We start from the raw sequence: 57019 nt of genomic DNA, 5'->3' as shown, positions 1-57019 counted from the left end.
TCGACTGGAGCGGCCTCGATTTCACCCAGGCCCAGTTCGAAACGGTGATCTCGGTCGACGACGCGGCGTGGGGCGCCGAGCTCGCTTTACACGCGGAACTATTCGACACCTTGCAGCAAAACCTTCCGTCGGCGCTTCGCGATGCCAAAACAACCCTTGAGGGACGACTGACCGCTTAATCACGTGAGTGGTCACTTCGTTAAAAGACCGCCTTCGGGCGGTTTTTTACTTTTCCGCACCTTGCTGAGGTTTTTGAGGGGCGCATCCGGCCCGCTAGCAATATTGCTCTCTGTTCTAGGAATAAACCCTATGTTAGGTGCGATGCAGCATATTGTTTCTTAAAAAGGAACAATCGATGATTGTGCACAGCACTTAGGGGCTCGATGATACGAAATCTAATGAAAAATAAGCCTTCTTGAGCAACTTCTGCACGATTTCGCGAGTCGTAAGAGAATTCCCAGTTCGCTTTACTGGCCGAATCGGTTTGTCAGGAAGCAGCAACACGGCAGGAGTTGTCTTATGGATCATTTGCAGTCGATGCGAGTTTTCGTCCGCGTGGCGGATCTCGGCAGTTTTGCCCGCGCGGCCAGCGCAATGGATATTTCAAACGCAGTAGCGACCCGCCATGTGGCCGATCTCGAAGGCCGTCTCGGTACCCGCCTGCTCAACCGCACCACCCGCAGTCTTTCGCTGACTGAGTCGGGTCAGGTCTATCTGGAACGCGCCCGCCAGATTCTCGACGAACTGGAAGATGTCGAGCAGATGGTGGTGGCGCGCAATCACGAGCCCGTCGGCACCTTGCGCATCGTCGCGCCGGTGGTGTTCGGGCTACACAACCTCGCGCCGGTGCTGCAGACCTACGCCGAGCGCTATCCGAAAGTCATCCCCGATGTCACGCTGGTTGACCGTCAGGTCGATCTGGTCGAAGAAGGTTTCGATGTTGGCGTCGTCATCGCACGCCAGATGCGCAGCGCAAGCATCGTGACGCGGCGCCTCACCACGGGCTGTATGACGGTCTGCGCCACGCCCGCGTATCTGGAGAAGCACGGTACGCCGACGCGTCCTGAGCAACTGCTGGAGCATCCGTGCCTGTCTCTGCCGTCCGAATACTGGGGCGACGAACGGGTCTTCACCGGCCCGGACGGCGAAGTGCGGGTTCGGCCCACCAATGTGATCGTCGCGAACAACACGGAGATGCTGCGTCAGTTTTCGTTGCTCGGAATGGGCATTGCGATCCTGCCGAGCTATCTCATTGGTCGCGACATGACGCGCGGCCGTCTGGTGCGTCTGCTTGGCGACTACCGTTTGCCGCAGGTCGAGATCAACATTGCCTACCCGAGCCGCCGCCACCTGCCGGCCAAGGTGCGCACGTTCATCGACCATCTGGTCGAGCATTTCAGCCAGACGCCGAATAGCCTGCTGGGTGAGCAATGGATCAAGGACGGCCAGGTGCGACCCGCATCCGCGCCGGGGCGCGCTTCGTCGGAAATCGCACCGCCCGAAGCGTTCGACGGCGCTGAACCGCTGTCGCGGTTGCTGGATAGCGAACTGTCGCCGAAACTGCCTGCCAAGGCGCCGTCATCACGGACGCGGCCGGCTGCGCTATCGCCGCTTTGATGAGGTAGCGGTGATAACGTGACGCGGTGGTTGCGCGGCACGCTAGACGCGCTGTTCATGCAAAAAGGCGCTGCCAATGCAAATGGCAGCGCCTTTTGTTTTGGTGCGGCAAACGTGCGGCGCTGTCAGCTTTTACCTGATAACGCTGCCGGCAATAAAAAAGGCATAGTCCGCTGACGCGGCTATGCCTTTTTTCTTTCACCGTGGCGGTCACTGTAGCGACCGCCACCGCACACTTACGAGCCAGTCTTGCGCACCGCCGTCTTCTTCGCGGGTGCTTTCTTGGCCGCTGCCGTTTTTGCGGCGGGCGCCTTCTTCGCGGCGACTTTTTTGGCCGCTACTTTCTTTGCCGGCACGGCCTTCGTCACTACGCTGACCTCGTCGTCATCCGTTTCCGGCGCGGTTTTGGCTGCAGCCTTGGCCGCCGCTGTCTTGGCGGCGGTTTTCGCCGACGGCTCTTTCTTCTCGAACTCGAAGCCGATCTTGCCGTCGCTCTGCTTGACGAGGAATGCCTTGAAGTTGCGGCCGGTGCGTGACGACTTGAAGTTCGTCAGCAGATCGGTGCGTCCTTCTTCGAGCAGCTTGCCCATCTGCTCGCGCGTGATTTCCTGCTGGAGAATCACCTTGCCCGAACGGAAGTCGCAGGTCTTCGGATTGGCGACCGAGTTCTCGCAGACGTAGCTCATGCCGTGTTCGTACACGTGAGCCTTGCACTTCGGGCATGCGCCCACCGGCTGCTGTTCGGAGAAATCGGGCACTTCGCCGTCTTCGCCACCCGAATCCTGACCGAAGTCGAATTCGAGCTTGTAGTTCTTGATCTCGTCGTCGAGCGACAACTTCAGGATCGCCGAGAACGGCCGGCCCATCTTGCTACGGAAGCCCGACAGCGGTCCGATGGTCTTGTTTTGCAGCAGTTCTTCGACTTCCGGAATTTCGAACTGGCGGCCGCCCGGGATCTTCGAGATCGAGAATTCGCACTTCGAACACGCGAATCGCCGGTAGTTTTCCTTCACCTGACCACCGCAATTCGGACAAGGCGTTTCGAGGGTGGAGTAGTCGCCCGGGATGGTGTCCGAGTCGTATTCCTTCGCGCGCTTGACGATGGTTTGCGTCATGCGGGCAATTTCCTGCATGAACGCATCGCGGGGCAAGTTGCCGCGCTCCATCTGCGAGAGCTTGTATTCCCATTCGCCGGTTAGCTCGGGCGCGGTCAGCTCCTTGACGCCGAGGCCGCGCAGCAGGGTCATCAGCTGGAAGGCCTTGGCGGTCGGAATCAGATCGCGGCCTTCGCGGATCAAATACTTTTCGCCGAGCAGACCTTCGATAATCGCGGCGCGCGTCGCCGGCGTGCCAAGACCCTTGGCGGCCATTGCTTCGCGCAGCTCGTCGTCTTCGACGAGTTTGCCCGCGCCTTCCATGGCCGACAGCAGGGTCGCTTCGTTGTAACGCGCCGGCGGCTTGGTGACGAGTTGCTGGGCGGCGATCTTGTCGGTCTTGACCTTCTCGTCCTTCTGCACCGGCACGAGGTTGGCGTCTTCACCGCTGATTTCGCGGCCGTAGATCTGCAGCCAGCCCGGTTCGACCAGCACCTTGCCTTCGGTCTTGAAGTGATGGCCGACCACTTCTGTGATCCGCGTGGTCACCCGGTATTCGGCAGCGGGGAAGAACACCGCCAGGAAGCGCTTCACGACCAGGTCGTAGAGCTTCTGTTCCGGCTCGGACAGATTCTTCGGCGCCTGCAGCGTGGGGATGATTGCGAAGTGATCGCTGATCTTCGAGTTGTCGAAGATGCGCTTGTTCGGCTTCACCCAGCCCTTGTCGAGCACCTGCTTGGCGAACGGCAGGTAGTTGTTGCTCTCCTTGAGCATGCCAAGCGTCTGCTTGACGGTGTCCATATAGTCTTCGGGCAGCGCGCGGGCGTCGGTACGCGGGTACGTCAGCACCTTGTGCCGTTCGTACAGCGCCTGGGCGAGACCGAGCGTGTTCTTGGCCGAAAAACCGAAGCGGCCGTTGGCCTCACGCTGCAAGCTGGTCAAGTCGAACAGGGCCGGCGACAACTGCGTGGTCGGCTTGGATTCTTCCGTCACCGTGCCGATCTGGCCGCGGCAGGCCGCGACGATCGTTTCGGCGGCGGGCAGCGCCCACAGACGCGAGTCGCGTTTTTCCGGGTCGAACTCGTCGCGCTTGAACTTCGGGTCGAACCAGCGGCCCTCGTAGAATCCGGCGGCGCAGACGAACTCTGCTTTCACTTCCCAGTAGTCGCGCGGCACGAAGCGGCGGATTTTTTCCTCGCGCTCAACCACGATCGACAGCGTGGGTGTCTGCACCCGCCCAACCGTGGTCAGGAAGAAGCCGCCGCCCTTGCTGTTGAAGGCGGTCATGGCGCGCGTGCCGTTAATGCCAACCAGCCAGTCCGCTTCTGAGCGGCAACGTGCTGCATCGGCGAGCGGCTGCATTTCCTCGTCGCTGCGCAGACGGGCGAAGCCGTCGCGAATGGCGGCGGGCGTCATCGATTGCAGCCACAGACGCTGCACCGGCTGTTTGGCCTTCGCGTGCTGCGCGATCAGGCGGAAAATGAGTTCCCCTTCGCGCCCCGCGTCGCATGCGTTGATCAGGCGTTCGACGTCCTTGCGCTTGAGCAGCTTGCTCAGCACTTTCAGGCGCGACTCGCTCTTTGCGATCGGGTTCAGGTCGAAATGCGGGGGGATGACGGGCAGATTGGCGAAACTCCATTTGCCGCGCTTGACTTCGTATTCTTCGGGCGCGGCGATTTCCAGCAAGTGGCCGACTGCCGAGGAAAGGACGTAATCGTCACTTTCGTAGTATTCGTCATGCTTGGTAAAACCGCCCAAAGCCCGCGCGATGTCGTTCGCGACGGAAGGCTTTTCGGCGATGATCAGTGCTTTGGACATGACTGGATATGAGTTGGTAGATCCGGGTTTAGACCCTGGGTTTGCGACCCATTAACGACCGCTTTATAGCACACGGCGCCGTCGGGGCGTGTCAAGTGCCATCAAAGCGGGCCATCATAAATGCGTGTCTATATATTGAGCAAGCCTTGGCGGACCTGCTGCAGACCGCCTGAATGCCCATGCCGCAGGCCCGCAGGCCCGCAGGCCCGCTGGCCCGCTGGCCAAAAACTGGCCGTTCAGATGGCCGCGAGCGCCGGCCGCAGTTTCGGGGCGCTGGTCACGCCCGGTAGTGCGGTCAGATCGGCCAGCATCCGGTCGACAATGGCCGTCTGCGGCAACACCGTGCCAAAAAAGCGGGTCGTGATACCGTCTTCGATCAGGATCGTAGGAAAATTTTCTACATCCAGGTCGTCAAAGCGATCCGCGTGGGTTTCAATGTCGATCCACGCGAAACAGATTTCCGGATGCTTGTCCGCCAGCCGGTCGAAGGCATCCTGATACTCGCGGCACGTCCCGCACCACTCCGCACACAGACAAGCCACGAACAGCGTGTCGCGGTCGTTGACGCGCTCGGCGATCCGGTCCTGGTCGGTGTCGAGGTTCAGCGCGGGCATGTGGTGGGTTCCTTGCGTACTTTGTCGGGTGCTTTGGCGCGAATGTAGCATGGCGCGTGGTCCACGGCGATTGACCGTGCTCAGCCGTGGCTCAGGCTCAGCTATGACTGACTCGGGCAAAGCGGCCGCCCGGCAAGACCGTCAGACGGCCCGCCAGTTCGAGTTGCAGCAGCGTGCTTTGTAACGTTGAGTCCTCCATGTCGGTGCGGGCGGCAAGAATTTCAAGCGTCGCAGGGGCATGGCCGAGTGCGGCGAGCAGCTTTTCGGCGTCCGCGCCAAGACCGCCTGCGCCAGCAGCAGAATGGACCGAAGCGACCGTGGATGCGATCCCGGGCGCGGTGCCGGAGGTGGCTCCGGGCGCACGTTGATGCGGTATGTCGCGCCATGGCCGAGGGCCGACCGCAGGGACGGGCAGAGGCACAAACCCCAGCTCGTCGAGAATTTCCTCGGGCGTCTCCACCAGCTTGGCACCCTGCTTGAGCATTCTGTGGCATCCGCGCGACAGCGGCGCGTGGATCGAACCGGGCAGCGCGTAGACGTCCCGGCCCATTTCGTTGGCGAGGCGCGCGGTGATGAGCGAACCGGAGCGCATCGCCGCCTCGACCACGAGCACGCCGCCCACCAGTCCGGCGATCAGGCGATTGCGCTGCGGAAAGTTGGCGGCACGCGCGGGGGTGCCGAGCGGCCATTCCGAGATGATCGTGCCGGCCGCCGCGATCTGCCGTGCGAGCGGCTGATGGGCGGCTGGATAGACGAGATCCGCGCCGGTGCCGATCACCGCGATCGTGCCGCCCCGGCCCGTCAGTGCGCCACGGTGCGCCGCACCGTCGATCCCGAGCGCGAGTCCCGACACGACCGCGAGCCCCGCCTCCGAGAGCGCACGGCTGAAGCGCTCAGCGTCCTCTACACCCTGCGGCGTGGCGCTGCGGCTACCCACCACGGCGACGGCTTTGGCATGCAGCAGATCGAGCCTGCCTTTTATATATAGCAGCGTGGGCGGGTCGGGCATGGTCAACAGGGCGGGCGGATAGGCCGGATCGTCGAGCGTCACGACTGCATTGCCGTCCAGTTCGCGCCACTCGAGCACGGTTTCCAGATAACGGCTGAAATCGGCGGCGGGCGGGGCATGCACGGCACGCGCGGAGGCCTCGTCGGTCGCGGCGGCGAGCAGCGCGAACGGTTGACCGAGGATGGCCTCCGGCAGGCCGAATGCGTTGAGCATCGCGCGCAACGCGCCGGGCCTGAGTCCCGGGGCCATCGAGAGCCGCAGCCATGCGGCAAGTTCGTTATCGGTTGTAGGCAGGGTGTGCATTGCGTATCAATCCTCGAGCACGGCCAGCGGGCAGGCGGGCGCCATGCTAAAATTTTCATCATCCGAAATAACTGCAGCGCCGCACCCACCCGCGCGGGCTCGTCGTTTGCGCAAACCTGGCGGGTTGAATCGAACCGGTTCGACACCATCATCCTCTGCGTATCGCGACGACCCCACAAGCTGGCCAGATGGCCAGCGTCGCGACTTTCCACCGGTGAGCGGCGCCTGAAAACCAAATCAAGATCATGGCTTTACTGAACATCCTTAACTACCCGGACAAGCGGTTGCACAAGATCGCCAAGCCGGTCGAAGTGGTCGACGACCGCATCCGCAAACTGGTCGCAGACATGGCCGAAACGATGTACGCGGCACCCGGAGTCGGCCTTGCGGCGACCCAGGTGGACGTGCATGAGCGCGTCGTGGTGATCGACGTTTCGGACGCGCACGACGAACTGCACGCGTTCATCAACCCCGAGATCATCTGGTCGAGCGACGAGAAGATCGTCAACGAAGAGGGTTGCCTGTCGGTGCCGGGGATCTACGACAACGTCGAACGTGCCGAGAAAGTGCGCGTGCGCGCGCTCAACGAAAAAGGTGAAACCTTCGAGCTGGATTGCGAAGACCTGCTCGCGGTGTGCATCCAGCACGAGATGGATCACCTGATGGGCCGCGTGTTCGTCGAGTACCTGTCTTCGCTCAAGCAGACGCGCATCAAGAGCAAGATGAAGAAGCTCGCTCACGCCATGTAATGCGCGTCCATTTCGCCTACAGCCCCCGTACATGAGTCATTCGTTGCGCGTCATCTTTGCCGGCACGCCGGAATTCGCCTCGGCGGCGCTGGCCGCTATCCACGAGGCTGGTTTTCCCGTGCCGCTCGTGCTGACGCAGCCCGACCGCCCGGCCGGGCGCGGCATGAAACTGCAGGCCAGTCCGGTGAAGCGCTATGCCGCAGAGCACGGCCTTGCGGTTGCGCAGCCACCGTCGCTGCGTCGTTCGGGCAGGTATCCAGCCGAAGCGACCGCCGCCATCGAACTGCTGCGCGCCACCCCGCACGACGTCATGGTGGTAGCCGCCTACGGCCTGCTATTGCCGCAGGAAGTGCTCGATATCGCGCCGCACGGCTGCATCAACATTCACGCTTCGTTGCTGCCGCGCTGGCGCGGCGCCGCACCCATTCACCGCGCCATCGAAGCGGGCGATACGGAAACCGGCATCACGCTCATGCAAATGGACGTGGGCCTTGATACGGGCGCGATGATCTCCGAAGCGCGCACGCCAATTCACGACGACGACACCACCGCGACGCTGCACGACCGTCTGGCAGACGCGGGCGCGCGGCTGATCGTCGAGGCGCTGGTCGAACTTGAACGCACCGGCAAGCTCGCCGCGACACCCCAGCCGGCAGAAGGCTTCACGTATGCCGAAAAAATCGGCAAGCAGGAAGCCGCGCTCGACTGGCGGCGTTCCGCCACCGTGCTGGCGCGCCAGGTTCGCGCGTTCGACCCGTTCCCAGGCGGCGTCGCCACGCTCGACGGCACCGCGTTGAAAATCTGGTCCGCCATGCCGGTCGAAGCCGCAGGCAAGCCAGAACCGGGCACGATCCTCGAGGTTTTGCCGGAGGGCGTAGTCGTGGCCTGCGGCGAAGGCGCATTACGTCTCACGCAATTGCAGAAGCCGGGCGGCAAGCGCTTGCCGGTACGGGAATTTCTGGCCGGCTCCGCGCTTGCCGCGGGACAACGCTTTACGCTGCCGGAAGCACAGTAACAGCTGTACTGGCGCCTTCCTATAGACCGTTCGGCCGACTCCCGCTGCATGCACGCGGAGCGTTAGAATCGTCCATGCAATAAGTCAGTATCCGGAGAGGATTTGATGTTCGGTATCACCCATTTTGGATTTTTCGTCGTCGCGGTTTTCCTGCTCAACGTCACGCCTGGGCCGGACACGGCCTATATCGTCGGGCGTAGCGTCGCGCAGGGGCGTGGCGCAGGTTTGATGTCGGCGTTGGGCATTTCCGCCGGGTGCTGCGTGCATTCGCTTGCCTGTGCGTTCGGGCTGACCGCGCTGCTGGCCGCGTCGGCGGCGGCATTCACCGTCATCAAGTTCGTGGGCGCGTTGTACCTGATGTATCTCGGCGTGCGTCTGATTTTCTCGAGGCCTGCCGCGACAGAGGCGAAAGGGGCCGCGCGCGCCGGTGAGGCGCCGAAGTCACTACGCCAATTGTTCACGCAGGGCTTCTTGACCAATGTCCTGAACCCGAAGGTCGTGTTGTTCTTCGTGTCCTTTTTCCCGCAATTCGTCACCACCGGCAGCGATCACAAGGCGCTGGCGTTCCTTACCCTTGGGGCTGTGTTCGTTGTCATGAGCATGGTGTGGAATAGTTTTGTCGCGTGGGTTGCGGGCAGCCTCACGCAACGTTTTTCCGGCAAACCCACGGTAAAGCGGTGGCTCGATCGTGGCGTCGGTGGTGCATTCGTTGGGCTCGGCATCAAGCTCGCCACGGCATCGCGCTGATTGAATTTTCCTTGTCCGCCCATATCTAACAATAAGCTTACAGTTGAATTCGCCGCCAGCAGGCGGAAGTGGATATGAACCCGCGTTCGGGGCAAGGAGTGGTGAACATGTTTAACTGGGTCAAAACCGCGATGTTGATGGCCGCCATCACGGCCCTATTCATCGTGATCGGCGGGATGATCGGCGGGTCGCGCGGCATGATGATCGCGCTGGTGATCGCGCTCGGGATGAATTTCTTCTCCTACTGGTTTTCGGACAAGATGGTCCTGCGCATGTACAACGCGCAGGAAGTGGACGAAAGCAGTGCGCCGCAGTTCTACCGGATGGTGCGCGAGCTCGCTACACGCGCCAATTTGCCGATGCCGCGCGTCTATCTGATCAACGAAGATGCGCCGAACGCATTCGCCACCGGCCGCGATCCGGAGCACGCGGCTGTCGCCGCGACCACCGGTATCTTGCGGGTGCTGTCCGAGCGTGAGATGCGCGGCGTCATGGCGCACGAGCTTGCGCATGTGAAGCACCGCGACATTCTGATTTCCACCGTTTCCGCCACCATGGCGGGCGCGATCTCAGCGCTGGCGAACTTCGCGATGTTCTTCGGCGGCCGCGACGAAAACGGCCGTCCGGCCAATCCCATCGCAAGCATCGCGGTTGCACTGCTCGCGCCAATCGCGGGTGCGCTAATCCAGATGGCCATTTCGCGCGCACGCGAGTTCGAAGCGGATCGCGGCGGCGCGCAGATTTCCGGCGACCCGCAGGCGCTCGCGTCGGCGCTCGACAAGATCCATCGCTATGCCAGCGGTATTCCGTTTCCCACGGCCGAGGCGCATCCGTCAACCGCGCAGATGATGATCATGAATCCGCTCGCGGGCGGCGGTATCGCGAGTCTCTTTTCCACGCACCCGGCCACGGAAGAGCGTGTCGCGCGCTTGATGGAAATGGCGCGTACGGGGCGTTTCGAGTAATCGTTATTGCGGACGTGCATCGCGGCATTGCTGCGTTGTTCAGAAAAGCGGAGCTCCAGTGGGCTCGCCTTTTTCGTTGGCGTGATGCAATGCTGCTGGTCCGAATCACGGCTCGTCCGGCCGACCCGCCCAGTGCTTGCATTCCCGTGTTGTCGTCCAACCGGTTCTCTATCTGAATCACGCATCCGTCCGCCAAGCCCTGCTTCTCCTGACCCGCCATTCACCCGCCAATCCCACCTTTGCGCCCGCCGCAACACCGCCGCGACACCGCCGCGACACCGCCGCAACACCGCCGCAACACCGCCGCAACACCGCCGCAACACCGCCGCAACACCGCCGCAACACCTCCCCACGGCCCACCCATTCGGCCAAGCTACAATGTCCCCTGTTTGTGCCGCGCGCACCGTGCGGCCTGCTTTTGCCTTTTTCATGACTTCAAAGCCTTCCACGCGTTCCGTTTCGCCTTCGTCGCGTCCGCGCGAGCCACGTCTGTCGACGTCGCATCTCGCGCCCGAATCGCTGGGTTTCACGCTCGACTGCGCGGCTCAGGCGGTAGGTGCGGTGCGGCTTGGGTCGGCTCTGCCCGCGGCGCTGCAATCGGTATTCGTGTCCGCCCCTGAAGGCAGTGCCGCCGTGGCGCGCGGGGCCGTGCAGGACGTCGCGTACCGGACCATGCGCCGTCTGGCCACGGCCGACTGGCTGATCGCGAAGCTAGTGAAAAAGGCGCCGCCGGCGCACGTCGGCAACCTGCTCGCCTGCGCCCTGACCTTGCTCTCGGACGCTGAACAGGACGCGGCGTACGCGCCATTCACCGTCGTCGACCAAGCCGTCAACGCGATCGCCGCACGGCGTGAATTTGCGTTCGCCAAAGGGCTCGTCAACGCGGTGCTGCGCAATTTCCTGCGCGAGCGCGAGGCGCTGCTGAACGAATCGCAGGCTGACGAAGTCGCGCGCTGGAACTACCCGGCCTGGTGGATCGACGCGGTCCGCAAGGCCTGGCCCGACAACTGGCAGGATGTGCTCGCCACCGGCAACACGCAGGGACCGCTGACGCTGCGCGTGAACGCGCGGCGCACCACGGTCGATGCCTATCTGCAGGTGCTGCACGATCACCAGATCGACGCGACCCGCGCCGGCGACGACGCCGTGCGCCTCGCCACGCCGATGCCGGTCGACCGCATCCCCGGCTTCGACGACGGCGTGGTCTCGGTGCAGGACGCCGGCGCCCAGCTCGCCGCGCAGTGGCTCGGCGCGCGTGACGGCATGCGCGTGCTGGACGCTTGCGCAGCACCGGGCGGCAAGACCGGTCATCTGCTGGAGCGGGCCAATCTCGAACTCGTCGCGCTGGAAAGCGACGCGACGCGCGCGCGCCGCATCGGTGAAAATCTGCAACGTCTCGGCCTGGCTGCGGAGGTTCGCATCGGCGACGCTGGCGCGCCCGCGAAGTGGCACGACGACATCGATCAGCCCTTCGACCGCATTCTCGCCGACGTGCCGTGCTCGGCGTCGGGCATCGTGCGGCGTCATCCGGATATCCGCTGGTTGCGGCGTGCCTCCGATATCCCGGCGCTGGTCGCCGAACAGCGGCGGATTCTGGCTGCACTTTGGCCACTCGTGAAGCCAGGCGGCGAGTTGCTCTACGTTACGTGCTCGATCTTTCCCGATGAGGGCGAATTGCAGGCGCAGTGGTTTGGAGACAAGTACCAGGATGCGGTACGATTGGACGCGCCAGGGCAACTGTTGCCCACAGCGGCCCGCGCGCCTGCCGACGCCCCGGAGGGTTCCCGTGCCGGACCCGGCGGCATCGGCTGGAACCTAGACCACGACGGATTTTTCTACGCGCGCTTTCAGAAACGGTGACCATCAAACGCCTCTTTCCGCTTCGGCTCGTGGCCGTGCTCTGGATTGTGCTGGCCTTTTGGCTGAGCGCGCCGGACGCGGCATACGCCGATTCGATCGCGGTGCAGCGCGCATCGCTGCAGTCGGACGGTGGCGGCTGGAGTCTCGACGCGCGGTTTGATTTCGAGCTGAACAGCAACCTCGAAGATGCCGTCAATAAGGGAATTCCGCTCTACTTCACGACCGACTTCGAATTGAGCCGGCCACGCTGGTACTGGTTCGACGAGCAGCCGGTGAGCGTGTCGCAGAGCATCCGCTTATCGTTTCAGCCGCTCACGCGCGAATACCGCGTCTCGACGGGCGGCCTGCAACTCGGTTTCAGCACCTTGAAAGACGCGCTCGCGGTGATCCAGCATGTCACGTCGTGGCACGTCATCGATCGCAATCAGGTGCAGAACGGCGAGACCTATACCGCGTCGGTGCGCATGCAACTCGACATCGCACTGATGCCCAAGCCCTTCCAGATCGACGCGGTGAACAACCGCGACTGGAATCTCTCTTCCGACTGGAAGCGTTTTACTTTCACGGTGACCGAACGTGCTAAATAAAGTACGCGGCACCACCAGCGTCAGCAGCATCGTCGTGCGCGTGCTGGTGTCGACGGTGGCGGTCACGGCCGTCCTGCTGCTGGTGTTGCTCGCTGCGGCGAGCGCTAACACCGAGTTCTTCGACCGTTACTATCAATGGCTGTACGCGGCCAATGTTGCAGTCGCGCTGATCTTCCTGATGGTCGTGACGGCGCTCGTCCTGATCATCATCTACCGGCTGCGCAAGGGCAAATTCGGCACGCGGCTATTGGCGAAACTGGCGTTTTTCATGGCGCTGGTCGGTGTGGTGCCGGGCGGGATCATCTACATCGTGTCGTATCAGTTCGTCTCGCGCAGTATCGAGTCGTGGTTCGACGTGAACGTCGAGACCGCGCTTACCTCGGGGCTGAATCTCGGGCGCGGCATGCTCGACGCATCGCTGTCGGATCTGCAGACCAAAGGCCGGCTCATGGCCGAGCAGCTTGCCAGCGCCGACGCGGCGGGAACGACCCTGACGCTGCTGCGTCTGCGCGATCAGTTCGGCGTGCAGGACGCGACCATCGTCGAACCGGTGCGCAGCATGTCAGGCGCGGCACCTGACATGCACGTCGTGGCGCAGGCCTCGGGCAACTACGTGACGCTCGTCCCCAACGACTTGCCGACGCCTTTGATGATCGATCAGGCGCGTGGCCACGGCTTTGCCGCGATCGAAGGCGAGGTGGACGGCGACCCGAACGCGAATGGCGGCAAGGGCGTGTTGCGGCTGCGGATCGTGCAGCGCATTCCGGATGCGAACGCGTCGTTGCTGCAGCCCACCGAGCGTTTTCTGCAGTTGACGCAACCGGTATCGCCGACGCTCGCCCGCAATGCCGACGCGGTGCAGCGCGCCTACCGCGAGTATCAGGAAAAGGCGCTCGGCCGTACGGGTCTGCGCAAGATGTACATCGGCACGCTGACGCTCGCGCTTTTCCTCGCCACCTTCATTGCGATGATGCTGGCGCTCGCGCTCGGCAACCAGTTGGCGCGGCCGCTGTTCCTGCTGGCGCAAGGGACGAAGGAAGTGACCGAGGGCGACTACACGCCGAAGCGTGAAATCAAGTCGCGCGATGAGCTGGGCTTCCTCACGCAGTCGTTCAATGCGATGACGCGGCAGCTTTCCGAGGCGCGTGCGGCGGTCGAAAACAACCGGATCGCGCTCGAACATTCGAAGGCCTATCTGGAGAGCATTCTTGCCAACCTGACCGCGGGCGTGTTCGTCTTCGACCGGCAGTTCCGCCTCACAACGGCCAACCGCGGCGCTGAGCGGATTTTCCGTCAACCGTTCCAGGCGGCGCTCGGTGCCGCGCTCGACCGGATCACCGTGCTGAGCGATTTCGGCGCGATGGTGCGCAAGGCGTTTGCAGACCGCGAGGCGGCCAGCGGCGACGGTCATGACGATCGCGGCCACTGGCAGCAACAGCTTTCGGTGCAGGTGGCGGGTGAGACCGAACCGCTGACGCTGCTGGTGCGCGGCGCGCGGCTCTTGTCCGCCACGGACCGCGATGCCGAAGACATGCAGACCTCCGGCTACGTGGTGGTGTTCGACGATATCTCCGACGTGATCTCGGCGCAGCGCTCGATCGCCTGGGGCGAAGTGGCGCGGCGTCTCGCGCATGAGATCAAGAATCCGCTTACGCCGATCCAGTTGTCGGCCGAGCGTCTGCAGATGAAGCTGGCCGACAAACTCGCACCGTCCGACGCCGATGTGCTCAAGCGCGGCGCGACGACCATCGTCAATCAGGTGGCGGCGATGAAGCAAATGGTGGACAGCTTCCGCGACTACGCGCGCACGCCGCCGGCTGTGCTGGCCAACCTGCAGTTGAATGAACTGGTGAGCGAAGTCCTGACGCTATATGGCATCGAAGAGGGCAAGAGTGCGATCCACGTGGAGCTCGCCGCGTTGCCGGTGATCCGCGGCGACGCCACGCAATTGCGCCAGGTGATCCACAACCTGCTGCAGAATGCACAGGATGCGGTGGCCGATGCCGGGCATCCACGTGTGCTGCTCGAGACGAGGACAGTAGAATATGGCGATCCCGACGCGGAAGGCAAAGTGCGCGTTGCGGTGCGTCTGACCGTATCGGACAACGGACCGGGCTTCCCGGCACGCATTCTCACGCGTGCATTCGAACCTTACGTGACGACCAAGGCCAAAGGGACAGGCCTCGGTCTTGCGATGGTCAAGAAGATCGTCGACGAACACGGCGCGCGAATCGACATTCGCAACCGTTTGAAAGCGGGCGATGTGATCGAAGGCGCGCAGATTTCGATCCTCTTTCTTCAACTGGCAGACGATGATGTAGCGGCACCTGGGGCAGGGCCGCGAACGGCGCATGGCAATGCGTCGCAGGGAACGACAAAAGCAACAGTGCAGACAAGGGCAGCGTAAATGGCAACCATCCTGGTGGTAGATGATGAAATGGGCATCCGGGAATTGCTCTCGGAGATCCTGAGCGACGAAGGGCATGTCGTGGAGGCGGCGGAGAACGCGCAGGAAGCGCGCGAGTTCCGGCTGCGCCAGGCGCCTGACCTGGTGCTGCTCGACATCTGGATGCCCGACACCGATGGCGTCACGCTGCTCAAGGAATGGGCCGCACAGGGTCAATTGACGATGCCGGTGATCATGATGTCCGGCCACGCGACCATCGACACCGCTGTCGAAGCGACCAAGATCGGCGCGCTCAACTTTCTCGAGAAGCCGATCGCGCTGCAGAAGCTGTTGAAGGCAGTCGAACAGGGTCTCGCGCGCGGCAATCCCTCGCCCGCAGCGTCGGGCACCGCACCGAAGCCGGCGCTGCCGGTGAGTTCGGCGGCGGTGGCGTCGGCGGCTTCGTTGCCCATGCTCTCGAACGACGGCATCGGCAGCGGCGCGCTGGCGGCGCAGACAGCCTCGATCTCGTTTGACATCCCGCTGCGCGACGCACGTGACGCTTTCGAGCGCGCCTACTTCGAATATCACCTCGCGCGCGAAAACGGCAGCATGACGCGCGTGGCGGAAAAGACGGGGCTCGAACGCACTCACCTTTATCGCAAGCTGAAACAGCTCGGCGTCGATCTCGGCAAGAACAAAGGGGAGTGAAGTACGGGCGGCCCCGGACACCTGAAAAAGTGTCCAATCCCGCTCAGCAAAAAATTTCGAGAGAGGGCTTGAGCAGTCGAAAACCCTTTGTTATACTCTCGCTTCTTCGTTGGCCCGGTAGCTCAGTTGGTAGAGCAGCGGATTGAAAATCCGCGTGTCGATGGTTCGATTCCGTCCCAGGCCACCAGGATTCAGCCCCAGGAACTCGCAAGATTCCTGGGGCTTTTCCTTTTCTGACGGGTATCCAGAGGTGTGCGCTTGCCTGTCGACGCACGTGCCATGTCGTGCGGCGCGGCACGCGGCGGCATTTGGCATCGCATGATAAAATCGCGCCAGTTCAAGGACTTGCCGCGTTCGCCAGACAAGTCCTTTTGCGTTTTTAGGGGTAGCTGCCGGGCCGGCTTGCCGGTGGCGCTGCACCGCGCAAGAACCCCTGCGTCCGACGATCAGCGGTATAAGCGCCAGCGACTCTGGAGACGGAAGGCGCGGCCTATACTGCTTGAGCCGGCTGTCACGCCGGCACGCGTCGCGCCGCGTTGCTGCATGGCGCACATCGCGCAGCGCGACGTGGCACTCATCATTCACGGAGTTTCACGGTGATCCGCAAAGACGCTAAAAGTAGCGCTCTGGTGCTGTTTTCCGGCGGTCAGGACTCGGCCACGTGCCTCGCCTGGGCGCTCGAACGATACGAAACGGTTGAGACACTCGGCTTCGACTATGGTCAGCGGCACCGGGTCGAACTGGAATGCCGTGAAGGCTTTCGCGACGCCGTCGTGCGGACCTTTCCGGCGTGGGCCGGGCGCCTCGGCGACGATCACATGATCGACCTGTCGGTGCTCGGTTCGATCAGCGAGACCGCGATGACACGCGAGATCCAGATCGAAGCCGCGGCGAGTGGTTTGCCGAACACCTTTGTACCGGGCCGCAACCTGATGTTCATGACGATCGCTGCGGCGATTGCCTATCGGCGCGGTCTGCAGGTGCTGGTGGGCGGCATGTGCGAGACCGACTTCTCGGGCTATCCCGACTGCCGCGACGACACGATGAAGGCGCTGCAGGTGGCGCTCAATCTCGGCATGGATAGCCGCTTCGCACTGGAGACGCCGTTGATGTGGCTCGACAAGGCCGACACATGGCGTCTCGCGCACGAACTGGGCGGCGAGGAGCTGGTCGAGCTGGTGCGGGTCGAGACGCACACGTGCTATGTCGGCGAGCGCGCCGAGTTGCATGCGTGGGGTTTCGGCTGTGGCGAATGCCCGGCGTGCCGCTTGCGCAAGCGCGGCTACGAAGCGTATCTGGCCGGCGAGAAGGTCACGGAAGCACCCGTTTGAATCGTTCCGCTGATCCCCTGGTCAACCCGCCACGGGGCGGCGGCAATCTTAATCAGGCACCTTGCGGTGCCAGGCAGAAAGCAGCATGACGTACGCGGTCAAGGAAATCTTCTACACATTGCAGGGCGAAGGCGCGAACGCCGGCCGTCCGGCGGTGTTTTGCCGGTTCGCCGGCTGCAATCTGTGGTCGGGCCGCGAGGAAGACCGTGCAGAGGCGGTGTGCCGTTTCTGCGATACGGACTTCGTCGGCACGGACGGCGAGAACGGCGGCAAGTACCGCAGCGCCGAAGAACTGGTGGCGATGATTGCCTCGCAGTGGCCGGAAGGTGAGGGCGACCGGTTTGTCGTCTGCACCGGCGGCGAGCCCATGCTGCAGATCGATCAGCCTTTCGTCGACGCACTGCATGCCGCGGGCTTTGAAATCGCCATCGAGACTAACGGTTCGCTGCCGGTGCTCGAGACGATCGACTGGATCTGCGTGAGCCCGAAGGCCGACGCACCGTTGGTCGTCACCAAAGGCAACGAGCTGAAAGTCGTGATTCCACAGGACAACCAGCGCCTGTCGGAGTACGCGGCACTCGACTTCGAATATTTCCTCGTCCAGCCCATGGACGGCCCGTCGCGCGACATCAATACGAAGCTCGCGATCGACTGGTGCAAACGCCATCCGCAATGGCGCCTGTCGATGCAGACCCACAAGTATCTGAACATTCCCTGATTTGCCGTGCTGACGATTACCCGAAAACTCGAATTCGACGCGGGCCACCGCATCCCCGATCACCGCAGCCAGTGCCGTAATCTGCACGGGCATCGCTACGTGCTCGAAATCACGCTGCAAGGCGATCTGGTCGATACGGAAGGCGCGCCGGATCGCGGCATGGTGATGGACTTTGCGGACGTGAAATCGCTCGCGGTAGAACATCTGATCGACCAGTGGGATCACGCGTTTCTCGTCTACGAAGGCGACACGCAGGTGCGCGGCTTTCTCGAGTCGATGCCCGGCCACAAGACGGTCGTGCTCGATCGCATCCCCACTGTGGAAAATCTCGCGGCCGTCGCCTTCGATCTGCTCGCGAATGTCTATGACGCCCACTACGGCGTGAATCTGCGTTTGCATAAGGTGCGCCTCTACGAGACGCCGAATTGCTGGGCCGACGTGGTCCGCGACTGAGCGCCAAGCGTCAGCGTTATTGTCACGGTATGATCGTTTCGATAACCACTCGGAGCGAGACATGCCGGTAGTCACCGCACTGCAAAGCGGGCTAGAGGCCCGCGGCGCCCGCCTCTTCTCCCGTGCTTCAGGCAACGTTGTGCGTTGCCGCGGAGTCCGGCGATGAGCACTTTCACGAATCCCCTCAAACAACGTCTCACGGAAGCTGAACCGCTCTTCGGACTGTGGCTCTCGCTCGGCAGCGACAGCGCTGCCGAGGCGCTTGCACACGCCGGTTTCGACTGGTTGCTGATCGACATGGAGCACGCGCCCATCGACAGCGCCGACGTCACGAGTCAGCTGCGCGCCATTGCTGCGGCGCACCTGCCAAGCGAACCGGTGGTGCGCGTGCCGGCCAGCGAAGGCTGGCTCGTCAAGCGCGTGCTCGACGCGGGCGCGCGTACGCTGATGTTCCCCAACATCGAATCGGCGGAAGAGGCGGCCCATGCCGTGCGTCTGACGCAATACCCGACGCCTGATGCGCTCGACGGCCTGCGTGGCGTCGCGGGTGCCGTGCGTGCCGGCTCGTACGGCATGCGGCGCGACTACGTGCAGACCGCGAACGCGCAGATCGCGACCATCGTGCAGATCGAGTCGGCACGCGCCGTGCACGAAGTGGAGAAAATCGCGGCGACGGCGGGCGTCGATTGTCTGTTTATCGGACCCGCGGACCTCGCGGCAAGTCTCGGTCATCTGGGCGACTCGAAGCATCCTGAGGTACAGTCGGCGATCAGCCATGTGGTCGCGGCGGCGAACAAGGCGGGCATCGCAACGGGCATTTTTGCCATGGATGCCGCTGGCGCGCGACAGTATCGCGACGCCGGTTTTCGGTTTATCGCGCTGGCTGCGGATGTCATGTGGCTGGTGCGCGCAACGCGTCAGGCGTTGCAGGAGGTGCGGTCATGAAGGGTATTTCGCAGTTCGTCGTACGCGTTGCGTTCGGTGTCGCCACATGTGCCGCGCTGGCGGCATCCGCCGCGGGCTACGCGCAGAATACCCCGTCCAAGGCGGACGACCCGGAAACGCAAACTGCCGTCGCCGACTACAACGCCGGCAACCTGAGTTCCGCGCTCACCGAGTTTCACAAGGCAGCCGAGCGCGGCAACCGCCTCGCTGAATTCAACTACGCGATGATGCTGCTCAACGGCGAAGGCACGACAGCCAACCCCGATGAGGGCAAGAAGTGGCTGCGCAAGGCTGCCGACGCGAACATGTCGCACGCGCAATATGTGTACGGCAAGATGTACGACGATGGCGAGTTCGTTGGGCGCGATCCGGTCGAAGCGCATCGCTGGTTTCTGAAGGCCGCGCAGCAGGGACATGTGCAAGCCGAACTGGCGCTGGCGAACCAGTTTCTGGATGGCCGGGGCACGGCGCGCGACAATCGTCAGGCGTTCATCTGGTACAAGAAGGCCGCAGAAGGCGGCGATATGACGGCGCAATACGTGGCGGGTTCGTTCTATGAGCGCGGCGGCGATGGCGTGGACAAGAATCTCAACGTGGCGCGCGCTTACTATGCGGCCGCCGCGGCGCAGGGCGATCCGGCGGCCAAGCTCAAATTTCAGCAACTGAGCGCGCAATTGCGTGACGAGCACGAGGCCAAGCCACAGTAATACGAACGTCGTGTCCTACATTCGTGAGGCGGTAAACAGGAAAGGGGCGCATTTGCGCCCCTTTCCACATCCTTAGCTTTGCATCAAGCGCTTCTGTCGCCCGACGCTCATGATGAGGCCCGTCGCGATCCCCAGCGTAATCAACGCCGTGCCCCCGTAACTCATGAACGGCAACGGCACGCCGACCACCGGCAGGATCCCGCTTACCATGCCGATATTGACGAATGCATAGGTGAAAAAAGCCATCGTCAGCGAGCCGGCCAATAACCGGCCGAACAGTGTCGCTCCGTTCGCCGCTATGAAGAGCCCGCGCGCGATCAGGGCCATATAAAGCACCAGCAGCACGACTCCGCCCGCGAGTCCGAACTCCTCCGAGAACACCGCAAAAATGAAGTCGGTGTGCTTCTCGGGGATGAATTCCAGGTGAGCCTGCGTGCCCTTCAACCAGCCCTTGCCGAGCGGACCGCCGGAGCCGATCGCAATCACCGCCTGAATGGTGTGGAAGCCCTTGCCGAGTGGATCGGAGGTGGGATCGAGCAAGGTGCAGATACGGTGCTTCTGATAGTCGTGCATCAGCGGCCATTGCACTTCAGGCTGGCAGATCTTGTCCTGAAACACCGCAATGGAGGTGACGGCAATCGCCGCGGCAACCAGCACCGGCACGATCAGCTTGAAACTCAGGCCCGCGAAATAGATGACGAACAGGCCCGCCGCGAACACCAGCACGGCGGTGCCGAGGTCGGGCTGCTTGGCGATCAGACCGACCGGCACGGCGAGGATGATCAGGCCGACCAGATAGTCGTACCAGCGCATCACACCTTCGCGTCGCTGGTAGTACCACGCGAGCATCAGGGGCGTGGCGATCTTCATGATCTCCGACGGCTGGATCACCACGCCGACGTTGATCCAGCGTTTGGCCCCTTTGCGGGTGAGGCCGAACAGCGCTACCGCCACCAGTAACGCGATACCGAAGGTATAAAGCGGGACCGCGAAGCGCATCAACGTGGTGGGTGGGACATTCGCGAGCCCCCACATCAGCACGAAAGTCAAAATGATGTTGCGCAGCTGATCTTCCACCTTGCCCGGCATGTCGAGCGTGGCGCTGTACAGCGTGACGATGCCGACGCACATCAGCAGGAATACCGCGAGTGCGAGCGGGCGGTCAAAGCCGATGAACATCTTCTTGATGCGGTCGAGCCAGGCGCGCTTGTCGAATTGCATGCCTCTCTCCTTACTCGTCGATGCCGCCGGAGACCGGCTGGCGGGGTGACGTGGGCTGAATGCTATCGTCGCGCGACGGCGCGGCGGCGGTGGGTGTCAGATCGCTTGCCGGACGCGGATGGTGTGGACCGGATTTGCGTGGCACGAGCGTTCTGGTGGGCGCCGAGGCCGGATCTGTCAGCATCGCGGTGGCGACGACCGGCGCCGGGGCTTCTTTCGCCGCCGCAGCGGCTTGATTCTTAGTTTGGATTGCCGTGGCCGTGTTCCCTTGCGCGGTTCCCTTGGGGGGCGGCGTTGTGACCATGGGGCCCGGCGGCTCGGCAGGCGCCGCCGCTGAGGCCGCCGGTGCCGAAGCCGGTGCCGAAGCCGCAGAGGGTGCCGACGCTCCAGCCACATTCGATGCGGCGCCAGGCATCGGCAAGGCCGTGAAGCCCGCGGCGACCGAAGCCGGCTGCGCGATTTCCACCGCAGTCGGCGCCGAGGCGGCCACCGGCGCGGAAGCCTCCTCGGTTGCCGATGCCGCCGCCGCGATCGCCGCTGCTTGCGCGCCCGGCTTTTGGCGGTCGACCAGATAGTAGTCGAGCACGTGGCGCGCGATCGGACCGGCCGCCTCTGCACCCCAGCCGCCGTTTTCGACGATCAACGCGAGGGCGATCTTCGGGTTGTCTGCCGGGGCGAAGGCGATGAAGAGCGCGTGATCGCGCAGGTTTTCCGGGATCGCATGGCCCTTGTAGTTCGCGCCCTGCAACGAATACACCTGCGCCGTACCGGTCTTGCCGGCCGCCTGATACGGCGCGCCGATAAACAGCTTCGACGCCGTGCCGTTGGTAATCACGCCGACCATCGCCCGCTTGACGATGTCGATATCCGTCTGCGGGACGTCGATGCGGCCGTCGTCCTTCGGCACGGTGAGGCGCGTGTCCTTGGTGATCGGATTTTCGACTTCCTTCACGAGGTGAGGCTTCAGCACGACGCCGTTATTGGCGAGCGTGGCGACTGCGTGCGCAAGCTGCAGGATGGTGAACGAGTTGTAGCCCTGGCCGATGCCCAGACTGATCGTCTCGCCTTCGTACCAGCGCTGCTGTTCGGGCTTGCGATACGCTTTGCGTTTCCATTCCGTGGAAGGAAGAATGCCCTTGGCTTCGCCGGCAATGTCGATGCCGGTGATCTGGCCGAAGCCCCACGGCTTCATGAAGTTGGCGATCGCGTTGACGCCGAGGTCGTGCGCCAGCATGTAGAAATACGTGTCGTTCGACACCACGATGGCGCGGTTCAGGTCGATCCAGCCCTGGCCCGAGCGCACGTCGTTGCGGAACGTGTGATTGCCGAACGTGTAGTAGCCCGGATCCTGGAAACCCCAGCTCGGTGTGCGCTTGTGCAGCGTCAGCGCGGCCAGCGCCATGAATGGCTTGTAGGTCGAACCCGGCGGGTAAGTGCCGTGCAGCGGCCGGTTCAGAAGCGGGTGGTCCGGTGAGTTGTTCAGATCGTCCCAGGTCTGTTGGTCGATGCCATCCACGAACGAATTCGGATCGAAGCTCGGCGCGGATACGAACGCGAGCACGTCGCCGGTTGACGGTTCGATCGCCACGAGCGCGCCGCGCTTGCCCGCAAACGCCTGCTCGGCGACCTGCTGCAGGCCGATATCGAGCGACAGCACGAGGTTGTTGCCAGGTGTTGCCTGGGTGCGCGACAAGGTGCGCACCGGCCGGCCGCCAGCCGTCACCTCGACTTCCTCGAAGCCGGTCTGGCCGTGCAGTTCGGTTTCGTAGCTCTGCTCCACACCAATCTTGCCGATGTAGTCGGTGCCCTTGTAGTTGTTCGCGTCGAGGCGCGGATCATAGTGATCCGGATCGCTGTCGTTCTGGTCGCTCGCTTCGTCGATACGGTCCTGATCGCGCTGCGAAATCCGCCCGATATATCCGATCACGTGCGCGGCCGTCGGCCCGAGCGGGTACTGACGGAAGAGCCGCGCGCGCACTTCGACGCCCGGAAAGCGGAAGCGCTGCGCGGTGAAGCGCGCCACTTCGTCGTCGGTGAGGCGTGTGCGGATCGGCAGGCTTTCGAAATTCTTCGAATCTTCCTGCAGCTTCTTGAAGCGGCGCCGATCGCGTGCGTCGATGGAAATGACGGTCGAGAGATTGTCGATGACGTTATCGAGCGTGTCGTTGAGCTTGGAAGGCGTGATTTCCAGCGTGTAGGCCGAGTAGTTCTTCGCCAGCACGACGCCGTTACGGTCCGTGATGATGCCGCGATTGGGCACGATCGGCGCTACTGAGATGCGGTTCTCGTCAGCCTGCAGTGAGTATTTGCTGTAGTGCCAGACCTGCAGGAACAGGAAGCGGAATACGATCAGCCCGAAGCAGACGAACACGAACAGGCCCGCCGCCGCGACCCGCAGGCGGAATTTCGTGAGCTGTTGCTGAGTGTCCTTGAATTCGGTCATGCGCTTGGTCAGAAGGCCGCAAAGCGGCCGGAATCGTCGGGTGGCCCGCCGGCCGTGGCCGGGGGGCGGGAGCGGTGCGAGCCGAGCGGGCCGGGGAACCGCACGTTTCGCGTACTGCGCGGGTTCAGGGAGGGGCTCGGAGCGCGCACTGCGCTAAATCGGGCGAGTGTCGTCGGGATCAGCCGGCCGGCGCTGCGGCATCAGTAGCAGCACACTCGCAATCGGCCACAAGGCGGCTTCGACGAATCCGTCGATCAGATAACCCCAGCCGGGAAACGCCGCGCCCATCAATAGCCGGATGACGAACGGCACGAGTTGCGCGAGCACGAACAACGGCATCACCGCGAAGGTCTGCACGCCCATGGGCATCCACAGGACGCGCCGGTGGATCGTGATCGCGCCGTACGACAACAGCGTATAGGCCAGCGCGTGCTCGCCCAGCAGGCTGGCGTTGTGCACATCCATCAGGATGCCCAGCATGAAGGCGATGCCCATGCCGACCTTGCGCGGCTGGTGCACGTTCCAGAACAGCAACACCAGCGCGACGAAGTCAGGCACGCCGTTCAGACGCCCCCACGGCATCAGGTTCAGCAGGAATGCTGTAGCGAGGCTGAATGCAATGAAGTAGGGGTTAACCGGTTGCAGGATGTACTGAGGGCGATTCATTCGTCGATCCCCCCCGTGGCAGGTTGCCTTGCGGCGCCTGCGCCCGCCGCAGCCGATGCTGACTTTCCTGCGGCCGCTCTTGTAGCGGCTTTCTTTTCAGCGGCCTGCTTCTTCTCGGCGCTCTTCTTTTCCGCTGCCGTCGAAGCGGGATTCGCCGCCGAGGCCGGCTTGGCCGTCGCCGCGACCGCAGCGGACGCTGGCGTCGCCGCTTTCGCGCCCTTGTCAGCCGTCTTTTCGGCGGGTTTCGCGCCCTTCTTCGCCTTGGCTTCTTTCGCCGAGCTGGCGGCATCCGGTTCGTCTGCCGGACGCGGCTGCACCGTGTTCTGATAGTGCAGCACCAGCAACTGGCGTGCGCCACGCACCGGCGCAACCGGCAAACAGACCACGCGTGCGAATGCGGTGTCGGCCTGCTTGTCGACCCGCACCACCTTGGCGACCGGCAGTCCCGGCGGATACGTGCCGTCGAGGCCGCTGGTCACCAGTTCGTCGCCGGTCTGCAAGTCTGCGCTGATCGGCACGAAACGCAGGTCGAGGGTATCGCCTTTCGGCGTGCCGTAAATCACGCTTCGCAAACCCGTCCGTACCACCTGCACCGGCACCGCCTGGTCTTTGTCGGTCAGCAGCGTGACTTCAGCCTGCATCGGGAACACCCGCGTTACCTGACCAATCACGCCGTCTTCATTGACGACCGGTGAGCCGTTCTGGATGCCTTGCTGCGCACCGCGTCCAATAATGACTTTCTGCGTGAACGGGTCACGTGTGTCGTACTGGATTTCCGTGGGGATCGATTGCGTGGTCATGCGCTGCGACAGTTGTAGCAGCGAGCGCAGATGTTCGTTCTCGGCACCGAGTTCGGCCGCCGTGTTGGCCTGCAGCGAGAGTTGCAGATCCTTCTTGCGCAGCGTGTCATTCTCGCCGCGCAGCGTGGCGCTGGTCACGGCCAGATCCGCCGCGCCCATGAAGATGTCGCGCGGCACCAGTGCCGCGCGCTGCAACGGATACAGACCCGCTCCCAGCACGCCGCGGACGATCTCGAGCGTTTTGAAGCGCGCATCCGAGATCAGCAGGGCGAGCGCCACCAGCACGAAGAAAATCAGCCGTGCGAGGGCGGAGGGGCCTTGCTTGAATAGAGGCGGCGGACTGTATTCCATGGTCGGCGCCGGGGGCGTGAGCGGTTGGTATAACTTCGGCGCGAAGCCGCGCGCTCAGCGCGCGGCGGCTGGATGAACCAGCCCAGGACAGCCTTGCCCGAAGGAGGCTTGCCGTCCGATCCGCGCTGCTGACATGGAGATGAGCTCTCGCTTACTCGTACGAGAAGATGCTGCCGAGCTTGTCCATGCGCTCGAGCGCCATGCCCGAGCCGCGGACGACGCAAGTCAGCGGATCTTCTGCGACGAGTACCGGCAGGCCGGTTTCTTCCGCGAGCAGGCGATCCAGGTCGCGCAGCAGGGCGCCGCCCCCTGTCAACATCATGCCGCGTTCGGCGATGTCGGCGCCGAGTTCCGGCGGCGTCTGTTCGAGGGCGATCTTCACCGACGACACGATCTGGTTCAGCGGATCGGTGAGGGCTTCGAGGATTTCGTTGCTGGAGATCGTGAAGCTGCGCGGAATCCCTTCCGACAGGTTACGGCCCTTCACTTCCATTTCCTTGACTTCCGAGCCCGGGAACGCGGAGCCAATTTCTTTCTTGATCGCTTCAGCGGTCTGTTCGCCGATCAGCATGCCGTAGTTACGGCGGATGTAGTTGACGATGGCTTCGTCGAACTTGTCACCGCCGACACGCACCGAACCCTTGTAGACGATGCCGCCCAGCGAGATCACGCCGACTTCCGTCGTGCCGCCGCCGATGTCGACCACCATCGAGCCGGTGGCTTCCGAAACCGGCAAGCCGGCGCCGATTGCCGCCGCCATGGGTTCTTCGATCAGATAAACCTGCGAGGCGCCTGCACCGTGAGCCGCTTCCTTGATGGCGCGGCGTTCAACCTGGGTTGAACCGCACGGCACGCAGATGATGATGCGCGGCGACGGCGAGAACATACGCGATTCGTGAGCCGTCTTGATGAATTGCTTGATCATCTGCTCGGTGACGGTGAAGTCGGCAATCACGCCGTCCTTCATGGGGCGGATCGCCTCGATGTTGCCCGGCACCTTGCCAAGCATCTGCTTGGCTTCCTTGCCGACTGCCTGGATGGTCTTCTTGCCGTTGGGACCGCCTTCCTGGCGGATGGACACAACGGAGGGCTCGTCGAGAACGATGCCTTTGCCGCGCATGTAGATGAGCGTGTTGGCGGTGCCGAGGTCGATCGCCAGGTCGTTAGAGAAGTAGCTGCGCAAAAAACCGAACATTCAAAATCCTGTCTCGCTTGGGGCCGTGCCTCGCAAAGAATGCGCAGGGCGGCAGCGGAAAAAATAACAGCTTCAACCGGGCGGATGCTGCGCCACAGAGGCTTGAAGCTGCGAGGGAATCTACCGGAGGCCGGAACACAGTCAGGCATCTATCTCTGAATCATTTGTGGCAAATGACCAGAAAGCCCTTGGTAAGTCGGTCCGGGTTTGGGTCGAACGCGTAATGATACCTTATAATTTTGGTTGATTTAAAGGAAACGGATGGCACTTTTTGCCACCGCTGGCCCCTTTTTCGAGGGCCCCCTCCTGTGTCGTAACCCACTGTCACAGCATTGTTTTTTTCCACACTGTGGCAGTCCACCACATTTTCCGGTGACTGCATGGCTCTGACCCTGACCGATGTAAAACGCATCGCGCATCTTGCGCGGCTCGAACTGGCTGACGCCGAAGCTGAGCACACGCTTGCCCAGCTCAACGACTTTTTCGGCCTCGTCGAGCAGATGCAGGCCGTCGACACCAAGGGCATCGAACCGCTCGCCCATCCGATCGAGCAGATCGAGGATGTTGCGCTGCGTCTGCGCGAAGACGCCGTAACGGAAATCGTCCAGCGAGACGAATTCCAGCGTCCCGCACCCGCCGTGCAGGACGGGCTGTATCTGGTGCCGAAGGTCATTGAATAAAAATCATGGGTTTGGCGCGCAGCGTGTGCTGCGCTGCCGCGCTCTTCAGGAAAATCGCAATGCATGAAAAAAGCTTGACCGAACTGCGTGCCGCGCTCGCTGCGAAGCAATGCTCCGCAGTCGAACTGGCGCAGCTCTATCTGAAGCGGATCGACGCAGCCCAAAGCCTGAACGCCTTCGTCCAGGTCGACGCCGATCTCACGCTCGAGCAGGCCAAGGCCGCCGACGCGCTGCTTCACACCGGCCACGCCGGTCCGCTGGTCGGCCTGCCGATCGCCCACAAGGACGTGTTCGTGACGCGCGGCTGGCGCTCCACGGCCGGCTCGAAGATGCTCGCCAATTACGCGAGCCCGTTCGACGCCACGGTGGTCGAGCGTCTGAAGCGCGCCGGCATGGTGTGCGTCGGCAAGACCAATATGGACGAGTTCGCGATGGGCTCGTCCAATGAGAACTCGTACTTCGGTCCGGTGCAGAATCCGTGGGACACGAAGGCCGTGCCGGGCGGTTCGTCAGGCGGCTCGGCCGCAGCCGTGGCCGCGCGGCTCGCGCCCGCCGCGACCGGTACGGACACCGGCGGCTCGATCCGCCAGCCGGCCTCGTTCTCGGGCATTACCGGCATCAAGCCCACCTATGGCCGCGTGTCGCGCTACGGCATGATCGCGTTCGCCTCGTCATTGGATCAGGGCGGCCCGATGGCCCGGAGCGCCGCTGATTGCGCGCTGCTGCTCAACGCCATGCACGGTTTCGACGAGCGCGATTCGACCAGCCTCGTGCGTGACGACGAAGACTACACGCGCCATCTCGGCCAGAGCTGGTCGGCCGACGGCGCAGCCCACGCGGCGGGTAAGCCGCTCGCGGGTCTGCGCATCGGCTTGCCGAAGGAATACTTCGGCGCGGGTCTCGCCGACGACGTGCGCGCCACCATCGACGCCGCGCTGAAGCAATACGAAGCGCTCGGCGCCACGCTGGTCGAAGTCACGCTGCCGAAAACCGAACTGTCAATCCCCGTGTACTACGTGATCGCTCCGGCGGAAGCCTCGTCGAACCTGTCGCGTTTCGACGGCGTGCGCTACGGTCATCGCGCCGCGGAGTACCGCGATCTGCTCGACATGTACAAGAAGTCGCGCGCCGAAGGCTTCGGTCCGGAAGTGAAGCGCCGCATTCTGGTGGGCGCCTACGTGCTGTCGCACGGCTATTACGACGCGTATTACCTGCAGGCACAGAAGATCCGCCGCATCATCGCGAACGACTTCCAGGAAGCGTTCCGGCAGTGCGACGTCATCATGGGGCCGGTCGCGCCGTCGGTGGCGTGGGATCTGGGCGCCAAGGGCGACGACCCGGTACAGATGTATCTGGCCGATATCTACACGCTGTCGGTAAGTCTCGCCGGATTGCCCGGCATGAGCGTGCCGTGCGGCTTCGGCGCAGGCGCGAATTCGCAGCGTCCGGTGGGGCTGCAGATCATCGGCAACTATTTCAACGAAGCTCGCATGCTGCAGGTTGCGGATGCGTTCCAGCGCGCAACCGACTGGCATCGCCAGACACCGGCAGGAGTGTGAACACATGACCAAGCAATGGGAAGTGGTGATCGGTCTCGAGACACACACGCAACTGTCGACCGTCTCGAAGATTTTCTCGGGCGCCGCCACGCAGTTCGGCGCCGAACCTAACACGCAAGCCTGTCCCGTCGACCTGGCGTTGCCGGGTTCGCTGCCGGTGATGAACCGCGGCGCCGTGCAGCGCGCGATCGAATTCGGTCTTGCCATCGGCGCGACCATCGCGCCGCGCAGCATCTTCGCCCGCAAGAATTATTTCTACCCCGATCTGCCGAAGGGTTATCAGATCAGCCAGTACGAAATTCCCGTGGTGCAAGGCGGTACCGTCACGATCCAGGTGCCGGCCAACGAGAAGGCCGGCAAGGAAGCGTACGTCAAGACGATCAACCTGACGCGCGCTCACCTCGAAGAAGATGCGGGCAAATCGCTGCACGAAGATTTTGCGGGCATGACGGGCATCGACCTGAATCGGGCCGGCACGCCGCTGCTCGAAATCGTCACCGAGCCGGAAATGCGCAGCGCCGCTGAAGCCGTGGCGTACGCCAAGACGTTGCATACGCTCGTCACGTGGCTCGGCATCTGCGACGGCAACATGCAGGAAGGTTCGTTCCGCTGTGACGCGAACGTGTCGGTGCGGCCGGTGGGGCAAGCGGAATTCGGCACGCGTGCCGAGATCAAGAACCTGAATTCGTTCCGCTTCCTGGAGGAAGCCATTCAGTACGAAGTGCGCCGCCAGATCGAACTGATCGAAGACGGTGGCACGGTGGTGCAGGAAACGCGTCTCTACGATCCGGACAAGCGTGAAACGCGCTCCATGCGCAGCAAGGAAGACGCGCACGATTACCGCTATTTCCCGGATCCCGATCTGATGCCGCTGGTGATCGAGCGGGCGTGGGTCGAACGGGTGCAGGCCGAAATGCCGGAGCTGCCCGTCGCGATCCAGCAGCGTCTGGTGGACCAGTACGGCCTCACGCCGTACGACGCAGTCGTGCTGACCTCGAGCAAGGCCATGGTGGCGTACTACGAAGCCGTGGTGGCGAAGATCGGCGCCGCCCAGGCGAAGGCGGCGGCGAACTGGATGATGGGCGAAGTGTCGTCGCTATTGAATCGCGAAGGTCTCGACATCGCCGACAGCCCGGTCTCCGCAAGCCAGCTCGCGCTGCTGCTGCAACGCATTGCGGACGGCACGATTTCGAACAAGATCGCGAAGGAAATCTTCGTGGCGATCTGGGACGAAAAGGCCACCGACGAAGCCGCGGCCGATCGCATCATCGAAGCGAAGGGTCTCAAGCAGATTTCCGACACGGGCGAACTGGAAGCGATCATCGACGCGGTGCTCGCAGCGAACCAGAAATCGGTCGAGGAATTCCGCGCCGGCAAGGAAAAGGCGTTCAACGCGCTGATCGGCCAGGCGATGAAGGCGACCAAGGGCAAAGCCAATCCGCAGCAGGTCAACGAACTGCTGAAGCAAAAGCTGTCCTGAACGATGTGATGATGTGTTCGCTGTGCGCGCACGGTTGAGGGCGCGACTTCGATCCCAACGGGCTGTTGCCGCACGCAAGTAGGGCAGCGGCCCGTTTCATTTTGCGGATGCGCCGCTGCTGCAGGTGCGGCGCACACTGGAGCCTGACGATGGCGAAAAAACCGGAGCTCGACGATTTCCGCGTGCCGTATTCCGACGGCAAGAAGATCGAAAAATTTGCGCTCGCCGATTTCGATCCGGGCGCGAAGCCCTTCTCGACCGGTACAAAAGACGGCGACCGCGATCGCCTCGCGGAAATCGGCGCAAAGCTCGATGCCTTGCAGGAGTGCCTGCATGCCCAGAGCCGGCAGCGTGTCCTGCTGGTGTTGCAAGGCATGGACACGAGCGGCAAGGACGGGACGGTACGCGGCGTGTTTCGCGACGTCGATCCGCTCGGCTTGCGCATCGTGCCGTTCAAGGCGCCGACGCCCACCGAGCTTGCGCACGATTTCCTGTGGCGCGTGCATTCACAGGTGCCGGCCGCCGGCGAACTGACTGTCTTCAACCGCAGTCACTATGAAGACGTGCTGGTGCCGGTCGTGCTGGGTCAACTGGAAAAAAGCACCTGCGAGCGGCGTTATCGGCAGATTTGCGATTTCGAAGCGATGCTGGCCGAAAGCGGCACCACAATCGTCAAATGCATGCTGCACATTTCGAAAGACACGCAGCGTGCGCGGCTGCAGGCGCGCATTGACGATCCCACCAAGCACTGGAAGTTCGATGTCTCGGACCTCGAGGCGCGTAAACACTGGGATCAGTATCAGGCCGCGTATCACGATGCACTGGCCGCGACCTCGACACCCTACGCGCCGTGGTACATCATTCCGGCCGACTCGAAGACGCATCGCAACGTGATGGTCGCCGAACTGCTGCTGCGCACGCTCGAAGGTCTAAAGCTCGAATACCCGCCCGCGAAAGAATCGCTCAAGGGCGTGGTAGTCGCATGACGTGCACCGCGGTTTCAGCATGGGACGAAACCGGATCACGAGCCCACGAGACTTGAATCAACAATCGATCAACAACAAAGGAACGACATGTTGCGTGTGATTACCGCCAACCTGAACGGCATCCGCTCTGCGGCCAAGAAGGGCTTTTTCGAATGGTTCGGCGAGCAGAAAGCCGACGTGCTGTGTGTGCAGGAAATCAAATGCTCGCAGGACGACATGACCCCCGAATTTCTCGCGCCCCACAACTTCACGGGCTACTTTCAGCATGCCGTGAAGAAAGGCTACAGCGGCGCGGGAGTGTACACGCGCCACGAGCCGGACGAGGTGGTGATCGGCTTCGGCAGCGAAGAGTTCGATCCGGAAGGGCGTTACGTGGAATTGCGCTTCGGCAAGCTGTCGGTGGTGTCGGTGTATGTGCCGTCGGGTTCGAGCGGCGAAGATCGTCAGCAGGCCAAGTTCCGCTTCATGGACGAGTTCATGCCGCACCTCTCTGAGCTGAGCCAGGAGCGCGAAGTGATCGTGTGCGGCGACGTCAACATCGTCCACAAGGAAATCGACATCAAGAACTGGAAGAGCAACCAGAAGAATTCAGGTTGCCTGCCGGAAGAGCGCGAGTGGTTGACGAAGCTGTTCGACGAAGTGGGTTATGTCGACGTCTTCCGCACGCTCGACCAGCGTCCGGAACAGTACACGTGGTGGAGCAATCGCGGTCAGGCCTATGCCAAGAACGTCGGGTGGCGGATCGATTATCAGATCGCCACGGCGGGCATTGCCAGCAAGGCAAAGCGCACCGAGGTGTTCCGCGACATCAAGTTCAGCGACCATGCGCCGCTGACTGTCGATTACGATCACAAGCTCAAGAAGTAAGCGGGGGTTGCTCACCGCTCAGTCGCCGCGGCCCGGGTCGCGGCGCGGGCGGCCCATGTTGGCGTAGTCGGGCAACGCGTCGACGGTCTTGCCGATGGCTTTCGCGTAGAGTTGCAGCATGTCCGGCAGCCGTTTCATGATGTCCTGACGGCGTGCCGGCGTGTAGGGATGCACATAGATGTAGCCCTGATTGCGGCTGCTGTGCGTCACCGTTGCCAGTTTGTCCCACAGCGTGACGGCGGCGCGCGGATCGTAACCGGCGCGTGAGGCGATATCGCTGCCGATCACGTCGGCTTCGGTTTCGTCGGTGGGTGTGTATTTCATCTCGAGCAGTTGCGAGCCGATGCCAAGCGGCGCGACGCCGAGATCGGCGAGGCCGAATAATTGTGGAATCGCGCCGGACGAACCCAGTTGCGCCGCCTGCTGCTCGCCGAGGCGCTCGCGCGCGTGCTCGCGCAGCGCATGCGCGATCTCGTGACCGAGCAGCATGGCGAGTTCGTTGTCGTTCAGACGCGCGCGGTCGAGAATGCCGCTGTAGATCACGATCTTGCCGCCCGGCAGACAGTACATGCGGATATCCGGCGAGCGGATCACCGCGATTGTCCACTTCCAGTTCTTGGCCCGTTCATTCCACTTCAGCGAATACGGAATCAGCTTGTCGACGATCGCGTGCACGCGGATCACTCGCGCGTCAGTGTTGGGGTAGAGCCGGTCGGCGTGCTGGGCGCCGTAGACGATCTCCTGGAACTCGTCGGCGGCTTGAGCTTCCAGTGCCGGCGACGGAATCAGATTGCGAAACACCGCGTAGCTGCCGAAACGCAATTGCTGGGCGGGCGGCGAATACGGTGGCGGCCGGTCGTCGGCGGCGGTTGGGGCCGAGGTGGGGCTGCTTGCGCTGGCACCCGTCGGGGTACTCGCGGCACTCGCAGCGCTGGCAGCATTTGATGCCGCACCCGATGCACTATCTGGAACCGTGGCGCCCGACGGCGATTTCGCAGCGGGCGCGCTCACCGGCACCGTTGCGCTAGCCTGGGACGCAGAGGTCGACATCGCAGCTGCGTAGCCGCGCAGCGGCGCCGCGAGCATACTGCCCGCACAAAGCAACGCGAGCGCTGCACGCAGCAGATGCCGCACGCGGCGTGCAGGGATCGGGGCAGTCATCATCGTCCGCCAGGCCGCAGATACGCTCACGAGCGTAGCCTCCACGGCGCGATACGCAGCAACAGCAGCATGCCGGGTAGCGCCAGCGCGGTGCAGGCAAGGAAGTAGTCGAACCAGCCGATCTGCGCGACCACATAGCCACTCGCCGCGGACGCCAACGTACGCGGGACCGAGGCCAGACTGGTGAACAGCGCGAACTGGGTGGCGGTGTAACGGGGATCGGTGGTGCTGGCGATGTAGGCGGTAAACGCGGCCATCGTCAGGCCGGTGGCAAAGGTTTCGAGGCCGTAGACGAGCGCCAGCGCGACCGAGCGCGGATCGAGCTGCACCGTCCAGTCAATGCCGAACACGGACAGCAGTTTCGTCACGCCCTGGCTCGTGAACACGGCGAAATCGTAGATTGCGGTGAGCCCAGGCGACGCAGGCCCGAGATGCGCAAGCCATGCGAAGCCGAGCGTCGACACCATCTGCAGGATGCCGAACACCCACAGTCCGCGGCCTATACCGATACGCATCATCCACAGACCGCCGACGATGCCGCCCGCGAGACTCGCCCCAAACGCGGTGGTCTTGGCGATCACGCCAATCTGCGTGCGCGAGTAACCGATATCGAGGAAGAACGAGGTCGACAGGTTGGTCGCCATCGTGTCGCCGAGTTTGTAGAGAAAGATAAAGCTGAGCACGAACAGCGCGCCGCGCCAGCCGTCGCGCAGGATGAACTCGCGGAACGGTTCGACGATCGCTGCGCGCAGGTTTTTCGGCGGCGCGCCGTGCACTTGCGGCTCGCGCACCACGAGCGTCATGATCATGCCCGGCACCATGAAGGCGGCCGTCACCATGAACACGGTGGTCCACGGCAAATGGTCGGACAGGATCAGAGCGAGCGAGCCCGGCACCAGCGCGGCAATCTTGTACGCGTTGACGTGCACCGCGTTACCCAGACCCTGCTCGGTGTCCTTGAGCAACTCGCGCCGGTAGGCGTCAATGGAAATGTCCTGGCTCGCGCCGAAAAGCGCCACCAGCGCCGTGAGCGCTGCGACTGTCCAGATCGAATCGCGCGGCGACACGAAACCCAGGATGGCAATCGCCCCGGCCACGAGGATCTGCGTGACCAGCATCCAGCCGCGCCGGCGGCCTGGGCGCCAGCCCGGCAGGCGCGGCACGTAGCGGTCCATCAGCGGTGCCCAGACGAACTTCCAGGTGTAGGGAAACTGGATCAGCGCAAACAGGCCGATTTCCTTCAGATTGACGCCTTCAGATCGCAACCACGCCTGCACCAGATAGACGAGCGTGAACAGCGGCAATCCCGACGTAAAGCCGAGAAAGACGCAGATCAACATGTGCGTGTTCAGAAACGCACGCCAGCCGGTATGTTCGACGTGAGCGGTAAGTGCGGGCGCCTCGTGCGGCGGGTTCGACATTTGAGTGTGTGGCGTTAGCTTTTCTTGACGCGATAGACCGCAAGACTACCACGCCAGTTCACGCCCCACCGCACCGCCTGGCCGCCGTGCAGGACGACCCGGTCGAGAATCTCGATGCCGACCTCGGGTGCCAGCGCCTCGAAATCCTTGATGGTCAGCACGCGCACGTTCGGCGTGTTGTGCCACTGATACGGCAGCGATTTCGACACCGGCATGCGGCCTTGCAGCACGGATAGGCGGTGGGCCCAGTAGCCGAAATTCGGGAACGAGACGATGCATTCCTTGCCGACCCGCACCGTCTCGCGCAGGATCGCAGCAGTCTGATGGATGGTTTGCAGCGTCTGCGAAAGGATGGCGAAGTCGAAACTCTCGTCTTCGAACAGACGCAGGCCGTCTTCCAGATTCTGCTGGATGACATTGACGCCATTTTTGGTCGCCGCCAGCACCCCGGCATCGTTGATTTCGATGCCGTAACCCGACACTTCGAGTTCCTCGGTCAGCGTGGAAAGCAGCGAGCCGTCGCCGCAGCCCAGATCGAGCACGGTCGCGCGCGGTTCGACCCAGCGGGCGATGGCGCGGAAATCGGGGCGCAGCGCAAGATAATCGAGAGCGCGCTGGTTCATGCGTTCACCTCGGTGGCAATGCGTTCGTAATAGGCGCGCATCAGGTTGTGATAGCGCGCGTCGTCGAGCAGGAAGGCGTCGTGGCCGTGCGGCGCGTCGATTTCCGCGTATGTCACGGTGCGTTTGTGATCGAGCAGCGCCTTCACCAGTTCACGCGAGCGCGCCGGGGCGAAGCGCCAGTCGGTGGAGAAACTGGCGATCAGATATTTCGCCGTGGTGTGCGCGACGGCTTTGGTCAGATCGCCGTCGAACGCCTTGGCCGGATCGAAATAGTCGAGCGCGCGGGTGATCAGCAGATAGGTGTTCGCGTCGAAATAGTCGGCGAACTTGTCGCCCTGATAGCGCAAATACGATTCCACTTCGAATTCGACGTCGAAATTGAAGTTGTACGCATCGACGGCACCTTCCGCGCGGCGCAGCGAGCGGCCGAATTTCTCGGCCATGTCGTCGTCCGACAGATAGGTGATGTGGCCGATCATGCGTGCCACGCGCAAGCCGCGCTTCGGCTTGACGCCATGCGCATAGTAGTTGCCGCCGTGGAAATCGGGATCGGACAGGATCGCCGAGCGCGCGACCTCGTTAAACGCAATGTTCTGCGCGGAGAGCTTCGGCGTGGATGCCACGACGATGCAATGGCCGACGCGCTCCGGATACATCATGCTCCACGCGAGCGCCTGCATGCCGCCGAGGCTGCCGCCCATCACCGCGGCGAAACGCTCGATACCGAACGCGTCGGCGACGCGTGTCTGCGCGTTCACCCAGTCTTCCACGGTGACCACCGGGAAGCTCGCGCCGTACGGCACGCCCGTGGCCGGATCGATGCTCATCGGACCGGTGGAGCCGAAACACGAACCGAGATTGTTCACGCCGATGACGAAGAACCGGTTGGTGTCCAGGGGTTTGCCGGGACCGACCATGTTGTCCCACCAGCCGACGTTCTTCGGGTCATCCGCATAGACGCCCGCGACGTGGTGCGATGCGTTGAGCGCGTGACAGACCAGCACGGCATTGCTGCGCGCAGCGTTGAGCGTGCCGTAGGTCTCGACCATCAGGTCGAAACCGGCCAACGAGCTGCCGTTCTGCATGAGCAGCGGCTCGGAGAAATGCATTTTCTGGGGAGCGACGATACCGATTGAATCCATTCATTCCGCCTTCAACAGGGACGGCTAAATGGTGTCGGCAAGGCACGGAGACAAACAGTGTGCGCGGCTGACGACCTCTTTAGCCGCATTTATAGTGAACCGCCGGATGGAATTCCGGCAGGTTCGCGCGCCCGCAATCGAGTCAGCAAATCGGCGCGTCAGTGACAACAGTCAGGCGGAAAGTATAGCGGAAAATCTGGCGAGGCAGCGGCACTGCAGCGGCGGACGCGACGGGGCCGAGGCCTGCGCTTCGCATCCAACTCCAGCGGACTACTGAAGAATCAGTCGCAACTGCGCGTCGGCATGTTCACCCGGATGGCGCGCGAAGCCGCTGCGCGCATAACGGTGCCAGCGGCCGACGATATAGCTGAGCAGCAGATTGGCGCGTACGGCGGGATCGTAATCGGCCGGTAGCGGCACGGCTGGGGTCTGCGTCGCGGCATCGGCCTGCACGTTGGCATCCATCAGGCCGATTCGCAGACACTGCTTGAGCGAGGCCTCGACCCGTTCGAGTAGCTGATTGACGCGCTCGGTCAGGCGTTCATGCTCGCCTACGAGGGCCTCGCACGTCAGCACGCGCGTCATGCCCGGATTCTTCGCCGAAAAATTGAGCAGCATCAGCGCGATGGTTCGTGCCTGCAGCACGCCATTAGGCTCTTTCGTGGCGATCTGGTTGATGAGCCCGAAGATGGATTGTTCGATGAATTCGATCAGGGCCTCGAACATTTGCGCCTTGCTGGCGAAATGCCGGTATAGCGCGGCTTCCGATACGCCGAGTCGCGCGGCGAGCGCCGCGGTGGTGATCTTTTCGTTTTTCGGCGCCTCCAGCATGGTCGCGAGGGTCTGGAGGATATGCACGCGGCGTTCGCCGGGCTTCAGGCGGGCCGCGCGGGTACTGCCGCTGGCTGGCGGGTCTGCGGTTACGGTTTCGTCATGCCTGTGAATCGGTTGCATGTCTGTCGTCCCTTCAGTCGCACTGAGCGGGTGCCCAATCGGAGTGATTTTAACGAACGGATGCGTTTGTCGACATAGTGCGGACGGCCAGTACCCGGCAAGCGGCCCGGAATGCCGTTCGCACGCAGCGGCTCTGGGAGATGGCCGACGATCCACACGGTCCGAATGCCGAGCCTGCGGTAGTTCTTCAGATGCGAGCGCGTATCTTCGACGAGGATGGCGTCGGCAAGCGGCACATGGGCATCGCGCATGGCACGCCGTAGCATGCCGGCGTGGGGCTTGGCGCGCCAGCCGCGCCGGTCACGCATGTGTTCGATGGCGATCACGCGCTCGAACAGGCGGTCGATACGGAGCTCCGCGAGCACCGCCCGCGCGTATTGCTCAGGGGCGTTGGTCAGCACGATCTTGCGGCCAGGCAGGGCCGCAACCAGCCGGGCCAGGCCGCGTTCGCTGCGCACCATGGAAGGCAGATCGGGGAAGGTGTGGACGACCTTCAGAAAGTCGTGCGGGTCGACCGGATGATGGCGGGTGAGACCGAGCAGTGCCGCGCCGTAACGCTGGGTGTAGCCGACGCGCAGGCGGTTGGCTTCGTCGCGGTCCACCTGCAGGGTGTCGATGATGTACTGCGTCATCGCCCGGTTGATGGCCGGAAAAATCGAATGCGATGCGTGATGCAGCGTGTTGTCGAGATCGAATAGCCAGACCGGACTACCGCCGGCGATGTGCGGCCGGCGGCGTTTAGCGTGTCTGGAGGGCAGTTCATCCAAGGGACGCGCTGCCTGATCGGACATGCTCAATGGGAGCGGATCATCGTGCCGAACGGCTGTTCGGTCAGGATTTCCAGCAGTACCGAGTGTTCGATACGGCCGTCGATGATGTGCACCGAGCGCACGCCGCTCTTCGCCGCGTCGAGCGCGGAGGAGATCTTCGGCAGCATGCCGCCGGAGATGGTGCCGTCGGCGAACAGCGAGTCGATTTCGCGCGCGGACAGGTCGGTGAGCAGATTGCCTTCCTTGTCCATCACGCCGGGGATGTTGGTCATCATCACGAGCTTTTCGGCGTTCAGCACGACCGCCAGCTTGCCCGCGACCAGATCCGCGTTGATGTTGTACGACAGGCCGTCTTCGCCAAAGCCGATTGGCGAGATCACCGGAATGAACGCGTCGTCCTGCAGTGCCTTGACGACCGCCGGGTTGATCGCCTCGACTTCGCCGACCTGCCCGATGTCGACATACTGGCCGGGATTGTCGCGATCCGGCATCAGCATCTTGCGCGCGTGGATCAGGCCGCCGTCCTTGCCGGTGAGGCCTACCGCGTGACCGCCGAAGTGATTGATCAGCGTGACGATGTCCTGCTGCACTTCGCCGCCGAGCACCCATTCGACGACTTCCATCGTCTCTTCGTCGGTAACCCGCATGCCCTGGATGAAGGTGCCCTGTTTGCCGATCTTCTTGAGCGCCTGGTCGATCTGCGGACCACCGCCGTGCACGATGACCGGATTGATACCGACCAGCTTCAGCAGAATGACGTCGCGCGCGAAGCCTTGCTTCAGGCGCTCTTCGGTCATTGCGTTGCCGCCGTATTTGATGACCACGGTCTTGCCGTGATACTGGCGGATATAAGGCAGTGCCTCGGCCAGAATTTCGGCCTTCAGGGTGGGGGCGATCTGCGAGAGGTCAGGAATTTCGGACATGGCGGCAGGGCTCAGGCACGGAACAGTTGAAACACGGCGAATTGTACAGGACTGGCGCGGTGCAACAGGGTTTTCCATATGTGTTCTGGCGACGGGCGTCGCCGGGCTGGCGCACTGCGCAATGGACGTTGCGCGCACGCCACTCGGCAGGCGCTGCCATGGCCATCAGCGGGAGATTTGCGCGCGCTGCGGTGGCTTCGGCGAGACGGGGTCTTCAGGCGGCTTGCCGGACGTGGCATCATTTCCTGACCGGATGTCCGGTCACTCACCCTGGATTGCCATGAATCCGCCCGCTGAACAGGTGCCTGCCAATAGCGCGCGCTGCCCGCGTTGTCGCCGCGTGTTTGACTGTGCGATGCATGGGCAGCCGTTCGACTGCTGGTGCAAATCGATGCCGGCGTTGCCCGTAGACCGGCTGGACCCGGGTGGCCGCTGTCTGTGCCCGGAGTGTCTTGCGGCGGAGATTGCGCGCATGCAGGCGGGGCAGGCCGCCGGAGGCGAGACGGGCTGAGGGCGGAGCGCTAATTTGCGGGCGCCAATGGGCACCGCCGGGCACGGCGCCGCGCCCGCCCTATCCGCGTGGGTTGGCAAGCGCACCCAGGTCGCGCGTCACTTCTTCCAGCACCGGCGTCCAGTCGCCGAAGCGGGGTTGCCGGTACAGCGTCGCGTTGGGATACCACGGGCTGTCGCGTCGTTCCAGCAGCCATGTCCAATGCGGATTGACGTCGAGCAGCACCCACGTGCGTTGCCCGATTGCGCCGCTCAGATGGGCGACCGAGGTACACACCGTAATCACCAGATCGAGCGCGCTGACGAAGGCTGCGGTGTCGTCGAAGCTTTTCAGCTCCGCGGTGTAATCGGTCATGGGCAGCCCGGCCGTTTGCGCGGCGGCGACGTCTGCCGCGGCGCCGGGCTGGAGGGAATAGAACGCCGCGCCGCCAATATTCGCAAAAGCCGATGCAAGGCGCTGCCAGCCCACCGCCCGGAACGGATTACGCTGGTGACCGAGACTGCCGGTCCATGCCAGTCCGACCTTGAGCCGCTTTTCGCCCGCGAAGCGTGCCCGCCAGGACGCGCTGGCTGCGGCATCCGGACGCAGGTAGGGGACGGTGCGGGCAAGGGTGTCGTCGAGCGTGCCGAGCACGAGCGGCACACTCAGCAGCGGGATCTCGTAGTCGAACCGGGGTAGCGCTTCGACACCGCCGCCTGCCGAGTAGTCGTCCACGTGGCTGCCCAGGCTGCGCACCAGCAGCGCCCCCATCTGCGGGAACGAGTTCCATACGACACGGCCGCCTTGCGCATGCACGCGCTCCGCCAGTAGCGGGATGTAGCGGCAGCACTGCAGCAGGTCGCCCATGCCTTGCTCGCCCCACACCAGCAGCGTCTTGCCCGCGAGCGGTTCGCCTTGCCACTGCGGTGCCGGCATGGCCGGCCGGTTGCCGCCCAGTTCCCGCGAGCCCTGCCAGCGCGCTTCGTGAGCCGCCCAGCCTTGCAGATAGTCGCCGCGCACGAGGTGCAGCATTGCCAGGTTCGAGCGCATCGAGGGGTCACCAGGCGCGCGTTCACAGGAGGTCTGCGTGAGTTGGATGGCCTCGTCCCAGCGTTGCGCTTCCTTGAGCGCCAGCGCATAGTTGTTCAGCGCCAGCGGGTTCTCGGGCGCCAGTTCGACGGCACGTGCACCCGCTTCGAGCGCGCGTGGCAAGTCCATGGCAAAGCGGCTCGCCTGGGCAAGATTGGTCCAGGCATTGATGTCGAGCGGAGCGGATTTGAGTTCACCTTCCAGCAACGCGACCTGCTCGGCGACATCGCCGCCAGTGAGCGCGAGCGCCCCGGCCAGGTTGGTACGCAGTTGCGGCAGAAGCGGGTCGAGCGCGAGCGCGTGACGATAGGGCGCGAGCGCATCGCCGTGCCGGTTCGCCAACTGAAGCGCGTAGCCCAGCCGGAAGCTCGCGATGGCTTCGTCGGGCCGCAGTTGCGCAATAATGGCGGCGAATGCGACGGCGTCGTCATGTCGGCGTTGCTCGAGAAGACTGAAAGTGATGTTTTCGGGCGTACCGTGGTCGACAGCTTGCAGGAGCGTCGCCGCCTCAAGCCAGATGGCGCGCGCTTCAGCCAGACCGTTCTGCTGCGCCAGTACCGCACGCTGGAGGAAAGTCAGGAACGCGGGCCACGCAGGGTGGTCGGGGTCGGAAATCATAGGCGGCATGAATCTGTCCGTACGGTGACGCAATTTTTGTCGAGCGAGCGATGGTACCGTCGAACCTCAAGGCAGTGTTTCGGACAACTCCGAACAGGTAAACTGGCGTCATGCATCGTATAACCATTACCGGCCGGGTCAACCTGGGACATCTGTTCTGGCTACGCTGTCTCGCGATCATCGGTCAACTGGCGACCATTGCGGTCGTGCAGACCTTCGTCGGCGTGCACCTGCCGCTGCCCGCCATGTTGCTGGTCATCATCCTCGAAGCCGTTTTCAACGCACTCACCTGGTTGCGTGTCTCGAAGCAGCGGCCCGAATCCAATCTCGAATTGTTCGGTCAGCTATGGGTCGACCTCGGTGCGCTGTCGGCACTGCTGTTTCTCTCCGGCGGGACCACCAATCCGTTCGTCTCGCTCTACCTGCCCTCGCTGGCGATCGCGGCGGCCGTGCTGCCATGGCATCTGATGCTGTGGCTCGCCGCCTTCGCGGTGGCTTGCTATGGCGCACTCGGTTTCGATTCCGTACCGCTGAATCTCGACAATCCCGCCAATCTGTTCGACTACTACCGTGCCGGCATGTGGGTGAATTTCACGGTGAGTGTCGGCCTGATTGCATGGTTCGTCGCGCGCATGTCACGCGCCCTGCGTCAGCGTGACGCAGCGCTGGGCGATGCCCAGCAGCGTCTGCTGCGCGACGAACGCGCGGTGGCCCTCGGCGTGCAGGCCGCAACGGTGGCGCACGAGATTGGCACGCCGCTTTCCACCATTGCGATGCTGTCCGAAGAATTGCGCGATGCCGCCCGCAGCGACGCGGGCCTTGCCCCCTACAGCGCGGATCTCGAATTGCTCGAGCAGCAGATGACGCTATGCACGTCGGCACTGGCGCGATTGCGCTCGCGCGCATCGGCGCCGGGGAGCCGGCAGCCGGTTGGCGAATGGCTCGAGTCGTTCGCGCAACAGTGGCGTCTGCGTCATCCGCACGTCAAGTTCGAGCGGCTGGGTATGCCGCCCGTCGAGGTCGATCTTGACGATACGGTCGCGGTCAGCCAGATTCTGACGATCCTGCTCGACAACGCGGCGCGCGCGAGCCGCGATTACGTGACGCTCGCGGCCACACTCTCGCAGCAGGGCGAGCGCATCGAGTTTGAAATTTGCGACGCCGGGCCCGGCATCCCGGCGTCGTTGCGCGGCTCGCTTGGAGCGATGCCGGTCGACAGTACCCAAGGCGGCCACGGCGTCGGTCTGTATCTGGCGTTTTCGGCGGCGAACCGGCTCGGCGGGTCGATCGAGTTGACCGACGTCAAGGAGACCAGACCGCGCGGCACGCGTGCCGTGCTGCGACTACCGGTGGCGGGTCGACAATCATCCGGCGCGGGCCGTGGAGGCGCCGCGCCATCCAATACGGAGAAACAGGCATGAGCGACATGAATTTTCTGGTGATCGACGACGACGAAGTCTTCTCCGGCATCCTCGCGCGCGGTTTGACGCGGCGCGGCTTTACGGTGTCGGAAGCGCACAACGCCGCGGAGGCGATCAAGCTCGCGAATCAGCAGAAGTTCGGCCAGATCACGGTGGACCTGCACCTGGGCAACGATTCGGGCCTCACGCTGGTGGCGCCGCTGCGCGACCTGCAACCGGACGCGCGCATGCTCGTGCTGACCGGTTATGCGAGCATTGCGACGGCCGTTCAGGCGGTCAAGGACGGCGCCGACAACTATCTGGCCAAGCCGGCTAACGTGGAAACGATTCTGTCGGCACTGCAAAGTGAAGCGAGTGCGCTGCAGGCCGAAGAGGCCATCGAACATCCCACACCGCTTTCGGTGGCGCGGCTCGAATGGGAACATATCCAGCGCGTGCTGGCCGAGCATGGCGGCAATATTTCCGCGACGGCGCGCGCGTTGAACATGCATCGGCGCACGTTGCAGCGCAAGTTGGCGAAACGGCCGGTGAAGCAATAAGCGGCGCTGCGGCAAACTACGCCGCAGCGCACCGCGTCGCGCTGTTACAGCACGTAGCGCGACAGATCTTCGTCACCCGCAACTTCGTTCAGCGCGCGGTCGACATACGCGGCATCGATCCGGACCTTCGTGCCCGAGTGATTGCCGGCCGCAAACGACACTTCCTCGAGCAGCTTTTCGATCACCGTATACAGCCGGCGTGCGCCGATGTTCTCGGTTTTCTCGTTCACCGAGAAGGCGATTTCCGCGAGGCGGCGAATGCCGTCGTCGGCGAAGTCGAGATGCACGTCTTCCGTTGCGAGCAAAGCCTGATATTGCTTCACCAGACTGGCGTCGGTGGAGACCAGAATCGATTCAAAATCCTTCACGGAGAGTGAATCCAGTTCGACGCGAATCGGGAAACGTCCCTGCAGTTCTGGAATCAGATCGCTCGGCTTGGCAAGATGAAATGCGCCACTGGCGATAAACAGGATGTGATCGGTTTTGACCATCCCGTATTTGGTGTTGATCGTCGTGCCTTCCACGAGCGGCAGCAGATCGCGCTGCACGCCCTGACGCGAGACCTCACCGCCGCCGGTTTCGCTGCGCGAGGCGATCTTGTCGATCTCGTCGAGGAACACGATGCCGTTCTGCTCGACGTTCTGCACCGCCTTGGTCTTCACTTCCTCGTCGTTGAGCATCTTCGACGCTTCTTCGTCGGTCAGCAGTTTCAACGCTTCCTTCACCTTCAGCTTGCGGCGCGTTTTCTTGCCACCGCCGAGGTTGGCGAACATCGAGCGGATCTGCTCGGTCATGTCTTCCATGCCGGGCGGCCCCATGATGTCCATGCCCACTTGCGGCTGCTCGACGTCGAGCTCGATTTCCTTGTCGTCGAGCAGACCTTCGCGCAGGCGCTTGCGGAAAGTCTGGCGCGTCGTGCTGCCTTCATCGGCGACGTCCGAGGCGCCGAATCCAACCGGCCGCGCGCTCGGCAGCAGGATGTCGAGAATGCGGTCTTCGGCCTGATCTTCCGCCTTGGTGCGCACCTTGCGCATTTCTGTTTCGCGGGTCTGCTTCACCGAAATTTCGATCAGGTCGCGTACGATGCTGTCCACATCGCGACCCACGTAACCCACTTCGGTGAACTTGGTGGCTTCGATCTTGATGAACGGTGCGTCCGCGAGCTTGGCCAGACGACGGGCGATTTCCGTTTTGCCGACGCCAGTCGGTCCGATCATCAGGATGTTTTTCGGCGTGATTTCCTGGCGCAGCGGCTCGCCGACCTGCTGACGGCGCCAGCGGTTGCGCAGCGCCACCGCGACCGCCTTCTTCGCGCGGCCTTGGCCGATGATGTGCTTGTCGAGTTCCGAGACGATCTCGGCAGGGGTCATGGTGCTCATCGTGGGTCCTTACTCGATCGTCTCGATAACGCGGTTGTGATTCGTGTAGATACACATGTCGCCGGCAATCTGCAGTGACTTTTCGACGATCTCGCGCGGCGACAGGTCGGTGTTGTCAGCGAGCGCCTTGGCCGCGGCTTGCGCATACGCGCCGCCCGAACCAATTGCGCAGATGCCGCCTTCCGGGTCCAGCACGTCGCCGTTGCCGGTGATGACGAGGGTGGTATGCGCGTCGGCTGTGATCAGCATGGCTTCGAGCCGGCGTAGCATGCGGTCGGTGCGCCAGTCTTTGGCGAGTTCGACGGCCGAGCGGGTCAGATTGCCCTGATGTTTTTCCAGCTTGGCTTCGAAGCGGTCGAGCAGCGAAAAGGCGTCGGCGGTGCCGCCGGCGAAGCCGACCAGTACCTGGCCGTTATAGATGCGCCGGACTTTTTTGGCACCGCCCTTCATGACGATATTGCCCAGCGTGACCTGACCGTCGCCGCCGAGGGCGACTTTGTCGCCGCGGCGCACTGAGACGATCGTCGTGCCGTGAAATTGCTCCATATGCGTTCCTTTTGCAAAGCGGGTAGGACGCGGTGGCGCTGGTGCGCCAGCGCGCCAGATGCACCGGACGGCTATCTACGGGACGGCGGTCCATTACCGCCTGAATCCAGCAGAGCGGACGGCGCGCAACATCAGGCCGGTACAACACGGCCTGCGCGCGCCCGTGCGGCGCATGTCCAGTTTATTTTAGGGCGTGCGCTGTCATATCAAGAGCTAGCCGGATGGCATAGGGCGGAAAAACGCCGGAAAAAAGCGGTAGGGACGGGATGGGGCGGCGCGAGGCCTGAGGTGAGGCGGGGGAAATGACGTGGCGCGCGCGGCGAACGGAGTCGGGGGCGGTAAAAGATGCTGCTAAAAGGTCGCCGGAGGCTTGGGGCAGAGATGGGCGCTGGCAAACGGGCACCGGACGGGCAGCGGACGGGCAGCGGGCAAACGGCGACCGGGCGCGTCCGCTGCGTCCTGCCAAACCACGCGGCCTGAAGCTAGAAAAGCCGGAAAAGACGCTGGCGCAACGTGCCCGGCCAACCACCGCGACGGCGCGCGCGCAAAGAAAAAGGCGCACAGTTCACCGTGCGCCTCTCAACGAAGCAGCTCATCAAGGCGGGCCTAAAGCCGCGCCGCGGGCAATCAGTCGCCGAACAGCTTCTGGCGCAGTTCGCGGCGTTCCTGCGCTTCGAGCGACAGGGTAGCCGTGGGCCGGGCCAGCATACGCGGAATGCCGATCGGTTCGCCGGTTTCTTCGCACCAGCCGTATTCGCCCGAATCAATGCGCGCGAGCGATTGCTGCACCTTCTTCAGCAGCTTGCGTTCGCGGTCGCGCGTGCGCAGTTCCAGCGCATGCTCTTCCTCGATCGTTGCGCGATCGGCCGGGTCCGGCACGATCACGGTTTCGCGCAGGTTTTCGGTCGTCTGGCCGGCATTGCGGAGAATCTCCGCCTGCAGCTGTTCGAGCTTGTTCTTGAAGAAAGCGAGCTGATCCTCATTCATGTAATCCTTGTCGCTCATCTTCAGGATTTCGGCTTCGGTCAAGAGTCGTTTCGTTGTCATCTGGCTTGCTTCTTCAATGTGAGGCAAAACTCGTACATGTTGCCCGCTCTTTCGTGTTGTCCGCGAAGGCGCGTTGAACGCTCAATGAGCCTCGGTGATCACGAACGGTGGACTGTCGTGACGCCGAAGCGCGGGGCGTCCATGCGCCGGACGCCTGGGCGCAGGCGCTCAAGCGTCGATGCGGGGCCGAACTCCTCTGGAAACGATCTTCAAATGCTCCTGAGGCATTGCTTACCGGCGGCGCGCCATTCGAGGCGGTGGGCCAACCAGCTTGTCGGCGTGCTGCTTTCCGGACTAGATTTTCCGGCGCCGTGTCAGGCCCGGCGCGGGTTACGCGCTGATCGGGCGATCGTTCTCATTCTCCAGTGGGGTCGTATTGTAACTGAATCACAATACGCCACCGCAACCAGGATTATTTCGGCGCCCGGCACGCCAATTTCCTGAAAATATAACGCGCGAACGGCTAAAAAGCGATAACCGTGCACGATTCGTGCAACAAGGGTTTTCACGCGTTTTTCGCAGCTTATGTGCTTACCGGGTGTGTTAACTGGAATCGGAAGCTTTGCGAGCCTCCAGCATTCCTCATTCCCGGGCGTGTCCACCCTGTTGCAGGGCCCCGATTACACGAGGCAGGCGCTCAGACCGTCGGTGATCAGGTCTTGCGGCAATTCGATGCCGATAAACACCATCTTGCTGTTTTTCTTCTCGACGGGTTGCCATTTGGCGGCCAGATCGCTGCCCATCATCTGATGCACGCCCTGGAACACCACTTTGCGGTCGACGCCCTTCATGTACAGCACGCCCTTGTAGCGCAGCAGCCGTTCGCCGTAAATCTGCAGAATGCCGCCGAGGAAATCTTCGAGCTTGTTCGGATCGAACGGGCGCTCGCTGCGGAACACGAACGATTTGATCTTGTCGTCGTGATGCGCGTGGTGGTGATGGCCGTGGTCGTGGCCTTCGTGGTCACAGTGGCCATGGTCGTGGTCGCAATTCGCGTGATCGTCATGCGTATGACCGTGCTCGTCGTGCGCATGGGCGTGGCTGTGTGCGTGCTCGTCCTCGGCGAGGAAGTCCGGATCGATTTCGAGCTTCGAGTTCAGGTTGAAGCCACGCAGGTCGAAAATTTCCTTGATGTCGGCCTCGCCAAAATTCACCACCTTGGTCGCTGCCCGCGGGTTCATGTGCAGCAGGCGATGGCGCAGGGCGTCCACGGCGGCTTCGTCGACCAGATCGGCCTTGGTGATGAACAGCCGGTCGGCGAAGCCCACCTGGCGCTGTACCACTTCGTGCTCGTCGAGTTGATGGTTGGCGTGCTTGGCGTCGACCAACGTAATGATCGCGTCGAGCAGGAATTCGTCGGCGATTTCGTTATCCATGAAGAACGTCTGCGCGACCGGCCCCGGATTGGCCAGACCCGTGGTTTCGATCACGACGCGGTCGAAGTCCACCTCGCCGGCGCGCTTTTTCGCCGCCAGATCGCTGAGCACGCGCGCCAGGTCGCCGCGAATCGTGCAGCAGATGCAGCCGTTGCTCATCTGGATGATCTGCTCGTTCGCGTCCTGCACGAGGATCTCGTTGTCGATGTTCTCTTCGCCGAACTCGTTCTCGATCACGGCGATCTTCATGCCGTGCTTTTCGTTCAGGATGCGCTTGAGCAGCGTGGTTTTGCCGCTGCCGAGGAAGCCGGTCAGGATAGTGACGGGAATCATGGAGGTCGCCTCTGTTTGTGCGTGAATCTGTGCGTGAATCGGAATGGCTGGATCGAAGGCGGCAGGCACGGGCCGCGCCGTTCGAGCTGGTCGGTTATTGAAACATATCTGTCAAGCCCCTGCAGCCGGGCCGTCAGACCACGCGCGGCGCAGGAAATACCCCGAAACTATGGGCGATCAGGCGATTTGCAACAATAGGCCTTTCAGATACTCGCCTTCCGGGAATGCAGTGAGCAACGGATGATCGACACCAGCCCCGAGGCGCTTGAGGATGCGGGCGTCGACCCGGGCATCGGCGGCTGCACCGGCGACGATCTTCTGGAACAGTTCGGCGTCGATGGCGCCGGAGCACGAGTAGGTGAACAGCAGACCACCCGGGCGCAGCAGCTTGAGACCGGTCAGGTTGATGTCCTTGTAGGCGCGCGCGGCGCGGTCCACGTGTTCGCGCGAGGGCGCGAATTTGGGCGGATCAAGCACGATCAGGTCGAAGCGCTCACCCTCTTCGTGCAGCCGGCGCAGCGTCTTGAACGCGTCGGCGTCGAGCCACGTGGCGCGGGAGGCGTCGAAGCCGTTGGCGGTGACGTTCTGCTGCGCGAGCGCCAGCGCCTCGCCGGATGAATCGATCGACACCACCCGTTTTGCCCCGCCCTTGAGCGCGGCCAGCGAGAAACCGCCGGTGTAGCAGAAGCAGTTCAGGACGTCGCGATCCTCGGCCAGTTGCTGCACGAGCGCCCGGTTATCGCGCTGATCGACGTAAAAGCCGGTCTTGTGGCCGTTGCGCACATCGACGTGGTAGCGCACGCCGTTTTCGCTGGCAATCAGCGGGTCGGAGGGCGGCTCGCCCGCCAGCACGCCGGTGACCTGTTCCAGCCCTTCCTTCTCGCGGATCGACACGTCCGAGCGCTCGTAGACGTTCGGGCAGCCGGTGGCGGCGATGAGCGCGGCGACGATCGCCTCTTTCCAGGCCTCGACGCCGGCCGCCATGAACTGGCAGACGAGCTGGCTGCGCTGGCCGGCATCGTCGGCGACGTAGTGATCGACGATCAGGCCCGGCAGTCCGTCCGCCTCGCCGAAAATCAGGCGCACCGCGCCGGTGTGATGCACCATCGCCTGACGGTGCTCGATGGCGCGCTGCACGCGGCGCTTGAAGAACGCGTGGTCGATCGGCTCGGCCTCGTCGAAGCTCCAGACCCGCGCGCGGATCTGCGAATGCGGGCTGTAGGCGGCGCGTGCCAGAAAGCGGCCGTCATGCGAGCGCACCAGCACCGTGGCACCGGCGGCGGGCTTGCCGTCGACACGGTCGATTGCGGTCGCATAGACCCACGGATGGCGGCGCAGCAGCGACTTTTCTTTCGACGGTTTGAGCGTAACGGTATTCATGACTTAGCGAGGTATTCAGCAGAACAATAGGCCGCGTGCGGCGGCGAAACTGGCGACAGTGAGCGGCAAACACCGCGCAAGCGGTTGTCTCAGTTGCGTTTTTTGGCGCGCGGATGCGCCTGATCGTAGACGTGGGCGAGATGCTGGAAATCGAGCGCGGTGTACACCTGCGTCGCGGTGATGCTGGCGTGCCCGAGCAGTTCCTGCACGGCGCGAAGGTCGCCGCTCGATTGCAGTACGTGGGTGGCAAACGAGTGGCGCAGCACGTGCGGGTGGACGTTGGCGGGAATGCCGGCGACCAGCGCCAGACGCTTGACGCGATCGCGCACCACGTTCGGCGACATCCGGTTGCCGCGCGCCGACAGAAACAGCGGATGCGGATCGTGTTTGACGAACTCGCCGCGCACCGCGAGCCACGCGTTGAGCGCATCGAGCGCCTTGCTGCCGACCGGCACGATGCGGCGCCGGTTGCCTTTGCCGAGCACTTCGACTTCGGCCGAATCGAGCTTGAGCCAGCCGGCGGAACGATAGCCGTCCGCGTCGGCGAAACGGGCATCGAGTCCCACCAGTTCGGCAAGACGCAAGCCTGACGAATAGAACAGTTCGAGGATCGCGTGGTCGCGCAGCCCTTCTGCCGTGCCAGCCGCGGGCGCTTCCATCAGCCGGTTGGCGTCGTCGACGGAGAGTGCCTTGGGCAGCGTCTTGGCCTGCTTCGGCGCGCGCACCGTGGCGACCGGATTGGCCGGCAAGTCGACACGCCCTGCGAGCCAGCGGTAGAACGCCCGCCACGCCGACAACCGATGGCTGATCGAACGGGCCGTCATACCGCCCGCGTGGGCGCGCGACACCGCGCCGCGGATATCGATCGCGCTCAGGCTTTCGAGCGGCCGGCCTTTGGCCAGTTGCTTCAGTTCGTCCAGTTCATGCGTGTAGCCGCGCAAGGTGTGCGCCGACAGCCGCCGCTCGTGCTCGAGATTCGACAGGTAGTCGGCGATCGGGTCGGCGGGAGTCACGGTAGCGGGGCGGCGACGACGGCGCGGATGGCGACGCCGCTCAGCGCGGCAGCAAGCGGCTGAGGGCCGCGCTGGCGAGGGCGCCGATCTGCGTCAGGAAGTCGGTCGCCATGCCGTCGTGGAAGCGCCGCGCGTCGGCCGAGCCCATCACCAGCAAGCCGAAGGTCGGGGTGTCTTCCTTGCCCTCGGGGTCGCGTAGCGCGAGCAGCGCGATCGATTCGGTGGCATGCCGGTTTTCCTGCTCGCTGTCTCCGTCAACGGGCACGGCGGCGATCGCCGGGACGAGCCATTGCGCGGCTTCAAAGCCGGAATTCGCACCGCAATACGGCGTGGTGAGGCTGTTCGCGAAGATGCGCACTTCCTCGCCGACCTGGCGGGCGAAGTCGGCCTGGGCATACGGCTCGGCGACGTCCCACACGCGCAGCGCCGCTTGCGGCACGTCGAACACATCGCGCAGGCCGTTGGCAATCGTGCGCGGCAGCGCGTAGGGATCGCGCTCGGCCATGACCCGGGTGGTCCAGCGGTTGAATTTCGAGGCGATGCTGTCGTTCTCGTGCCCGTAGCGCAGCAGTTCGGCGAGGCGCCGTTCGAGATGCTTGTTCTTCTCGCGCAGCATTTCCATCTGCCGTTCCTGCAGCGAGACCGCGGCTTTGCCGTGCGGATTCGCGAGCTTGATGGTCGCGAGCATTTCCGCGTGTTCAGCGAAGAATTCGGGGTTGGCGAGCAGGTATTCGGCGACTTCGCGATCGTTCATGGTTTCGGCTAAAGGACACGCCCTCGGGCAGGCGCATCGGTCAATGGAGTCAGTAGGCGACTGGTCGGGCTGAAATCGCCCAGACTTCGCGCAAGGCACATAGCCGCTCAGTCGGCCAGTTCGATTTCACCTTCGAAGACCGTGGCAGCGGCGCCGGACATCAGGAGCGGCGCGTTCTCGTCTTCGCCATTCCAGGAAATCGTCAGGGTGCCGCCGTGCGTGTTGACCTTCACGGGCGAATCGAGCAGCCCGCGGCGGATCCCCGCGGCGACTGCCGCACAGGCGCCCGTGCCGCACGCCAGCGTTTCGCCGGCACCGCGTTCGTAGACGCGCAGTTTGATCTCGTTACGCGTGACGATCTGCATGAAGCCGGCGTTCACCCGTTGCGGAAAGCGCGCATGAAGTTCAATGACGGGCCCTTCGACACGCACCGGATACGCCTCGACGTCGTCGACGACCTGCACGGCGTGCGGATTGCCCATCGAGACGACCGAGATCCAGCGCGTCGCGCCGTTCACCTCGAGCGGCCAGAGCGCGTCGCCGCGCTCGCGACGGCTTTCGAGGCCGCTGGCGTCGAATGGCACGCGGGCCGGTTCGAACTCGGGCGTGCCCATGTCCACCTCGACCTCGCCGTTGTCCTGCATGGTCAGCGTGATTACGCCGTTTTGCACCTCGACGCGCACGCTGCGCTTGTCAGTCAGGTGTGTGTCGCGCACGAACTTGACGAAGCAGCGCGCGCCGTTGCCGCAGTGCTCGACCTCGCCGCCGTCGCAATTGAAAATGCGGTAGCGGAAATCCACGCCTTCGATAGTGGGCTTTTCGACCAGCAGAAGTTGGTCGGCACCGACGCCGAAGTGCCGGTCCGCGAGCGCGCGTACTTGCGCAGCGCTCAGGTTGAGCGGCTGCGTAAAGCCGTCGAGTACGACGAAGTCGTTACCCGCGCCGTGCATCTTGGTGAATTTCAGTCTCATTTCGCTATTGTAAGTGACACACGCAAACCTGCGCCGAAGCCGGTTTTATTGCGCCGCGATCCCATATGGCTGGGGCGCGGCACGTCTACGACACGGCTGCCGAATTTTCTTCAGTACACACTCGGCACACCTGGCGGGCGCGTTTTAAAGCGTTTGTGGACCCAGTAATACTGCTCCGGCATCAGGGGAATCTGCTCTTCCAGAAAAGCGTTCATGCGGCGCGCGTCGGCTTCGTCGTCGCCGGTGGGGTAGTTCTCCCACGGCTTGAACACCTTGAGACGGTAACCCTTGTAGTTCGGCAGCACCTCGCCGATGAACGGGACCACCTGCGCCTGCCCGACCTTGGCCAGTCGCCCGACGGCGGTCAGCGTGCAGGTCGGCACGCCGAAAAACGGCACGAAGGTCGAATTGCGCATGCCGTAATCCATGTCGGCGCCGAGCATCACCGGTTTTTTGTCGCGCAGCCAGCGCAGCACGATGCGCGCGCTGTCGGCGCGGCTCGCCATGTCCGCGCCGAAACGGGCGCGCGCTGCTTTGGCGACGGCCTCCAGTTCGGTGTTCGACATCGGCTGATACAGCGAGCCGCACTGCCGCCGCAGGGAATAGTTGAGGAAGATCGAGCCCGCTTCAATACCCACGAAGTGAAAGCCGAGAAACAGCGTGGGCGGCAGATTGGGATCGGTGAGATCGATCGCGCTGTCGAGCTGGATCAGCTTTTCGAGCTTTTTGGCCGAGCCGAACCACTGCACGCTGCGCTCCAGGTAGCTGCGGATAGCGTGGCGGAAGTGCTTCTGCGCGACGTCTTCACGACGCTCGTCGCTCCACTCGGGGAAGCACAGCTTCAGATTGATATGGACGATGCGCTTGCGCCGGCTGGGGATCTGATAGAGCAGCCAGCCGAGGCCGTCGCCGAGGCGGGCGACGAGGCCATAGGGCAAAAGCGCAAACAGTTTCAGCAGTCCGATGGCGAATCTGGCCCCGAGGCGGCTCAGCATGTCGCCGCTCCGCGGCGGGCATCTGAGGACGCCGCGCTCAAGGAAACCGAAAACGAGTCGAAATACAACACGCGTGGGTACTCTGTGACAAATATAGGAAGTCGCTATAATAAGGGCTTCGCCGAGTTAATAGACAACTTGCGGGGCGAAGCTGGCAGGTGCGATCCACGCGATACGCGCCCGCCGGTCAGGAAATCCGCTAAAGCGTCGCCGCTTCAGGCTTCCGGAGCTGGCTACGTGAAACTCAACCGTAACCACACAACAGGAGTCTGCAACGTGGCAAACGACTATCTCTTCACCTCCGAATCCGTTTCGGAAGGCCATCCGGACAAGGTCGCGGACCAGATCTCGGACGCGATTCTCGACGCGATCCTCGCCCAGGACAAGTATTCACGCGTTGCCGCTGAAACCCTGTGCAACACGGGTCTGGTCGTGCTGGCCGGTGAAATCACCACCACCGCGAACGTCGATTACATCCAGGTCGCGCGCAATACGATCAAGCGCATCGGCTACGACAACACCGATTACGGCATCGACTACCGCGGTTGCGCGGTGCTCGTCGCGTACGACAAGCAGTCGCCGGACATCGCCCAGGGCGTGGATCGCGCGCATGACAACAATCTCGATCAAGGCGCTGGCGACCAGGGTCTGATGTTCGGCTATGCGTGCGAAGAAACGCCGGAACTGATGCCGCTGCCGATCCACCTGTCGCACCGTCTGGTCGAACGTCAGGCTAACCTGCGCCGCGACGGCCGTCTGCCCTGGTTGCGTCCGGATGCGAAATCGCAGGTCACCGTGCGCTACGTCGACGGCAAGCCGTACGCCATCGACACGGTCGTGCTGTCCACGCAGCATTCGCCGGACATCGAACTGTCCACGCTGCGTGAAGCGGTCATCGAAGAAGTCATCAAGCCGACACTGCCGGCAGAACTGATCAAGGGCGACATCAAGTTCCTGGTCAACCCGACCGGCCGGTTCGTGATTGGCGGCCCGCAAGGCGATTGCGGTCTGACGGGCCGCAAGATCATCGTCGACACGTACGGCGGCGCAGCGCCGCACGGCGGCGGCGCGTTCTCGGGCAAGGATCCGTCGAAGGTCGACCGTTCGGCGGCTTACGCTGGCCGCTATGTCGCGAAGAACATCGTCGCGGCGGGTCTCGCATCGCGTTGCCTGATTCAGGTGTCGTATGCAATCGGCGTGGCTCAGCCGACGTCGGTGATGGTCAACACGTTCGGCACGGGCCGCGTATCGGATGCAACGATCACGCGCCTCGTCCAGGAACACTTCGACCTGCGTCCGAAGGGCATCATCCAGATGCTGGATCTGCTGCGTCCGATCTACGAAAAGAGCGCCGCCTACGGCCACTTCGGCCGTGAAGAGCCGGAATTCACGTGGGAAGCAACCGACAAGGCACTGGCGCTGGCCGAGGCTGCAGGTACGGAACCGGTCGCTGCGCTGGCTTAAGTTCGCAGTGTAAGCACGCTCTTCCACTACAGGAAAAAACCCCGCCGGCGTCAAGCCGTGCGGGGTTTTTTATTTGGCCGGATCAGGCGTGGCTGGGCGGCGGGTGTCGTAGGGCGCGCGCCCTAAGCCTCAACCGTTACCCTTGCAGAGGACGACGCCAAGCTGCGGCCATGCCGCCGGCCGGAATCGGAATGATCGATTGCGCTGCTTAACGGCTTGCGAAGCCGAACCAGCCTTCGCAGCAGAACGACATCCGGCGCGGACGGCGGCTGGTGCTGCGCGGTGCCACGGCACGTGGCGCAGGCAGCGCACGCAACGGAACCGGCTTGCGCAGGAGCGTGCGCAGTGAAAAGCGGCGTGAGCCGGCCCGCGTGCGCAGCGCGATGAAAAACGTCTGGAACCAGGTGCGAATGCCATCCACCGCCTTGGCGTCGCGCCATTGTCCGGCCAGCGCACGGGTGCGCGTTGCATGGTGACGCAGCGCTCGCATGACGTGACGGCGCGCGGGACGCGCTGCCTTGAGGGCGGCGCGGGTCAAACGGGTGCTCAGGAGAGTGTGCATGGCTTCGAAAGTAGGCAGCGTGTCGCGCGACGGGAGGTGCTGCAAAAAGCAGCACCAACTATGCCAGCGGGAGCGACGCGCAAGCCCGAAATGGGACCGGGAGTGGCGGCAACAGCCTGGGACGGCCGTGGGTAAAGGAAAGCAGAGGGAATTGCAATCAACATGCGTGCAGGCTACACGCGAATCGTGACGTCAGAAAGTCCGTTTTAACCCTCGTCCTTACGGGTTTTTACGGGGTTTACCGTTCACCAGAGGCGCCCGGATCGATCCGTTTGCGGTCGATAAGCGTGCACGTCCGCACTCGTTGCGTGCAATGGCTGCTTTGTCGCACCGCAAAGGCCGCGCACTGATCGCGCACGTTTTACAATCGAGCATCGGCCAGTTGAAAGTAACGGAAATACCCCATGTCAGTTCATTCGAAGAAAGAACAGGTTCAGATGTTGCGGGAACGGGGCTTCGTCGTCGTGCCGGGGCTGGTTTCGTCCGAGCGCTGCAACGAAATGAAGCAAATCGCGTTGCAGCAATTGCAGGAAGAGGCCGCGCCGATCGAGTTCGAGGCGGACTTGCGCTATCCGGGCGCACCGGAATCCAGGCACGCGCCCGGCGGTCATACCGCGCGCCGGCTACTGGACGCCTACGCGCGTCATCCGCGCTTTGCGGCGTGGGCTACGGCGCCGGAAATCCGCGGCTGGATGGAAACGTATTTTGGCGAGGAACCGCGCCTGTCGCGCGTGCATCACAACTGCATGATGACCAAGCATCCCGCCTATGGCAGCCTGACCGGCTGGCATCGCGATGTGCGTTACTGGTCGTTCGAGCGGGACGATCTGGTTTCGGTGTGGCTCGCGCTTGGGCCCGAAACCGTCGACAACGGCGCGCTCTGGTTCGTGCCGCAATCGCACAGTGTGACCTTCACGTCCGAGCGTTTCGACGAGGCGAAATTCTTCCGCTCCGACTTGCCCGAAAACCAGGCGCTGATCCAGACGGCCGTCTCACCCGAACTCAAGACCGGGGATGTGGTGTTTTTTCACTGCAACACGCTGCATTCGGCGGGTAAAAACATCACCGATCACGTGAAGTTTTCGCTGGTGTACACCTATCACGGCACGAGCAATGTGCCACTGCCGGGTTCGCGCTCCGCGTCGAAGCCCGAGGTGGCTTTCTGAAGCTGGCGGGCACCCGCCGCACGGGTGCCCTTTAATGTCTGCTATCCGACCTAGCGCTTGCCGCCCGAGGTCGAGATGCCGATCAGTCCGGCGAGTGTGGCCACCACGCCGCCTGCAAGCAGGTAAATGGACTTATTGCTCGGTGAGCCCGTGAACACGCGCGACACGTCGCTGCTCAGCGAGTGGTACGACTCGCCGCCGAAATACAGCAGCACCACGCCGCCGACAATCAACGCGAGCGAAATCGCTTTGGTCATGAGATGCCTCAAATAAACGGGGACGTCGAAGTGTAGGGGAGCGTGACGGCGGCGTCCATGCTCCGCTCGCCTGTCCAGCGGCCTCGCGTCGGACTTGTCCCGCATAATGGGCGCCTGCAACCTTGCCGGCGATTCGCTAAGATAGTGTGTTCGTCTCACCGCGCACTGAACCGCACGCGGCTGTCTCACGCCAACCCATGGCATCGCAGCGGCCTGACGACTCTTCCTTCCGTTTTCATCAAGGGATTCAAAGCAATGGCTTACGAAGCAGCTTCAGCACGCTATTCGGACATGCAGTACCGCGTTTGCGGCAAGTCGGGGCTCAAACTGCCGGCGCTTTCGCTGGGTCTGTGGCACAACTTCGGTGATACGACACCGCTCTCCACGCAGCGCGACATCCTGCGCACCGCTTTCGATCTCGGCATCACGCACTTCGATCTGGCGAACAACTATGGGCCGCCGTACGGCAGTGCTGAAACGAATTTTGGACGTCTGTTCAAGGACGACTTCAAGCCGTACCGCGATGAACTGCTGATTTCGTCGAAGGCAGGTTGGGACATGTGGCCGGGCCCGTACGGTCAGGGCGGCGGCTCGCGCAAATACATCCTCGCGAGTCTTGATCAGAGCCTGCAACGCATGGGGCTCGACTACGTGGATATTTTCTATTCGCACCGTTTCGACGCAGACACACCGCTCGAAGAAACCGCCGGCGCACTGGCAACCGCTGTGCAGCAGGGCAAGGCGCTTT

General features: G+C 63.2%; 53 protein-coding genes and 1 tRNA gene (2 of these 54 running past the window's edge). 27 read left to right on the top strand and 27 right to left on the bottom strand.

Annotation, left to right across the window (positions count from 1 at the left end; genetic code table 11):
• On the top strand, positions 1-179 hold the 3' end of the coding sequence (locus P3T43_RS26290; protein WP_429283929.1) for a phosphoenolpyruvate carboxykinase (GTP). It extends 1678 nt beyond the left edge of the window; 179 of the gene's 1857 nt are visible here — the last part of the coding sequence; its start codon lies beyond the left edge, outside the window; its stop codon occupies positions 177-179.
• Positions 180-519: 340 nt separating this feature from the next.
• Positions 520-1617 (top strand): LysR family transcriptional regulator, encoded by a 1098-nt coding sequence (locus tag P3T43_RS26285; protein WP_429283928.1) that lies wholly within the window; start codon positions 520-522, stop codon positions 1615-1617.
• A gap of 236 nt (positions 1618-1853) precedes the next feature.
• Here P3T43_RS26285 and P3T43_RS26280 read toward each other — a convergent pair whose 3' ends face one another.
• The 3 genes from P3T43_RS26280 to dprA form a co-directional block, all read right to left on the bottom strand.
• Positions 1854-4529 carry a DNA topoisomerase III gene (locus P3T43_RS26280; protein ID WP_429283927.1) on the bottom strand — a complete coding sequence of 892 codons (2676 nt, stop codon included), beginning with the start codon at positions 4527-4529 and terminating at the stop codon, positions 1854-1856.
• A 236-nt stretch (positions 4530-4765) separates the two neighbouring features.
• Positions 4766-5143: a thioredoxin family protein gene (locus tag P3T43_RS26275; protein ID WP_429283926.1), complete on the bottom strand. Its 378-nt coding sequence runs from the start codon at positions 5141-5143 to the stop codon at positions 4766-4768.
• 97 nt (positions 5144-5240) lie between these two features.
• Positions 5241-6455, bottom strand: a complete 1215-nt coding sequence (gene dprA, locus P3T43_RS26270; protein WP_429283925.1) for a DNA-processing protein DprA — start codon at positions 6453-6455, stop codon at positions 5241-5243.
• 245 nt (positions 6456-6700) lie between these two features.
• Here dprA and def point away from each other — a divergent pair, with 245 nt between their 5' ends.
• From def to P3T43_RS26200, 14 genes are all read left to right on the top strand, one after another.
• Entirely contained in the window at positions 6701-7204 is a 504-nt protein-coding gene (gene def / locus P3T43_RS26265) for a peptide deformylase (protein ID WP_429283924.1), read from the top strand.
• A gap of 31 nt (positions 7205-7235) precedes the next feature.
• The gene (fmt, locus tag P3T43_RS26260) at positions 7236-8219 is read left to right on the top strand and encodes a methionyl-tRNA formyltransferase (protein WP_429283923.1); all 984 of its coding nucleotides are present in this window, start codon (positions 7236-7238) and stop codon (positions 8217-8219) included.
• A 105-nt stretch (positions 8220-8324) separates the two neighbouring features.
• Positions 8325-8966, top strand: a complete 642-nt coding sequence (locus tag P3T43_RS26255; RefSeq protein WP_429283922.1) for a LysE family translocator — start codon at positions 8325-8327, stop codon at positions 8964-8966.
• Positions 8967-9073: 107 nt separating this feature from the next.
• Positions 9074-9931, top strand: a complete 858-nt coding sequence (htpX, locus tag P3T43_RS26250) for a zinc metalloprotease HtpX (protein WP_429283921.1) — start codon at positions 9074-9076, stop codon at positions 9929-9931.
• A gap of 429 nt (positions 9932-10360) precedes the next feature.
• Positions 10361-11791 (top strand): 16S rRNA (cytosine(967)-C(5))-methyltransferase RsmB, encoded by a 1431-nt coding sequence (gene rsmB, locus P3T43_RS26245; protein ID WP_429283920.1) that lies wholly within the window; start codon positions 10361-10363, stop codon positions 11789-11791.
• Positions 11788-12378: a DUF4390 domain-containing protein gene (locus P3T43_RS26240; RefSeq protein WP_074265898.1), complete on the top strand. Its 591-nt coding sequence runs from the start codon at positions 11788-11790 to the stop codon at positions 12376-12378. Before rsmB ends, P3T43_RS26240 begins: the two co-directional genes overlap by 4 nt.
• Positions 12368-14785, top strand: a complete 2418-nt coding sequence (locus P3T43_RS26235) for an ATP-binding protein (RefSeq protein ID WP_429283919.1) — start codon at positions 12368-12370, stop codon at positions 14783-14785. Before P3T43_RS26240 ends, P3T43_RS26235 begins: the two co-directional genes overlap by 11 nt.
• A complete protein-coding gene (esaR, locus tag P3T43_RS26230) occupies positions 14786-15475 on the top strand; it encodes a response regulator transcription factor EsaR (protein ID WP_429283918.1) in 690 nt (229 codons plus the stop codon). It abuts the gene before it with no gap.
• 111 nt (positions 15476-15586) lie between these two features.
• Positions 15587-15662: transfer RNA gene (locus P3T43_RS26225), tRNA-Phe, on the top strand.
• A gap of 409 nt (positions 15663-16071) precedes the next feature.
• Positions 16072-16806 carry a 7-cyano-7-deazaguanine synthase QueC gene (gene queC / locus P3T43_RS26220; RefSeq protein ID WP_429283917.1) on the top strand — a complete coding sequence of 245 codons (735 nt, stop codon included), beginning with the start codon at positions 16072-16074 and terminating at the stop codon, positions 16804-16806.
• Between the two features lie 85 nt (positions 16807-16891).
• Positions 16892-17524, top strand: a complete 633-nt coding sequence (queE, locus tag P3T43_RS26215; protein WP_429283916.1) for a 7-carboxy-7-deazaguanine synthase — start codon at positions 16892-16894, stop codon at positions 17522-17524.
• A 6-nt stretch (positions 17525-17530) separates the two neighbouring features.
• Positions 17531-17977, top strand: coding sequence for a 6-carboxytetrahydropterin synthase QueD (gene queD, locus P3T43_RS26210; protein WP_429283915.1), 447 nt, complete (start codon positions 17531-17533; stop codon positions 17975-17977).
• Positions 17978-18139: 162 nt separating this feature from the next.
• The gene (locus tag P3T43_RS26205) at positions 18140-18922 is read left to right on the top strand and encodes an HpcH/HpaI aldolase family protein (RefSeq protein ID WP_429283914.1); all 783 of its coding nucleotides are present in this window, start codon (positions 18140-18142) and stop codon (positions 18920-18922) included.
• Positions 18919-19629: a tetratricopeptide repeat protein gene (locus tag P3T43_RS26200; RefSeq protein WP_429283913.1), complete on the top strand. Its 711-nt coding sequence runs from the start codon at positions 18919-18921 to the stop codon at positions 19627-19629. The genes P3T43_RS26205 and P3T43_RS26200 overlap by 4 nt, the downstream gene beginning before the upstream one ends.
• A gap of 72 nt (positions 19630-19701) precedes the next feature.
• Here P3T43_RS26200 and rodA read toward each other — a convergent pair whose 3' ends face one another.
• The 5 genes from rodA to P3T43_RS26175 form a co-directional block, all read right to left on the bottom strand.
• Entirely contained in the window at positions 19702-20850 is a 1149-nt protein-coding gene (rodA, locus tag P3T43_RS26195) for a rod shape-determining protein RodA (protein WP_429283912.1), read from the bottom strand.
• A 10-nt stretch (positions 20851-20860) separates the two neighbouring features.
• Positions 20861-23293 (bottom strand): penicillin-binding protein 2, encoded by a 2433-nt coding sequence (gene mrdA, locus P3T43_RS26190; protein WP_429283911.1) that lies wholly within the window; start codon positions 23291-23293, stop codon positions 20861-20863.
• A gap of 153 nt (positions 23294-23446) precedes the next feature.
• A complete protein-coding gene (gene mreD, locus P3T43_RS26185) occupies positions 23447-23959 on the bottom strand; it encodes a rod shape-determining protein MreD (RefSeq protein ID WP_429283910.1) in 513 nt (170 codons plus the stop codon).
• Positions 23956-25110 (bottom strand): rod shape-determining protein MreC, encoded by a 1155-nt coding sequence (mreC, locus tag P3T43_RS26180; RefSeq protein ID WP_429283909.1) that lies wholly within the window; start codon positions 25108-25110, stop codon positions 23956-23958. The genes mreD and mreC overlap by 4 nt, the downstream gene beginning before the upstream one ends.
• Before the next feature lie 151 nt (positions 25111-25261).
• Positions 25262-26305 carry a rod shape-determining protein gene (locus P3T43_RS26175; protein WP_004189550.1) on the bottom strand — a complete coding sequence of 348 codons (1044 nt, stop codon included), beginning with the start codon at positions 26303-26305 and terminating at the stop codon, positions 25262-25264.
• Between the two features lie 380 nt (positions 26306-26685).
• Between P3T43_RS26175 and gatC the strand changes: the two genes are divergently transcribed.
• The 5 genes from gatC (at position 26686) to P3T43_RS26150 (ending at position 31877) form a co-directional block, all read left to right on the top strand.
• Positions 26686-26985, top strand: a complete 300-nt coding sequence (gatC, locus tag P3T43_RS26170; RefSeq protein WP_074301099.1) for an Asp-tRNA(Asn)/Glu-tRNA(Gln) amidotransferase subunit GatC — start codon at positions 26686-26688, stop codon at positions 26983-26985.
• A gap of 59 nt (positions 26986-27044) precedes the next feature.
• Positions 27045-28544 (top strand): Asp-tRNA(Asn)/Glu-tRNA(Gln) amidotransferase subunit GatA, encoded by a 1500-nt coding sequence (gatA, locus tag P3T43_RS26165; protein WP_429283908.1) that lies wholly within the window; start codon positions 27045-27047, stop codon positions 28542-28544.
• A 4-nt stretch (positions 28545-28548) separates the two neighbouring features.
• Complete coding sequence (gene gatB, locus P3T43_RS26160) at positions 28549-30024, top strand: Asp-tRNA(Asn)/Glu-tRNA(Gln) amidotransferase subunit GatB (RefSeq protein WP_429283907.1); 1476 nt, start codon at positions 28549-28551, stop codon at positions 30022-30024.
• 149 nt (positions 30025-30173) lie between these two features.
• Positions 30174-31010, top strand: a complete 837-nt coding sequence (locus P3T43_RS26155) for a polyphosphate kinase 2 family protein (RefSeq protein WP_429283906.1) — start codon at positions 30174-30176, stop codon at positions 31008-31010.
• Positions 31011-31097: 87 nt separating this feature from the next.
• Positions 31098-31877 (top strand): exodeoxyribonuclease III, encoded by a 780-nt coding sequence (locus P3T43_RS26150; protein WP_429283905.1) that lies wholly within the window; start codon positions 31098-31100, stop codon positions 31875-31877.
• An 18-nt stretch (positions 31878-31895) separates the two neighbouring features.
• On the opposite strand, the gene P3T43_RS26145 is transcribed toward P3T43_RS26150, so the two are convergent.
• From P3T43_RS26145 to argB, 7 genes are all read right to left on the bottom strand, one after another.
• Positions 31896-33038, bottom strand: coding sequence for a M48 family metalloprotease (locus tag P3T43_RS26145; protein WP_429283904.1), 1143 nt, complete (start codon positions 33036-33038; stop codon positions 31896-31898).
• A 26-nt stretch (positions 33039-33064) separates the two neighbouring features.
• Positions 33065-34459 carry an AmpG family muropeptide MFS transporter gene (locus tag P3T43_RS26140; RefSeq protein ID WP_429283903.1) on the bottom strand — a complete coding sequence of 465 codons (1395 nt, stop codon included), beginning with the start codon at positions 34457-34459 and terminating at the stop codon, positions 33065-33067.
• 14 nt (positions 34460-34473) lie between these two features.
• Complete coding sequence (gene metW, locus P3T43_RS26135; RefSeq protein WP_429283902.1) at positions 34474-35082, bottom strand: methionine biosynthesis protein MetW; 609 nt, start codon at positions 35080-35082, stop codon at positions 34474-34476.
• Positions 35079-36224: a homoserine O-succinyltransferase MetX gene (gene metX, locus P3T43_RS26130; protein ID WP_429283901.1), complete on the bottom strand. Its 1146-nt coding sequence runs from the start codon at positions 36222-36224 to the stop codon at positions 35079-35081. Before metX ends, metW begins: the two co-directional genes overlap by 4 nt.
• Positions 36225-36494: 270 nt before the next feature.
• Entirely contained in the window at positions 36495-37178 is a 684-nt protein-coding gene (gene slmA, locus P3T43_RS26125) for a nucleoid occlusion factor SlmA (protein WP_429283900.1), read from the bottom strand.
• Positions 37145-37969 (bottom strand): pyrimidine 5'-nucleotidase, encoded by an 825-nt coding sequence (locus P3T43_RS26120; RefSeq protein ID WP_429283899.1) that lies wholly within the window; start codon positions 37967-37969, stop codon positions 37145-37147. The genes slmA and P3T43_RS26120 overlap by 34 nt, the downstream gene beginning before the upstream one ends.
• Positions 37970-37971: 2 nt before the next feature.
• Positions 37972-38871, bottom strand: a complete 900-nt coding sequence (gene argB, locus P3T43_RS26115; RefSeq protein ID WP_429266262.1) for an acetylglutamate kinase — start codon at positions 38869-38871, stop codon at positions 37972-37974.
• Between the two features lie 280 nt (positions 38872-39151).
• On the opposite strand from argB, the gene P3T43_RS26110 reads away from it, so the two are divergent.
• On the top strand, positions 39152-39382 hold the full coding sequence (locus tag P3T43_RS26110) for a cysteine-rich CWC family protein (protein ID WP_429283898.1): 231 nt from the start codon (positions 39152-39154) through the stop codon (positions 39380-39382).
• Between the two features lie 60 nt (positions 39383-39442).
• On the opposite strand, the gene P3T43_RS26105 is transcribed toward P3T43_RS26110, so the two are convergent.
• Positions 39443-41077, bottom strand: a complete 1635-nt coding sequence (locus P3T43_RS26105) for a hypothetical protein (RefSeq protein ID WP_429283897.1) — start codon at positions 41075-41077, stop codon at positions 39443-39445.
• 101 nt (positions 41078-41178) lie between these two features.
• On the opposite strand from P3T43_RS26105, the gene P3T43_RS26100 reads away from it, so the two are divergent.
• Both P3T43_RS26100 and P3T43_RS26095 read left to right on the top strand, forming a co-directional pair.
• On the top strand, positions 41179-42489 hold the full coding sequence (locus tag P3T43_RS26100) for an ATP-binding protein (RefSeq protein ID WP_429283896.1): 1311 nt from the start codon (positions 41179-41181) through the stop codon (positions 42487-42489).
• Positions 42486-43028 carry a response regulator transcription factor gene (locus P3T43_RS26095; protein WP_429283895.1) on the top strand — a complete coding sequence of 181 codons (543 nt, stop codon included), beginning with the start codon at positions 42486-42488 and terminating at the stop codon, positions 43026-43028. Before P3T43_RS26100 ends, P3T43_RS26095 begins: the two co-directional genes overlap by 4 nt.
• Positions 43029-43072: 44 nt before the next feature.
• Here P3T43_RS26095 and hslU read toward each other — a convergent pair whose 3' ends face one another.
• The 9 genes from hslU to P3T43_RS26050 all read right to left on the bottom strand — a co-directional run bounded on the left by hslU (position 43073) and on the right by P3T43_RS26050 (position 52822).
• Entirely contained in the window at positions 43073-44407 is a 1335-nt protein-coding gene (hslU, locus tag P3T43_RS26090) for an ATP-dependent protease ATPase subunit HslU (protein WP_429283894.1), read from the bottom strand.
• A 9-nt stretch (positions 44408-44416) separates the two neighbouring features.
• Positions 44417-44953, bottom strand: coding sequence for an ATP-dependent protease subunit HslV (gene hslV, locus P3T43_RS26085; RefSeq protein WP_429283893.1), 537 nt, complete (start codon positions 44951-44953; stop codon positions 44417-44419).
• A 627-nt stretch (positions 44954-45580) separates the two neighbouring features.
• Entirely contained in the window at positions 45581-46000 is a 420-nt protein-coding gene (gene dksA, locus P3T43_RS26080) for an RNA polymerase-binding protein DksA (protein WP_064285917.1), read from the bottom strand.
• Between the two features lie 620 nt (positions 46001-46620).
• Complete coding sequence (locus tag P3T43_RS26075) at positions 46621-47709, bottom strand: CobW family GTP-binding protein (protein WP_429283892.1); 1089 nt, start codon at positions 47707-47709, stop codon at positions 46621-46623.
• 177 nt (positions 47710-47886) lie between these two features.
• Entirely contained in the window at positions 47887-49089 is a 1203-nt protein-coding gene (locus P3T43_RS26070) for a class I SAM-dependent rRNA methyltransferase (protein WP_429283891.1), read from the bottom strand.
• 89 nt (positions 49090-49178) lie between these two features.
• Positions 49179-50102, bottom strand: coding sequence for a tyrosine recombinase XerC (gene xerC, locus P3T43_RS26065; protein ID WP_429283890.1), 924 nt, complete (start codon positions 50100-50102; stop codon positions 49179-49181).
• Positions 50103-50142: 40 nt separating this feature from the next.
• Entirely contained in the window at positions 50143-50856 is a 714-nt protein-coding gene (locus P3T43_RS26060) for a DUF484 family protein (RefSeq protein ID WP_429283889.1), read from the bottom strand.
• Positions 50857-50963: 107 nt separating this feature from the next.
• A complete protein-coding gene (dapF, locus tag P3T43_RS26055) occupies positions 50964-51827 on the bottom strand; it encodes a diaminopimelate epimerase (protein ID WP_429283888.1) in 864 nt (287 codons plus the stop codon).
• A gap of 110 nt (positions 51828-51937) precedes the next feature.
• The gene (locus P3T43_RS26050; RefSeq protein WP_429283887.1) at positions 51938-52822 is read right to left on the bottom strand and encodes a lipid A biosynthesis lauroyl acyltransferase; all 885 of its coding nucleotides are present in this window, start codon (positions 52820-52822) and stop codon (positions 51938-51940) included.
• A gap of 276 nt (positions 52823-53098) precedes the next feature.
• Here P3T43_RS26050 and metK point away from each other — a divergent pair, with 276 nt between their 5' ends.
• A complete protein-coding gene (metK, locus tag P3T43_RS26045; protein WP_429283886.1) occupies positions 53099-54286 on the top strand; it encodes a methionine adenosyltransferase in 1188 nt (395 codons plus the stop codon).
• A gap of 208 nt (positions 54287-54494) precedes the next feature.
• Here the strand turns inward: metK and P3T43_RS26040 are convergent, their stop codons facing one another.
• The gene (locus tag P3T43_RS26040; RefSeq protein WP_429283958.1) at positions 54495-54848 is read right to left on the bottom strand and encodes a hypothetical protein; all 354 of its coding nucleotides are present in this window, start codon (positions 54846-54848) and stop codon (positions 54495-54497) included.
• A 404-nt stretch (positions 54849-55252) separates the two neighbouring features.
• On the opposite strand from P3T43_RS26040, the gene P3T43_RS26035 reads away from it, so the two are divergent.
• Positions 55253-56014 carry a phytanoyl-CoA dioxygenase family protein gene (locus tag P3T43_RS26035; protein ID WP_429283885.1) on the top strand — a complete coding sequence of 254 codons (762 nt, stop codon included), beginning with the start codon at positions 55253-55255 and terminating at the stop codon, positions 56012-56014.
• 50 nt (positions 56015-56064) lie between these two features.
• On the opposite strand, the gene P3T43_RS26030 is transcribed toward P3T43_RS26035, so the two are convergent.
• Positions 56065-56271, bottom strand: coding sequence for a DUF3185 family protein (locus P3T43_RS26030; RefSeq protein ID WP_429283884.1), 207 nt, complete (start codon positions 56269-56271; stop codon positions 56065-56067).
• A 255-nt stretch (positions 56272-56526) separates the two neighbouring features.
• Here P3T43_RS26030 and mgrA point away from each other — a divergent pair, with 255 nt between their 5' ends.
• On the top strand, positions 56527-57019 hold the 5' end (the start) of the coding sequence (gene mgrA, locus P3T43_RS26025; protein ID WP_429283883.1) for an L-glyceraldehyde 3-phosphate reductase. 551 nt of this gene lie beyond the right edge of the window; 493 of the gene's 1044 nt are visible here — the first part of the coding sequence; its start codon is at positions 56527-56529; the stop codon falls past the right edge of the window.

It is taken from the genome of Paraburkholderia sp. GAS41 (assembly GCF_050436545.1).
Classification (GTDB): domain Bacteria; phylum Pseudomonadota; class Gammaproteobacteria; order Burkholderiales; family Burkholderiaceae; genus Paraburkholderia.
The sequence above is the reverse complement of the archived record's forward strand: the minus strand, read 5'-3'. Positions and strand labels throughout refer to the sequence as shown.

Bases quoted from the DNA above. Each gene is read 5' to 3' on its own strand.
- P3T43_RS26030 (WP_429283884.1), bottom strand. From the start codon at position 56,271: ATGACCAAAGCGATTTCGCTCGCGTTGATTGTCGGCGGCGTGGTGCTG.
- P3T43_RS26205 (WP_429283914.1), top strand. From the start codon at position 18,140: ATGAGCACTTTCACGAATCCCCTCAAACAACGTCTCACGGAAGCTGAA.
- dprA (WP_429283925.1), bottom strand. From the start codon at position 6,455: ATGCACACCCTGCCTACAACCGATAACGAACTTGCCGCATGGCTGCGG.
- slmA (WP_429283900.1), bottom strand. From the start codon at position 37,178: ATGCAACCGATTCACAGGCATGACGAAACCGTAACCGCAGACCCGCCA.
- P3T43_RS26155 (WP_429283906.1), top strand. From the start codon at position 30,174: ATGGCGAAAAAACCGGAGCTCGACGATTTCCGCGTGCCGTATTCCGAC.
- P3T43_RS26070 (WP_429283891.1), bottom strand. From the start codon at position 49,089: ATGAATACCGTTACGCTCAAACCGTCGAAAGAAAAGTCGCTGCTGCGC.
- P3T43_RS26200 (WP_429283913.1), top strand. From the start codon at position 18,919: ATGAAGGGTATTTCGCAGTTCGTCGTACGCGTTGCGTTCGGTGTCGCC.
- gatB (WP_429283907.1), top strand. From the start codon at position 28,549: ATGACCAAGCAATGGGAAGTGGTGATCGGTCTCGAGACACACACGCAA.
- rsmB (WP_429283920.1), top strand. From the start codon at position 10,361: ATGACTTCAAAGCCTTCCACGCGTTCCGTTTCGCCTTCGTCGCGTCCG.
- P3T43_RS26280 (WP_429283927.1), bottom strand. From the start codon at position 4,529: ATGTCCAAAGCACTGATCATCGCCGAAAAGCCTTCCGTCGCGAACGAC.
- hslU (WP_429283894.1), bottom strand. From the start codon at position 44,407: ATGAGCACCATGACCCCTGCCGAGATCGTCTCGGAACTCGACAAGCAC.
- P3T43_RS26075 (WP_429283892.1), bottom strand. From the start codon at position 47,709: ATGATTCCCGTCACTATCCTGACCGGCTTCCTCGGCAGCGGCAAAACC.
- argB (WP_429266262.1), bottom strand. From the start codon at position 38,871: ATGTCCGAAATTCCTGACCTCTCGCAGATCGCCCCCACCCTGAAGGCC.
- P3T43_RS26120 (WP_429283899.1), bottom strand. From the start codon at position 37,969: ATGTCCGATCAGGCAGCGCGTCCCTTGGATGAACTGCCCTCCAGACAC.
- P3T43_RS26105 (WP_429283897.1), bottom strand. From the start codon at position 41,077: ATGCCGCCTATGATTTCCGACCCCGACCACCCTGCGTGGCCCGCGTTC.
- gatC (WP_074301099.1), top strand. From the start codon at position 26,686: ATGGCTCTGACCCTGACCGATGTAAAACGCATCGCGCATCTTGCGCGG.
- P3T43_RS26145 (WP_429283904.1), bottom strand. From the start codon at position 33,038: ATGACTGCCCCGATCCCTGCACGCCGCGTGCGGCATCTGCTGCGTGCA.
- mreC (WP_429283909.1), bottom strand. From the start codon at position 25,110: ATGGAATACAGTCCGCCGCCTCTATTCAAGCAAGGCCCCTCCGCCCTC.
- def (WP_429283924.1), top strand. From the start codon at position 6,701: ATGGCTTTACTGAACATCCTTAACTACCCGGACAAGCGGTTGCACAAG.
- P3T43_RS26040 (WP_429283958.1), bottom strand. From the start codon at position 54,848: ATGCACACTCTCCTGAGCACCCGTTTGACCCGCGCCGCCCTCAAGGCA.
- P3T43_RS26275 (WP_429283926.1), bottom strand. From the start codon at position 5,143: ATGCCCGCGCTGAACCTCGACACCGACCAGGACCGGATCGCCGAGCGC.
- htpX (WP_429283921.1), top strand. From the start codon at position 9,074: ATGTTTAACTGGGTCAAAACCGCGATGTTGATGGCCGCCATCACGGCC.
- P3T43_RS26060 (WP_429283889.1), bottom strand. From the start codon at position 50,856: ATGAACGATCGCGAAGTCGCCGAATACCTGCTCGCCAACCCCGAATTC.
- P3T43_RS26140 (WP_429283903.1), bottom strand. From the start codon at position 34,459: ATGTCGAACCCGCCGCACGAGGCGCCCGCACTTACCGCTCACGTCGAA.
- P3T43_RS26100 (WP_429283896.1), top strand. From the start codon at position 41,179: ATGCATCGTATAACCATTACCGGCCGGGTCAACCTGGGACATCTGTTC.
- gatA (WP_429283908.1), top strand. From the start codon at position 27,045: ATGCATGAAAAAAGCTTGACCGAACTGCGTGCCGCGCTCGCTGCGAAG.
- rodA (WP_429283912.1), bottom strand. From the start codon at position 20,850: ATGCAATTCGACAAGCGCGCCTGGCTCGACCGCATCAAGAAGATGTTC.
- P3T43_RS26110 (WP_429283898.1), top strand. From the start codon at position 39,152: ATGAATCCGCCCGCTGAACAGGTGCCTGCCAATAGCGCGCGCTGCCCG.
- metX (WP_429283901.1), bottom strand. From the start codon at position 36,224: ATGGATTCAATCGGTATCGTCGCTCCCCAGAAAATGCATTTCTCCGAG.
- metW (WP_429283902.1), bottom strand. From the start codon at position 35,082: ATGAACCAGCGCGCTCTCGATTATCTTGCGCTGCGCCCCGATTTCCGC.
- dksA (WP_064285917.1), bottom strand. From the start codon at position 46,000: ATGACAACGAAACGACTCTTGACCGAAGCCGAAATCCTGAAGATGAGC.
- P3T43_RS26095 (WP_429283895.1), top strand. From the start codon at position 42,486: ATGAGCGACATGAATTTTCTGGTGATCGACGACGACGAAGTCTTCTCC.
- fmt (WP_429283923.1), top strand. From the start codon at position 7,236: ATGAGTCATTCGTTGCGCGTCATCTTTGCCGGCACGCCGGAATTCGCC.
- queE (WP_429283916.1), top strand. From the start codon at position 16,892: ATGACGTACGCGGTCAAGGAAATCTTCTACACATTGCAGGGCGAAGGC.
- esaR (WP_429283918.1), top strand. From the start codon at position 14,786: ATGGCAACCATCCTGGTGGTAGATGATGAAATGGGCATCCGGGAATTG.
- P3T43_RS26285 (WP_429283928.1), top strand. From the start codon at position 520: ATGGATCATTTGCAGTCGATGCGAGTTTTCGTCCGCGTGGCGGATCTC.
- hslV (WP_429283893.1), bottom strand. From the start codon at position 44,953: ATGGAGCAATTTCACGGCACGACGATCGTCTCAGTGCGCCGCGGCGAC.
- P3T43_RS26255 (WP_429283922.1), top strand. From the start codon at position 8,325: ATGTTCGGTATCACCCATTTTGGATTTTTCGTCGTCGCGGTTTTCCTG.
- P3T43_RS26050 (WP_429283887.1), bottom strand. From the start codon at position 52,822: ATGCTGAGCCGCCTCGGGGCCAGATTCGCCATCGGACTGCTGAAACTG.
- mreD (WP_429283910.1), bottom strand. From the start codon at position 23,959: ATGAATCGCCCTCAGTACATCCTGCAACCGGTTAACCCCTACTTCATT.
- dapF (WP_429283888.1), bottom strand. From the start codon at position 51,827: ATGAGACTGAAATTCACCAAGATGCACGGCGCGGGTAACGACTTCGTC.
- P3T43_RS26150 (WP_429283905.1), top strand. From the start codon at position 31,098: ATGTTGCGTGTGATTACCGCCAACCTGAACGGCATCCGCTCTGCGGCC.
- P3T43_RS26175 (WP_004189550.1), bottom strand. From the start codon at position 26,305: ATGTTCGGTTTTTTGCGCAGCTACTTCTCTAACGACCTGGCGATCGAC.
- P3T43_RS26035 (WP_429283885.1), top strand. From the start codon at position 55,253: ATGTCAGTTCATTCGAAGAAAGAACAGGTTCAGATGTTGCGGGAACGG.
- mrdA (WP_429283911.1), bottom strand. From the start codon at position 23,293: ATGACCGAATTCAAGGACACTCAGCAACAGCTCACGAAATTCCGCCTG.